Consider the following 55133-nt stretch of genomic DNA (forward strand, 5'->3'; position numbering starts at 1 on the left):
CGTCGACTCCGCCGGGTGTGTCGCAGGCTGGCTATGTTGTCGAGTGAAGCGTTATGACTGGGTGGCATAAATATGCCGCCCAGTCATAACGCTTTCTGGGTAAACAGAGTCGAGTGGCCGCCGCCGCCACCACCACTGTCGTTGCTGCCGCCGCGACCGTCGTTGCCACCCCGCCACCGACGCGTACCGCCCGGGTGACGTCGCCCGCGCCGCCGTGCGCCGTGTGTAGTGCCGGGTTCACCTGGCGGGATGGGGTGAGCGACGCCTCATCGGGCCGAATCGGGCGGCATTACGCGCTCTGGGCCGGATGAACGGGGGATGACAGGCGTGCGACAACGCTGTGTGAGGGCCCTCACCCCGCAGACCGGGACATGCCGACCGGGGTGCCCCCTACGATCCTTGGTGAGGTGCGTGACCGGCACCTGACGGCCATGGCACGGATCGGCGCAGGGCGCATCGCGGCGCCCGGTCGCCCCGGCCGACCTAAAATACGACGTCTACGAGGACCGATGAATCCTGTCGTACTGATCGCCGAAGAACTCGCCCCCGCCGCCATCGAGGTGCTCGCGCACGACTTCGACGTGCGCCACGTCGACGGCACCGACCGCCCGGCCCTGCTCTCCGCGCTGGCCGAGGCCGACGCGGTGATCGTGCGCAGTGCCACGCAGATCGACGCCGAGGCGATCTCCGCCGCGCCGCGCCTGAAGGTGGTCGCCCGGGCCGGCGTCGGGCTGGACAACGTCGAGGTTCCGGCCGCCACCGCGCGGGGCGTCATGGTCGTCAACGCTCCCACCTCCAACATCGTCTCCGCCGCCGAGCAGGCCGTCGCGTTGCTGCTCGCCGTCGCACGTAACACCGCGAGCGCCAGCGCCGCGCTCAAGGCCGGCGAGTGGAAGCGGTCGAAGTACACCGGCGTCGAGTTGCAGGGCAAGACCGTCGGCGTGGTCGGCCTCGGCCGCATCGGCGTGCTCTTCGCGTCCCGCATCGCCGCCTTCGGCACCCGGCTGATCGCGTACGACCCCTACATCCAGCCGGCCCGCGCCGCCCAGCTCGGCGTCCGCCTGGTGGGGCTGGAGGAGCTGCTGCGGGAGGCCGACTTCATCTCGATCCACCTGCCCAAGACCCCGGAGACGGTCGGCCTGATCGGCGAGAAGGAGCTGGCGATCGTCAAGCCGGGCGTCCGGATCGTCAACGCCGCCCGGGGCGGGCTGGTCGACGAGCAGGCGCTGGCCGACGCGATCGCCGAAGGTCGGGTCGCCGGCGCCGGCGTCGACGTGTACGCCAAGGAGCCGTGCACCTCGTCCCCGCTGTTCGCCTTCGACAACGTGGTGGCCACCCCGCACCTGGGCGCGTCCACCCACGAGGCGCAGGACAAGGCCGGCCTGGCCGTGGCCAAGAGCGTCAAGCTGGCGTTGCAGGGCGAGTTCGTGCCGGACGCGGTGAACGTGCAGGCCGGTGGCGTCGTCGCCGAGGACGTCCGGCCGCTGCTGCCGCTGGCCGAGAAGCTGGGCCGGGCGTTCACCGCCGTGGCCGGCGGGGTGGCCGCCAGCGTCACCGTCGAGGTGCGCGGCGAGATCGTCAACCACGACGTGTCGGTGCTCAAGCTCGCCGCCACCAAGGGGCTGTTCAGCTCGGTGGTCGAGGAGCAGGTCACCTACGTCAACGCGCCGCACCTGGCCGCCGAGCGGGGCGTCGAGGTGGCCCTGGTCACCCAGGCCGAGACGGCGGACCACCCGAACCTGGTCACCATCCGGGGTGCGCTGCCCGACGGCCGTACGGTCAGCGTCTCCGGCACGGTCGCCCACGCCGGTGCCCGGGACGTCCTCAAGCTGACCGAGGTCGACGGGTTCGACGTGGAGATCGGCGCCGAGGGCATCCTGCTCTTCCTGCGCTACGCCGACCGGCCGGGCGTGGTCGGCACCGTCGGCACGCTGCTCGGTGAGGCCGGCATCAACATCGCCGCGATGCAGGTGGCCCGCCGGGAGGCCGGCGGTGAGACCCTGATGACCCTCACCGTCGACCAGGCGCTCGGCGCGGACCTGCTCACCTCCGCGGCCGACTCGATCGGCGCGACCGCCGCCAGCGCGGCGGACCTGCGCGACGAGTAGTCGCACCCGCACGCAGGCGCAGGGCCCGGCCACCCGGCCGGGCCCTGCGCCGTCCACACCCGACGGACTGCCGCGCGGGATCGAGCCGGTGCGGGTGCGCCGGGTCGCGGCAGGAGCGGGCGTCGGGTCAGCGGGTGACGCGGGAGGGTGGCGGGTAGACCGAGCCGTCCTGCGGGTCGAAGAGCATCAGGTCGTACTCGCCGGCCAACCGCTCGATGTCGAGCAGCACCTGGTCGTCGCAGGTCGGGACGAGGTGCAACGCCACATGGTCGGACGCCGCGTGCAACGGCGAGACCTCCCACGGGGTGCCCTGGTGGGCGGGTCGGTCGGGGTAGGACGCGGTGAGGGCCCGGTAGAAGCCCACCACCCGAGGGTCCGGATACCGCTCGCCGTGCTGCCCTTCGCGGCACCGCCGCACCGCCGCCCGGACGTCCTCGGGCGTGGCCCCGTCGTGGAGGGCCCACACGCTCAGATCGAAACTCACGGCGGACAGCGTGCCATCACGCGCTCCTGCGGGCGACACTGACCCGCCGTGATTCCCGCAGGTGGTTCGAGTGTCCGGAGGACACGGTCCGCTGTGGAGACTCTTGCGTCGAGTTGCGTCGATTCGCTAGCGTATCGGAGCGGTCACCGGCAGCGTTGGACGTCGACCCGTCTTCGGGTGACGAGGCCGAACGTCCGGCCGGCCGGCCTGCACCCCTCGAATGCGCGAGCCACGCGCACTCGTCGCTGACCGGCCCCCACGGTCGTTGCCGAGACCGTGGGGGCCGATCGCCGGCCCGTCGACCGCGCCACCCCATGGACCCCCTCCACAGGTCGGCCGACGCGCCGCGGCACCGCTCAGCGGCGCCGGTGGGCGAAGAGAGCCTGATATGCCGAGTCGGTGCGGAACCACGCCAGCCCCACCGGCCCGGCCGCGTACAACGCGGTCGCGTAGGCGTCGGCGACGGCGAGGTCCGGCCCGACGACGGTCGCGGCGACCAACTGCCGGGCCGACTCACCGGTGTGCGGGTCGACGACGTGCCCCTGCCGGCCGGTCACCCCGGAGGTGCCCACCGCGCCGGCCGTCATCTCCAGCACCAGCGGGGCCCGTCGACCGTCGGTCGGGTGGTGCACCGCCACCCGCCACGGGCCGCCGTGCGCGGCGTGGCCGCGTACCGTCAGGTCGGCGCCGGAGAGCACCGCGTAGTCGGTGATGCCGGCGGCGCGTAACCGGGCCGCGGCCCGCTCCACCGCCCAACCGTTGAGCAGGCCGCCGGGGTCGAAGCCGCCGGGCACGGCCCAGGCGTCGAACCAGCCGTCGGTGGCGGCCCGCATGGCCGCGCAGCGGTCCACCAGGTCGGTCAGCGGCGGGTACGACTCGGGGCTGATCTCGCCGCGCCGCAGCCGGGAGACCAGGCTCTCCGGCCGGTTCGGCCCGTAGGTGAGGTCGATGGCCCGTAGCTCGGCGACGGCGTCGCGCAGCGCGTCACCGACCACCCGCCGGCCCAGGTCCTCGGGGGCGTTGAGCAGGAGCGAGTATTCGGCGGTGCCGGTCCGGACGGCGTGCTGCACGGCGATCCGGCCGCCGGACGCTTCACCGGCCCGGTCGAGGCGGTGGCTGCGGGTGCCCAGGCGCAGGTCGGGGCGGCGGCGGGAGAATGTCGCCTGGTCCACCCAGCGGGTGCGCGGTTGCTCGTCCAGTCGGCCTGGCCCCCGCTGCTGCTCGGTCCGCATCACACTGCTCCTTCACCGACGGTGCCGCGGCGTCGCGACCGGTCCGTCCCGGGCCCCACGACCCGTCCTGCACCGACCCTAGGCAGTGGAGATGACCGCACCATGAATGCTGGCTGGGAGCCTGCTGAGCATTTCGCCCTCCCAGATAGTGGAAGGCTCGTACCGGGAACCGGGACGGGGACGTACCGTTCACCCCAGCGGACGAGGTGAGGAGCGGCAGGTGGCACGGATCGCGGTGGTGGCCGGGGACGGGATCGGACCCGAGGTGGTCGCGCAGGCCCTCAAGGTCCTCGACGCCGTGCTCCCCGGGGTCGAGGCGACGCAGTACGACCTCGGCGCGGCGCGCTACCACCGCACGGGCGAGGTGCTGCCCGACTCGGTGCTGACCGAGTTGGCCGGCCACGACGCCATTTTGCTCGGCGCGGTGGGCGACCCCACCGTGCCGCCGGGCGTGCTGGAGCGCGGCCTGCTGCTGAAGCTCCGCTTCGCCTTCGACCAGTACGTCAACCTGCGCCCGTCCCGGCTCTGGCCCGGCGTGCCCGGCCCGCTGGTCAACGTCAAGCCGGGTGAGGTCGACCTGGTCGTCGTCCGGGAGGGCACCGAGGGCCTCTACGCCGGTGCCGGCGGCAGCCTGCACCGGGACACCCCGGCCGAGGTGGCCACGGAGGAGAGCCTGAACACCCGACACGGGGTGGAACGGGTCATCCGGGACGCCTTCGCCCGCGCCGCCCGCCGGGAGCGGCGCAAGGTCACCCTGGTGCACAAGACCAACGTGCTGACCCACGCCGGCTCGCTGTGGGCGCGGGCGTTCGCGGCCGTCGCCGCCGAGCACCCCGACGTCGCCACCGAGTACCAGCACGTCGACGCGGCCGCCATGTTCCTGGTCACCCAGCCCCAGCACTACGACGTGGTGGTCACCGACAACCTGTTCGGCGACATCCTCACCGATATCGCCGCCGCGGTCACCGGGGGGATCGGCCTGGCGGCCAGTGGCTGCATCAACCCCACCGGGGCGTACCCGTCGATGTTCGAGCCGGTGCACGGCTCGGCGCCGGACATCGCCGGCAAGGGGGTCGCCGACCCGGTGGCCGCCGTGCTCTCCGCCGCGCTCCTGCTCGACCAGTTGGGTCACGCCGACGCCGCCGCCCGGGTGACCGACGCGGTCGCCGCCGAGCTGGCCGCCCGGACCCCGGGTGTGGCGTTGCGGACCGACGAGGTGGGGGACCGGCTCGCCGCGCACGCGGGGGCCTGATCCCGCCGGTAGCGGCCCTATCCACTGAACGACCGTTCGGGGTAGGTTTCTGGACAGCAGCTCGGTGCGTGGTTCCCGCGTGCCGTCAACCCGCAGGGAGGTCAGCGCGATGAGCGGTGGTGACATGCTCGATTTCGAGATCCGTCCGAATCCCGCGCCGGTATCCGCCGCCGAACGGGCCGCCCTGCTGGTCGACCCCGGCTTCGGCCGGGTCTTCACCGACCACATGGTCACCATCCGGTACGCCGACGGCAAGGGCTGGTACGACCCCCGGGTCGAGGCCCGCGCGCCGATCCCGATGGACCCGGCCACCGCCGTCCTGCACTACGCGCAGGAGATCTTCGAGGGGCTGAAGGCCTACCGGACGGCTGACGGCTCGATCACCATGTTCCGCCCGGAGGCCAACGCGGCCCGGTTCATCGCCTCCGCCCGGCGGCTGGCCATGCCGGAGCTGCCGGCGGAGTTGTTCGTCGAGTCGCTGCGCAAGCTGGTCGAGATCGACCGGGACTGGATCCCCGAGGGCGCCGACACCAGCCTCTACCTGCGGCCGTTCATGTTCGCCAGCGAGGCCTTCCTCGGTGTCCGCCCGGCCAACGAATACCTCTACTGCGTGATCGCCTCGCCGGCCGGCGGGTACTTCGCCGGTGGGGTCAAGCCGGTCACCCTCTGGGTCTCCCCGGACTACACCCGGGCGGCCCCCGGCGGCACCGGCGCGGCCAAGTGCGGCGGCAACTACGCCGCGTCGCTGTCCGCCCAGGCGGAGGCGATCGAGGCCGGGTGCGACCAGGTGGTCTTCCTGGACGCGGTGGAGCGCCGCTACGTCGAGGAACTCGGCGGCATGAACGTCTTCTTCGTCTATGACGACAACACCCTGGTCACCCCGCCGTTGACCGGCACGATCCTGCCGGGCATCACCCGGGACGCGCTGCTCGACCTGGCCGCCGCGTCCGGGCACCGGGTCGTCGAACGCCGGGTGAGCTTCGACGAGTGGCAGGCCGACGCCGAGAGCGGCCGGCTGAGTGAGGTCTTCGCCTGCGGCACCGCCGCGGTGATCACCCCGGTCGCCCGGGTGCGGCACCCCGGCGGCGAGTTCGTGATCGGCGGCGGTGAGCCGGGCCGGTCCACCTCGGCGCTGCGGGAGCAGTTGGTGGCGGTCCAGCGCGGCGACGCCCCCGACCCGCACGGCTGGGTGACGCACCTGAGCTGACCGGCGGCCCCCCGAGGGGGTCACTGCGGCGTGGGCGGCTCCAGCAGGTGGTCGCGCAGGGCGGCGAGCTGGGCGTCGGTGACGCCGGCGTGGCGCAGGTAGTCCTCGACCGAGCCGTGCCGTCGGCGCAGCTCGACGAGGAAGAGCGACATCGCTTCGGCGGGGGAGCCCAGGAAGGGCGCGGGCGGTGCTTCGGCCTCCGGCATGGACGCCGCCAGCCAGGCGCTGAACCGCTGGGACGCCTCGCTGCTCAGCGCGTAGTCCTCGGCGATGCGGTCGTCGTCGACGCCGAGCACCGCCAGGGTCAACGCGCAGACGATGCCGGTGCGGTCCTTGCCCGCCACACAGTGCACCAGGACGGGGGCGTTGGCGCTGTCGGCGATCAGGCCGACGGCTTCGGCCAGCCCGGCGGTGCCGGTCTCGGCGAGGTCGGCGTAGCGGTCGGCGAGGTAGCGGGCCAGGCTGGACTCCGGCTCGTGGCGGGTCAGCGCCCAGTCGGCGTGTTCGGGGTGGATGTGCCGGTAGGCCAGGCCGTCCAGGTCGGGCACCCGGCCGTCCCGGTCCACCTCGGTCGGGCGGCGCAGGTCGATCACGGTGCGGATGCCGAGGGCGCTGAACGCCTCCCGGTCGGTGCCGTCGATGCGGTGTGGGGAGTCCGACCGGTAGAGGCGCCCCCAGCGGACGGTCCGGGCGTCGTGGCCGGGATAGCCGCCGACGTCGCGGAAGTTGAACATCGCGGAGAACGGGATACGGCGGCTGTCCTCGGTGGGGTTCACCCGGACACGGTAACGGCCGGCGGGGCGTGGATGCCGCCCCGCCGGCCGTCGTCGTCGATCGACGGGTCTGGTGTCCGGGGTCTGCCGGTGCGTCGGACCGCCCGCCTGTCGCCTACCGGGCGGTGCCCGGGGGGAGGTTGCCGTAGGTGTCGTCGTAGTAGCCGCCCAGCTTGTCCCGGTAGGCCGGGTCGCTGTGGCTGGTCTCGTCGTACTCGGGGGCGGCCTTGATCTGGTCCCTGGTGCGGTCGACGTGGACCTTGCGGTCGTCGTGGTCGACCTGGTTGATGGTGCCGGCGGGGAGCATCACCTTCTTGCCGAAGATCCACGGCCCGGTTTCGACGACCAGGTAGCTGCCGCCGACCTCGTGACTCGCCTCGTCGATCTTGCCGATGCCGCCGTCGGTCGCCTCGACCTTGTAGCCGACCAGGTCGGCGTCGGTGACCCCGGCCTCGTCGCGGTAGCTCCACGGGTTGAACGCCCCACCGGGGGCGCCGCCGGCGATCGCGCCCTGACCGTCGTCGACCATCGGGTCCGTGGTGCCGTGGGCGGTGTGCGGATCGAGCCTGTCCATCGGAACTCCTGCCTCGACTGTGGTAGTCGTTATCGGAGAAAAGCGCTTCGTGTCCGCATCTGGGGTACCCGAGGGGAGACGTCCCACACATCCCGTCCCGGGATGTGGATTCTGTCTCCCAGATTCGGGTGGGAGTGGCAGAGTGGCCACCGTGACCAGCTCCGCCCGCATTATTGGCAGCTAGCGCGCCGGCCTCCCCTCCGCCGAGCGCGCAGACCTCCCGCATCCGCGGGGGGTCTTTTTGTTGCCCCCCGCAAGGTTCGACGGTCCGAAGAAAGGGACTCGCGATGACGTTCCAGGTCTACGACACCACGCTGCGCGACGGCGCCCAGCGCGAGGGGCTCAGCTACTCGGTGATCGACAAGCTGGCGGTGGCCCGGCTGCTCGACGAGTTCGGCGTCGGTTTCATCGAGGGCGGGTGGCCGGGCGCGGTGCCGAAGGACACCGAGTTCTTCCGCCGCGCCCGCACCGAGCTGGACCTGCGGCACGCCCTGCTGGTCGCGTTCGGTGCCACCCGCAAGGCGGGGATCGCCGTCGCCGACGACCCGCAGGTGCGCGCGCTGCTCGACGCGCAGACCCCGGCCGTCGCCCTGGTCGCCAAGGCCGACATCCGGCACGTCGAACGCGCGCTGCGCACCACCGGCGCGGAGAACCTGGCGATGGTCCGGGACACGGTCGCCCACCTGGTCGCGCAGGGGCGGCGGGTCTTCGTCGACGGTGAGCACTTCTTCGACGGGTTCCGGCACGACCCGGCGTACACCGCCTCGGTGGTCGAGACCGCGCTCGCCGCCGGGGCCGAACGGTTCGTGCTCTGCGACACCAACGGCGGGATGCTCCCGTCCCGGGTGACCGCCGCGATCGCCGACCTGACCGCGCGGACCGGGATCGCCCCGGAGCTGTTCGGCATGCACGCCCAGAACGACACCGCCTGCGCGGTGGCCAACACGATCGCGGCCGTCGAGGCCGGGGTCCGGCACGTCCAGGGCACCGCCAACGGGTACGGCGAACGCCCCGGCAACGCCGACCTCTTCGCCGTCGTGGCGAACCTCCAACTCAAGCTCGGGCTGCCCGTCCTACCCGACGGCTGCCTGGAACAGATGGTGCGGGTCTCGCACGCCATCGCCGAGATCGCCAACATCGCCCCCGACACCCACCAGGCGTATGCCGGGGCCGCCGCCTTCGCCCACAAGGCGGGGCTGCACGCGAGCGCGATCAAGGTCGACCCGTTGCTCTACAACCACGTGGACCCGTCGGTGGTGGGCAACGACATGCGGATCCTGGTGACCGAGATGGCCGGCCGGGCCAGCATCGAGCTGAAGAGCCGCGAGCTGGGTCTTGACCTGGCCGGCCATCCGGACGCCGTGTCGAAGGTGACCACCCGGGTCAAGGAGTTGGAGGCGGGCGGCTGGTCGTTCGAGGCCGCCGACGCGTCGTTCGAGCTGCTGGTCCGTTCCGAGCTGCCGGACGCCGCCCCGGTGCGACCGTTCGCGCTGGAGTCGTACCGGGTGCTGGTGGAGCACCGGGAGGACGGTGCGGTGGTCTCCGAGGCGACCGTGAAGATCCGGGTACGCGGTGAGCGGGTGATCGCCACCGCCGAGGGCAACGGACCGGTCAACGCCCTCGACGAGGCGCTGCGGGTCGGGCTGTTGCGGTACTACCCGGAGCTGCGCCACTTCGAGCTGGCCGACTACAAGGTGCGCATCCTGGAGGGCACCCACGGCACCGGGGCGGTGACCCGGGTGCTGGTGGAGACCGCCGACGGGACCGGCCGCGACTGGACCACCGTCGGTGTGCACCCCAACGTGGTCGAAGCCTCCTGGCACGCCCTGGTCGACGCCCTCACCTACGGCCTGGACCGGGCCCGGGTCTGAGCCGCCGCCCCGGCCTCAGCGGGTGGGCAGCCGCAGGGTGGCCAGCACGGCACGGTGGTCGGTGGCGGGCACCCGGTGGATGGTGACCGCGCTGACGGCGATCCGGCGGTCGACCAGGACGTGGTCGATGGTCACCGGCGGGATCGGGGTGCCGTCGTACGGGCCCCAGGTGCCCACCAGGCCGGCCCCGACGGCGTCGGCGGCGTCCACGTAGCCGCTGGCCAGCAGGGCGCGCAGCGGGGCGTGGTCGAGGGTGGCGTTGAAGTCCCCGGCGAGGATGCCGAGCTGCCCGTCGGGGGTGGCGCGCGGCTGGCCGGCCAGGTCGGTGCGCCACTCGCCGACCACCTCGACCGACCAGGGTGCCGCCGGGTGGGCCGACTCCACCCGCAGCGGGGGTGCGTCCGGCACCGCCACCGTCGCGTACGCCTGGGTGAACGCGAAGCCGGCGTTGCGGCGGAAGCCGCCGTCGGAGAGCGGGAAACGGGCGTAGAGCCCGGAGCCGGTGGTGCCCACCTCCGGGTTGAGCTGGCGGTGGGGGAGCAGGCCGGCGAGGCCGGCCCGGTCGAGGGCGTCGCGCGCCGCCGGGGTGAACTCCTGCACGGTGAGCACGTCCACCCGGTGCCGGCGGACCAGCTCGACCAGGGTGGCCGCGTCGGCGCCGCCCTTGAGCAGGTTGGCGGTGAGTAGCCGCAGCTCGGGCCCGTCGACCGTCGGCTGCCCGGTGGGCAGGGCGCGGGGTGCCACCGCCCCGACCAGGGCCAGTGCCGCCACCGCCGCGGCCACCGCCGGCCACCGGCGTCGCAGGGCGAGGGTCAGCGTCAACACCAGCAGGCTCCACCCCGCCACGTACGGGGTGAACGCGAGCGCCTGCACCAGCGGGCCCCGGTCCAGCCCGGCGAGGCGGACCACCGCCCAGGCGAGGCCGGGGGCCACCGCCAGCCAGCAGAGCAGGGTGGCTGCGGGGCGACGGGTGGTGGGCGGCGTCAGGCTCGTGAGCACGGCGGTCAGCCTAGTGACCGACGCCGTCCGCAGCGCCCCGGCACCCATTCGTGAATGGTCGAGAGTTCATCTTTCGCAATTTTCAACATCGTTTTCGAGATGGCAAAACGGGTTGGTCCGCTATTGACGCTCCGCTTTTGTCGGTGTTAGGTTCCTCCTCGTTGAGGTGCCACAACAGAGCGTAGTAATCCCAGCTCAGGCCGGTCGGGAGTGTTGATCGGTCAACATTTCCGACGCGGATGGAGCTCTTCTGTCCGCGTCATTTCCGGCCCGTCCGCACCAGACCCATCCGGCTCTCCGAACGGTGGGCCGGCCGTATCGCCACGGTCACAAGAGGGAGACCTGTCATGGCCACATTCTTCAGGCGTAAGGCGGCGGCGGTGACGCTCGGCGTCCTGGCGCTCACCCTGGCCGGCGGCGGGATCGCCGCCGCCCAGCCCACGACCAAGGCCCCGGCCGAGGTGGCTCAGCCGGGGGCCCGGCTGGCCGGTGCCACCGGTCAGCCGCCGGTGACGGCAGCCGAAGCCAAGCAGGCCCGCGCCGCGCTGAAGGTTTCGCTCGCCCCGCCGGCTGCGGGTTCGGTCGCCTGGGCGGTCGTCACCAGCGGCGGCACCCTGCTCCAGCACTCGGCCAACGTCGTCTCGGCGACCAAGTACGGCACCGGCCAGTACCAGGTGCTGCTCGACTACAGCGTGGTCGGGAAGGCGTTCCAGGCCACCATCGGCACCAACGACCAGTTCAACGTGCCGCCGGCCGGTGAGATCTCGGTCGCGCCCCGCAACCAGACCCCGAACGGCGTCTTCATCCAGACGTACAGCTCCGGCGGATCGGCCTCGAACAAGCCGTTCCACCTGTTCGTCGCCAACTGACGCGCGGCCGCGTCGACGGTGCCGGCCCCCAGCCCGGGGGTCGGCACCGTCCGTTGTGGAGCAGGTTTCCCGCCGCCGGGCGGGGGTCGACGCGCGGCACCTGACGTACCGGTCCTGCCGTCCCACGGTGTTGCCGCCCCTACGGGCGGGTCGTCCCGGTCCGGCCGGGAAAGGGCCTGCCAGGGGCGGAAATTCCGACGTTTGCCTACCCACCGCCCCGGGAAGCAAGCACCGTGACGGACATCTCGGACACCCTGGCCAGCCTGCCCAGCCCGGTCGAAGCCGACGCGGCAGGCGCCGAGTTGGAACAGACCCTCTTCGAGGTCAGACGCGTGATCGTCGGGCAGGACCGGCTCGTCGAACGACTGCTCACCGCGCTGATCGCCGACGGGCACTGCCTCCTGGAAGGGGTGCCCGGGGTGGCGAAGACGCTGGCCGCGCAGACCCTCGCCACCGTCGTCGGCGGCACCTTCACCCGCATCCAGTTCACCCCCGACCTGGTCCCCTCCGACATCGTCGGCACCCGGATCTACCGCGCCTCGACCGAGAAGTTCGACGTCGAGCTGGGCCCGATCATGGCCAACCTGGTGCTCGCCGACGAGATCAACCGGGCCCCGGCCAAGGTGCAGTCCGCGCTGCTGGAGGCGATGGCCGAACGGCAGGTCACCATCGGCGGCCGGAGCTGGCCGGTGCCGGAGCCGTTCCTGGTGCTGGCCACCCAGAACCCGATCGAGTCCGAGGGGGTCTACCAGCTCCCCGAGGCACAACGCGACCGGTTCCTCATGAAGATCGTCGTCGACTACCCGGGCGACGCCGACGAGCTGGCCATCCTCTACCGGATGAGCAGCGACCGGCCCCGCCCCCGTCGGGTGCTCGACCCGGTCCGGTTGCGCGACTACCAGCGCCGGGCCGCCCACGTCTTCGTGCACCACGCGCTCGCCGAGTACGTGGTCCGGCTGATCCTGGCCACCCGCGACCCGGGCCGCTTCGGGCTGCCGGAGATCGCCCCGCTGCTGGCGTACGGGGCGAGCCCTCGGGCCACCCTCGGCCTGGTCGCCGCCGCCCGCGCCCAGGCGCTGCTGCGGGGCCGCGAGTACGTGCTCCCCGAGGACGTCCGCGAACTCGCCGTCGACGTGCTCGCCCACCGGCTGGTGCTCTCGTTCGACGCGGTCGCCGACGGGGTCAGCGCCGAGGCGGTGGTGCACCGGCTGGTCCAGGCGGTGCCGCCCCCGGTGCTCGCCACCGGCCACCCCGAGTACACGCCCGACCTGGCGGCGGCGTGAGACCCCGGACCGCCCCGGCACCCGCCGGCCCGACCCTGGCCGACCTCGCCCCCGAACAGCGGCTGCGCCGCCTCGAACTGACCGTCACCCGCCGACTGGACGGGCTGCTCCAGGGCCAGCTGCGTGGCCTGCTGCCCGGCCCCGGCAGCGAGATCGCCGGCAGCCGCGAGTACCGCCCCGGCGAGGACGAGGTACGCCGGATCGACTGGGCGGTCACCGCCCGCACCACCGTCCCGCACGTCCGCGAGGTCGACGCCGACCGGGAGTTGACCACCTGGCTGCTGGTCGACGCCAGCCCCAGCATGGAGTACGGCACCGCCGAGCTGGACAAACGGGAACTCTCCGTGGCGGCCGTCGCCGCGATCGGGTTCCTCACCGCAGGCACCGGCAACCGGCTCGGCGCACAGGTGCTCGGCACCGACGGGCTGCGCCGGTTCCCCGCCCGCAGTGGGCGTACCCACCTGCTGAGCCTGCTCCGTGCGCTGCTGCACGCCCCCCGGGCGGACGCCGAGCCACCGGCCACCCCGCCGGTCGGCCCCGACCTGGCCGCAGCCCTCGCGGCGGTGCAACGGACCGCCGTACGGCGGGGGCTGGTGGTGGTGGTCTCCGACTTCCTCGACGGGCTCCCCGACGACCACGACACCCCGGCACCCTGGGAACCGGCGCTGCGCCGGCTCGCCGCCCGGCACCAGGTGCTCGCGGTCGAGGTGACCGACCCCCGCGAACTGGAGCTGCCCGACGTCGGCCTGATCACCCTGGTCGACCCGGAGACCGGCCGGCGGCGCGAGGTGTGGACCGGTGACCCGGGGCTACGCCGCCGGTACGCCGACGCCGCCACCGCGCAACGCGCCCAGGTGGCCCGCGCGCTGCGCCGCAGCGGAGCCGGTCACCTGGCGTTGCGCACCGACCGGGACTGGACCGCCGACATCGTGCGGCACGTGCACACCCAGCGTCGGCTGGCGGCCGCGCCCGCCGCCTCCCGGGGAGGTCCCGCGTGAACTGGCAGTCACCCGTCCGGCTCCTGCTGCTGCTGGGGGTGGTCGCGCTGGCCGCCGGCTATCTGCTGGCGCAGCGCCGACGCAGCCGGTACGCCGTCCGCTTCACCAACCTGCGACTGCTCGACCGGGTCGCCCCGCAGCGGCCCGCCTGGCGGCGGCACGTGCCCGCCGGGCTCTTCCTGGCCATGCTGGCGCTGCTGGTGGTCGGCTTCGCCCGGCCCACCGCCGAGGTACGGGTGCCCCGCGAGCGGGCCACCGTGATGGTCGCCGTGGACGTGTCCACGTCGATGCTCGCCACCGACGTCGAACCGGACCGGTTGACCGCCGCCAAGGAGGCCGCCCGGACCTTCGTCGACGGGCTGCCCGACGAGTTCAACGTGGGACTTGTCGCCTTCGCCGGCAGCGCGGCGGTGCTGGTGCCGCCGAGCACCGACCGGGGCGCCCTGCACGACGGGATCGACCGGCTCGCCGAGGGGATCACCGGGGTGCAGGGCACCGCCATCGGCGAGGCGATCAGCGCCTGTCTCGGCGCGGTCAAGAGCCTCGACGACAAGGCGGCCAAGCAACCGCCGCCGGCCCGGGTCATCCTGCTCTCCGACGGGGCGAACACCTCCGGCGCGGACCCGATGGAGGCGGCCTCGGCGGCCGTCGAGGCGAAGGTGCCGGTGCACACCATCTCGTTCGGCACCCCGGGCGGGTTCGTCGACCGGGGTGGCCGCCCGATCCAGGTGCCGGTCGACGGGCAGACCCTGCGGGCGGTCGCCGACCAGACCGGGGGCGGATTCCACGAGGCGGGCAGCAGCGCCGAACTGCGCGACGTCTACGAGGACATCGGCTCGTCCGTCGGCTACCGCAAGGAACGTCAGGACATCTCCGCCCGGTTCATCGGGCTCGGGCTGGTCTTCGCCATGGGGGCGGCGGCCGGGTCGATGCGCTGGTTCTCCCGCCTGCCCTGAGGGGGACGACGCGGGCCCACCTGCCCCTGATCCGTCGCAACAGTGAGGAGCGGACGTATGGCAGTACAGACCGGTCTGGGGGAACCCCGGGGTCCCTGGTTCCTCTCACCCGACCTGGGGCCGGACGGCCGGCACCGGTGGGACGTACCGGATCCGGGGGAGGACCCGTCCCGGCGGCGCTGGCGTGGCCGGTTGTGGACCGCCGTGGCGGTGGTCGCCCTGTCCACCGTCTCCGGGGCGGCGGCCGGCGGTTGGGTGGCCGGCCAGGGCGGGGCGGGCCCGACGGCGGCCTCCGCCGCCCCGGTGCCGGCGGAACTGGTCACCGCCGCCCAGAAGACCGTCCCCGGGGTGGTGTCCGTGCTGGTCGGCGGGGGTGCCACCGGGCAGTCGGCGACCGGTTCCGGCTTCGCCATCGACAACGAGCAGCACATCGTCACCAACGACCACATCCTGGCCAAGGGGGGTGGTGGCGCGGTGACCGTGGAGATGCCCGACGGCCGCCGGTACGCCGCCGAGGTGGTCGGCCGGGAACCCGGCAGCGACCTGGCCGTGCTGAAGGTGCCGTCGGCCGCCGGGTTGGCCCCGTTGCCCCTGGCCAAGCCCCGGTCCACCCGCGTCGGTGAGCCGGTGCTCGCGGTCGGCTCGCCGCTCGGCCTGGCCGGCACGGTGACCGCCGGGATCGTCAGCGCCCTCAACCGGCAGGTACGACTGGGCACCAACCGGCGCAGCGCGGTGCAGACCGACGCGTCGATCAACCCGGGCAACTCCGGTGGCCCGTTGGTCAACGCCCGGGGCGAGGTGGTCGGGGTGAACACGGCGATCGCCACCATCGACGGCAGCGGGTCGATCGGCATCGGCTTCGCCATCCCCATCGACCAGGTGCAGCAGACCGCCGACACGATCATCGGCAAGGGCGGCTGAGCCTCCCGTGCGGGTCCGGCGGGCCGCGGCCCCGGTGACCGCGCCGCGCGGCGTCGGGCGGGGGCGTTAGCCTCGCGGGGTGGACGACGGACTGCGGGTGACCGATCGGTGGACCGTGCCCGCCGCCGAGCTGCGGGAACGGTTCTCCCGCTCGTCCGGGCCCGGCGGGCAGGGTGTCAACACCACCGACTCCCGGGTCGAGCTGAGCTTCGACCTGGCCGGCACCACCAGCCTGCCCCCGGTGCTGCGGGAACGGGCGCTGGAGCGGCTCGCCGGCCGGCTGGTCGACGGGGTGCTCACCATCGCCGCGAGCGAGCACCGGGCGCAACTGGCCAACCGGGAGGCGGCCCGGGAACGCCTCGCGGCGCTGCTGCGCGCCGCCGTCGCCCCACCGCCACCGCCCCGCCGTCCCACCCGGCCCTCGCGGGGTGCCAAGGAACGCCGTCTCGCCGACAAGAAGCGGCAGTCGCAGCGCAAGCGGGACCGCCGCGCCGACGGGGACTGAGCCGCCCCCACCGGAACCGGCCGTGCACGGCGAAACCCGGGCCGGTGTGGCCCGGCGCTGCCTAGGCTGGCGGGCATGTCCACCGACACCCTGGTCACCCTCGCCGGCACCACCGCGCTCGCCGGAGCCGCCGACGGGCCGAGGATCTGCGGCGGCGACGACGCCACCGGCGTGATCGGCGCGGCCCTGGGCCACGGGGTCGGCCTGGTGGTGCTGCCGGTACGCCGGCTCGCCGTCGAGTTCTTCACGCTGCGCACCGGGGTGGCGGGCGAGGTGGTGCAGAAGTTCGTCAACTACCGGCTGCGGCTGGCCGTGGTCGGTGACATCTCCGGGCACGTCACACGGAGTACCGCGCTGCGTGACTTCGTCGTCGAAGCCAACCGGGGTGGCCAGCTGTGGTTCGTCGACACCCTGGCCGCGCTGGAGGAGCGGCTGCGCGTCGAAGCGCTTCGCCAGGATGCGGGAGGGCGTTGAGTCGGGGCACCCGGTCTGCTGGGATGTCCGTGGGAGCAAACCGGGCCGTCACCGACCGCACGTCGTCACGTGACAGGAGTCCCCTCACCATGCTCCGAAGGCCGTTCCTCTCCGCCCTGCTCGCCGCGTTCGCGGCGGTCCCCCTCACCCTGCTCGTCGGGCTGGTCGCCGCCACCCCGGCCCGGCCCGCCGCCGCCACCCCGGTCCGCGTCATGCCGCTCGGTGACTCGATCACCGGCTCGCCCGGCTGCTGGCGGTCCATCCTCTGGAACCGTCTCCAGTCCACCGGCCACACCGACGTCGACTTCGTCGGCACCCTCGGCCCGCAGGGCTGCGGCCAGCCGTACGACGGGGACAACGAGGGCCACGGCGGTTACCTGGTGACGAACGTCGCCAACCAGAACCTGCTGCCCGGCTGGCTCGCCGCCACCCGCCCCGACGTCGTGCTGATGCACTTCGGCACCAACGACGTGTGGAGCAACATCGCACCGGCCACCATCCTGGCCGCGTACTCCAAGCTGGTGGACCAGATGCGGGCCAGCAACCCGGCGATGCGGATCATCGTCGCGAAGATCATCCCGATGGCCCCGTCGAGCTGCGCCGAGTGCGGGCAGCGGGCGGTGGCCCTGAACGCCGTGATCGACGGCTGGGCGGCGGGGAAGACCACCGCCGCGTCGCCGATCGTGGTGGTCGACCAGTGGACCGGATTCAGCACCAGCACCGACACCTACGACGGGGTGCACCCCAACGCGGCCGGCGACCAGAAGATGTCCGACCGGTGGTACCCGGCGCTGGTGGCCGCCCTCGGCGGCACCACCCCGACCGCCTCGCCCACCCCGACGGTCAGCCCCACCACCCCGCCCACCCCGACGGCGAGCCCCACGGTCAGCCCCACCGGGTCACCCACGGTGGACCCGCCGACCACCTCGCCGCCGGCGGGCGTCGCCTGCACCGCCAGCTACCGGATCACCAACCAGTGGCAGGGCGGGCACCAGGGTGAGGTGACCGTGCGCAGCACCGGCACCGTGCGGACCACCGGCTGGCGGGTCACCTTCACCCTGCCCGCCGGGCAACAGATCACCCAGACCTGGAACGCCGAGCTGACCCAGACCGGCAGCGCGGTCACCGCCCGCAACGTCAACTGGAACGGCGCGCTGGCCCCGGCAGCCGAGGCCACCTTCGGGTTCCTCGGCACCCACACCGGCACCGCCACCGCCCCCACGGCGACCTGCACCGCCAGTTGACCGGCCCACCCGTGCGCCGAAGAACACCCGCAACATCGTGCTGAACCCACGAAGTAGTGGCCTCCCGGACGACGGAGGCCACTACTTCGTGGTTCGAGCGTGATCACGCAGGAGACGGGCGGGCAGCCGGCAGTCGAGGCACGCGTCGGACGGTCAGCTGTGGACAGCCCCGACGAGGTCCAGGGCGGCCAGCAGCCGGGCGCGGAGCACGGCGGCCTGCTCGGCGAAACCCCGCTGCGCCGCCGCGTACTCGGCCCGGCCCTCGGGGGTCTCCACCCGGACCGGGGGATAGCCGAGGGCCGCCAGGTCGTAGGGGCTGGCCCGCATGTCCAGCGCCCGGATCTGCCGGGCCAGCGCGAAACAGTCCGCGACCAGCTCCGAGGCGACCAGCGGGGAGAGCTTGTACGCCCACTTGTAGAGATCCATGTTGGCGTGCAGGCAGCCCGGCTGCTCCAGCGCGTGCTGGGTCTCCCGGGTGGGCTGGAGCAGGTTCAGCGGCCGGGCCGGCGCGGTGAAGAACCGGAACGCGTCGAAGTGGCTGCACCGCACGCCCCGCTCGCGTACCACGGCGGCGGTGTCGTCCGGGCTGAGCCGCAACGGCCAGGCGTTGTGCCGTACCTCCTCCTGGGTCTGCCGGTAGACCATCGCCCACTCGTGCATCCCGAAGCAGCCCAGGTGCGCCGGCCGGCCGGCGGTCGCGGCCAGCAGACCCCTGATCCAGGCGATCGAGTCGGCGCGGCGGTCGCGTACCCCGTCGGTGTCGAGGGTGACCCCGGCGGGGCCGGCGCGGTAGTCCCGGCCGAACTCGGCCGGGTCCGCGTCGCGCAGCAGCACCCCCGCACCCGGATGCCAGCGGCGCAGCTGCGCCGGGCGGTGCGAGTAGTAGGTGAACAGGAAGTCCTCCACCGGGTGCCGGCCGCCGGTGCGACGCCGGGCCAGGTGAGGGTCCAGCCAGCCGGCCACCCGCGCCTCGTGGGCCGCCCGCCGGGTCCGCCAGTCGGCCGCGTCGAGAGCGGCGGGTGCGAGGGCGGCGGTCACACCCACCAGGGTACGACCGCCGCCCGCCCCCGGTCAGCGCACGTCGCTGCCGTCCGGCGTGTCCCGCCGGGTCAGGGCACGTCCACCCGGACACCGGCGGAGAACACCCCGCTGCGCAGCTCCAACTGCTCCGGCTTCTGCATCCCGTGCACGGTGAAGACCAGCGGCAGCACCACCCGGCTGCCCGCCGACACGGGTTGGGCGAAGACGTCCCGCCCCAGGTTCGCCAGCCGGGTGGCGTCCTCGTCGGTGCTGACCCAGGTGCCCCCCGGCAGGTACGCCCGCTGGAGCTGACCGTGCCAGCTCTGCTGCTCCGCTGTGACGTTGCGGACCCCGACCGTGGCCTGGCACTGCTGGCTCGCCGCGTTCGCGGTGCCGCAGGCCACCCGGTAGACGGTGAACTCGAACGCCTTCTCCCGCAGCGGGGTCCCCACGGCACCGGACATGGTGGTGCCCGTCCAGGCCCCGGCGGTCGGCTGCTTGGTGGTGTCGATCGCGGCGACCTCCCGGGTGGCCGTCCACGCGGCGGCGAAGACCACCCCGGCCAGCACGGTCGCGGCCACCCCCACCACCAGCCACACCGACGGGTTACGTCGTCGCGCGGGCTGTCCCGGGGCGGCGGGGCGCGGGTACACCGTCCCGCCACCCGGGGCCGCCGGCCCGCCGGCGTACGACGGGTGACCTGCGGCTACCGGCGCGGTGCCGGTCGGCTCGACACCGCTCACCCGTCGTCGGGCCCGCAGCCACCACCACGAACCGCCGGCCAGCAGCGCCAGCACCACCACGGCCGCCCCGAGCAGGATCGGCGGTTGCCGCCAGGCCGGCGTCGCGGGCACCGCCGCCTCCGGGACCGCTGCGCTGCGCCAGGTGGCGGTCGCGCAGTCGTACGGCTGGTCACCGTCGCTGGTGTACGCGCAGGCCGGTGCGGTCAGCGCCTGGCCCGGCGCGGTGGCGGCCAGGGCGGTGTCCAGGGTCCGGGTCGACCCGGCCGGCACGACGAGCCGCCAGGTGACCTCCCCGCCGCCGGTGGCCCCGCCCGGCCGGGTGGCCAGCCCACCCGCGCTGACCGCGGTGATCGAGGCGCCCGCCGGCACCTCCTGCCGGACCATGGTCTGCACCGTCGCGCTGCCGGTGTTGCGCACCATGATCCGGTAGCCCGGCACCGACGTCGCGGCGGGTGCCACGGCCACGGTGACCTGCGGAGCCGGTCGGGGTACGCCCGGGTTGCCGGCGGTGGTCATCCCCGGGGCGGGTGCCGTCGGGGTGACCGGCACGACCGCGCCGCTGGCCGCCACCCCGGGTGCGGCCGGGGCGGCCCGTGGGCGTACCGCCGGTGGTGGTGTCTCCCGGGCCGCCGCCACCGGCGTGGCCCAGGCGGCGAGACGGGCCGGTGCGGCGACCGCCGGGTCGAACTCACGGCCCCGGCGTGCCGCCGGGGCGCGGCCCGGATCCGCCGCGCCGGCCGGGTCTGCCGCCGGTGCCCGGCCCGGTGCCGTGGTACGTCCCGCCCCGGTGGCGGGCTCGGCGGCCGGTGCCCGGACCACGGGCGTGCCGGTCGTCGCCGGGGTGGCCGCGGCCGGGGTGGTCGTCGCCGGCGCGCGGGGCGCGGGGTCCGTGCCGGGCAGCGCCGGTACGGCGGCGAGAATGCCCAGGCAGTTCACGAAAACCGCGAGGGCCCTGTGGTGTCGTCTCGATGCAGGCATACCAACGAACCTCCGGAGCCGACGTTAGGAGCGGGGACCCTCCGGGCGGGTACGAAGCCCCGAACCCCGCCCGCAGCGCCGACCGATGGCCTACGCTGCGCCGACGTTTCCCGGTGGCCGACGGGCGACGCCGCCGTGGGGGATAGATTGGCCGGGTGCGTATCGCTCGTTTCGCTCATGCCAAGGGAATGTCGTTCGGGGTCGTCGAGGGCGAGTCGGAGGCCGGGCCGCAGGGCCTGACCATCGCCGAGATCGACGGCCACCCGTTCGGGCAGATCCAGTTCTCGGGCGCCCGCTGGGCGCTCTCCGACGTTCGGCTGCTCTCGCCGATCCTGCCGAGCAAGGTGGTCTGTGTCGGGCGTAACTACGCCGAGCACGCCGCCGAACACGGCAACGAGGTGCCGAAGGAGCCGTTGCTCTTCCTCAAGCCGTCCACCTCGGTGATCGGCCCCCGGGACGCGATCCGGCTGCCGATCTTCTCCAAGCACGTCGAGCACGAGGCGGAGCTGGCCGTGGTGATCGGTGCGCCGGGTGCCCGCCGGGCCGACCGGGCCGCCGCCGAGCGGGCCATCTTCGGCTACACCTGCGCCAACGACGTCACCGCGCGGGATCTGCAGCGTTCCGACTCGCAGTGGACCCGGGCCAAGGGCTTCGACTCGTTCTGCCCCATCGGCCCCTGGATCACCACCGGCCTGGACGTCTCCGACCTGGAGGTCCGCTGCGAGGTGGGGCGCAACCCCGACGAGATGGAGGTACGCCAGCTCGGTCGGACCAAGGACATGGTGTTCGACGTGCCGGCGCTGGTGTCGTACATCTCGCACGTGATGACGCTGCTGCCCGGGGACGTGGTGCTGACCGGCACCCCGGCCGGGGTTAGTCCGCTGACCGACGGGGATACGGTCACCGTGCGGATCGAGGGGATCGGCGAACTCACCAACTCGGTGGTCCCGGTCGCCTGAGCCGTACGACACCCCCTGTTTCCGCAGTTCAAGGGCGGTTTGGGGGATCGGATTTGGCCTGTTGGCGCGGGGAGGGTAAAGTTCCTTCCCGGCGCCACAAGGGGCCAATGGGGTATGGGGTAATTGGCAGCCCAACTGATTCTGGTTCAGTTAGTCTAGGTTCGAGTCCTGGTACCCCAGCGCAACCACAGGTTCACCCGAATCTGCGGACGCTGGATTCTGACGGTGATCGACACCGCTCCCGCCACGGGAGTCGAGTTGATCTCTGATAGAGTGCAGCTTCCCCGCCCGGCAGGGCAGGGAAGCACAAGCTATGTTCTGGCCCCGTCGTCTAGTGGCCCAGGACGCCGCCCTCTCAAGGCGGTAGCGCCGGTTCGAATCCGGTCGGGGCTACAACGCTGACAGCCCGTCCCACCTCGCTGGGGCGGGCTTCTTCGCATCCGTTCTGCCCGCCCGGCCGTTCTGCGCCGCCTGTCCGCCGGCCGTTCCGCGCCCGCCTGCCCGCCTGCCCGCCTGTCCGCCCGGGCCGTCCTGTCTGCCCGGCCGGGCAGACCCGCACGTGGGGCGCTGTTGCGCCATCCCAGCCACCAGGCACCGCTACTTTGCCCCGGGGCGCTCACATCCCCGGGGCGCTTATGCCCCTGGGGTGCCCGCGTCCCCGATGCTGGCCGGCGATGGCCCGATCGGCGCACGACCGTAGGGCCCCGACCCCCGTCTTGGGGGCCGGACGTCGGTGCCGTTAGACTAATCCCGCGCCGCCCCCCGGGGCGGTGAAGCAGGAAAAGTGCCTGGCCCCGTCGTCTAGTGGCCCAGGACGCCGCCCTCTCAAGGCGGTAGCGCCGGTTCGAATCCGGTCGGGGCTACCACACGATCGGCCCGTCTCGCCCCGCGAGGCGGGCCGATCGTCATCTCTACCGCTCCCGCTCCCCGCCCCGGCCCCGCCCCCGGCCATCTCCCCTGCCCCGCTCCCGGCCATCTCCCCTGCCCTCCCCGCTCCCGCCGGTCTCGCCTCGGTGATCAAGAGGTTTGCGTCAGTTGATCAAGAGGTTTGCGTCACTTTGATCTCTAAACATGACGCAAACTTCTTGATCACCGAGGCGGGGCGGGCGGGGCGAGGCGGGGCGGGGGAGGGGTGGGGGTGGGTGGGGGTTAGAGGCCGGAGAGGCGTTGGCCGGCGCGGACGACGGCCATGGCGTGGCGTTCGCCGGGGCGGCGGCCGAGGCGTTCGATCGGGCCGGAGATGCTGATCGAGGCGATCACCCGGCCGGTGCGGTCCCGGATGGGGGCGGAGACGCTCGCCACACCGGCCTCCCGTTCGGCGACGCTCTGCGCCCAGCCCCGGCGGCGTACCTCGGCGAGGGTGCGGCCGGTGAACTTGGACCGGGGCAGCAGCGGCATGACCGCCTCGGGGGGCTCCCAGGCGAGCAGGATCTGCGCGGCGGAGCCGGCCGTCATGGGCAGCACCGAGCCGACCGGGACGGTGTCCCGTAGGCCGCTGGCCCGTTCGGCGGCGGCCACGCAGACCCGTTCGTCGGCCCGGCGCAGGTAGAGTTGGGCGCTCTCCCCGGTGGCGTCGCGCAGTGCGGCCAGGAGTGGCTCGGCGGCGGTCAGCAGGACGTCCGGGGCGGCGTTGGCCAACTCGCCGAGCCGGGGCCCGGGACGCCATCGTCCCTGGGTGTCCCGGACCAGCATCCGGTGGATCTCCAGTGCCTGGGCCAGCCGGTGTGCGGTGGCTCGGGGCAGCTTGGTGCGTTCGACTAGTTCGGCCAGGCTGGCGCCGTCGACACAGGCGGCCAGGATGACCACCGCCTTGTCGAGCACGCCGACACCGCTCATACTGTGTCCCACAAGCCGAAATTTACCTCCCAGAATTTAGGATGTCCAGATGGTGGGAGTCACTCAACCGAGGACCCTGGCCGAAAAGGTCTGGGACGCACACGTCGTACGGACCGCCCAGGGCGAACCGGACCTGCTCTACATCGACCTGCACCTGCTGCACGAGGTGACCAGCCCGCAGGCGTTCGACGGGCTGCGCCAGGCCGGCCGGCGGGTCCGCCGCCCCGATCTCACGCTCGCGACCGAGGATCACAACACCCCGACCGGGTACGACGATCCCGCGTTCCGGCTGCGCCGGGGCGACCTGTTGACGATCGCGGACCCGACCTCGCGTACCCAGATCGAGACGTTGCGCCGCAACTGCGCCGAGTTCGGCCTGCGGCTGCACCCCCTGGGCGACGAGAACCAGGGCATCGTGCACGTGATCGGCCCCCAGCTGGGCGTGACCCAGCCGGGGATGACGATCGTCTGTGGCGACTCCCACACCGCCACCCACGGCGCGTTCGGCGCGCTGGCCTTCGGCATCGGCACCAGTGAGGTCGAACACGTCCTGGCCACCCAGACCCTGCCGCAGGCCCGCCCGAAGACCATGGCGGTCAACGTCACCGGTCAGCTCGGCCCCGGCGTCACCGCCAAGGACCTGGTCCTCGCGCTGATCGCCCAGGTCGGCACGGGCGGCGGACGCGGTCACATCGTGGAGTACCGGGGCGAGGCGATCCGGGCGCTGTCGATGGAGGGCCGGATGACGGTGGCGAACATGTCCATCGAGTGGGGCGCCAAGGCGGGCCTGATCGCTCCGGACGAGACCACCTTCGCGTACCTCAAGGGCCGGCCGCACGCGCCGGCCGGGGCGGACTGGGACGCGGCGCTTGCCTACTGGCGGACGCTGCCCACCGACGACGACGCGACCTTCGACGCCGAGGTGACCCTCGACGCGAGCCGGATCACCCCGTTCGTCACCTGGGGCACCAACCCCGGTCAGGGCGTCCCGCTCGGCGCGGCCGTGCCGGACCCGGAGGAGTTCACCACCGACGCCGAGCGGACCGCCGCGCGCCGGGCCCTGGAGTACATGGACCTCACCCCGGGCACCCCGCTGCGCGACCTCGCCGTCGACGTGGTCTTCGTGGGTTCCTGCACCAACGGCCGGCTGGAGGACCTGCGGGCCGCCGCCGACGTGCTGCGTGGCCACCGGGTCGCCGACGGGGTACGCATGCTGGTGGTGCCCGGCTCCGCCGCCGTGCGGGAGGCCGCCGAGGCGGAGGGCCTGGACAAGGTCTTCGCCGACGCCGGAGCGGAGTGGCGGTTCGCCGGCTGCTCGATGTGCCTGGGCATGAACCCGGACACCCTGAAGCCGGGCGAGCGTTCGGCCTCGACCTCCAACCGCAACTTCGAGGGCCGGCAGGGCCGGGGCGGGCGTACCCACCTGGTGTCGCCGCCGGTCGCCGCCGCCACCGCCGTGACCGGCCGGCTCGCCGCCCCGGCCGATCTGTAGAAGGGCAGCCGAGAGATGGACAAGTTCACCACCCACACCGGCACCGCCGCGCCTTTGCGGCGTTCCAATGTGGATACCGATCAGATCATCCCGGCCGTGTACCTCAAGCGGGTGACCCGGACGGGCTTCGCCGACGGGCTCTTCCGGGCCTGGCGCGACGATCCCGCATTCGTGCTCAACAACCCGGCGTATTCCGGGGCCAGCATCCTCGTGGCGGGGCCCGAGTTCGGCACCGGGTCGTCCCGGGAGCACGCTGTGTGGGCGCTGCGCGACGGTGGTTTCCAGGCGGTCGTCTCGCCCCGGTTCGGTGACATCTTCCGGGGCAACGCGCTCAAGGAAGGGCTCCTCCCGGTCGAATTGGAACTGGCCGCGGTCGAGCAGATCTGGGACCTCGTGGAGGCCGATCCGACCACGCCGGTGACGGTCGACCTGACCACCCGTGAGGTCCGGGTCGGGGATTCCACCTGGCCGTTCCCGCTCGACGACCACAGCCGCTGGCGGCTGATGGAGGGCCTCGACGACATTGGACTCACCCTGCGGCACGTCGCCGACATTGAGGCGTACGAGGCCGGCCGACCGTCGTTCACCCCCGCCGTGGTCTAGCCGTACGCCGGGCCACGGCACCGTTTTCGCCCCCACCGGTTCATCCGGTGGGGGCGAATCCGTTACGACACAAGGGCTTTTTTCCACCGAATGTTTGTGTCCAGGCAGCACAGGGCATACGGTGCGCGCAGAATGGCTCGCGTCGAGTCAGTTGCACAATCGGGAGGAAGTCGTGAACAAGGCCGAGCTCATCGAGGCGCTCGCCGCTCGCCTGGGGGACCGGAAGTCGGCGACGGCGGCGCTCGACGCGGTCCTCGCCGAGGTCCAGGCGGCGGTCACCAAGGGCGACAAAGTGGCGATCACCGGATTCGGATCGTTCGAAAAGCGTGTCCGGGCGGCGCGAACAGCGCGCAACCCGCGTACCGGTGAGGCGGTGAAGGTCAAGAAGACATCCGTGCCGGCCTTCAAGCCGGGCGCCGGTTTCAAGGAGATGGTGGCCACCGGCAAGGTGCCGAAGACCGCCGCTCCGGCGAAGAAGACCACCACCACGGCGGCCGCCAAGGCCACCGGCACGAAGGCCACCGCCGCCAAGGCGGCCGGCGCCAAGGCCACCGGCGCGAAGGCGACCACGGCCAAGGCGACCACGGCCAAGAAGACGACCGCGGCCAGCAAGGCGACCGGGACGAAGGCGACCGGCGTCAAGGCCACCGCGGCCAAGAAGACGACCGCGGCCAGCAAGGCCACCGGTGCCGCCAAGACCACCGCGGCGAAGGCCACCAAGGCCGCCACCGCGACCAAGGCGGCCACGAAGAAGGCCGCTCCGGCGAAGAAGACCGCCACGGCGACCAAGTCGGCTCCCGCCCGGAGCACGGCGGCCAAGAAGACCGCTGCGGCCAAGAGCACCACCGCCAAGGCCACCACCGCCAAGGCCACCACCGCCAAGGCCACCACCGCCAAGGCCACCACCGCGAAGAAGGCGCCGGCGAAGCGGACCGCCGCCAAGCGCTGATTTCCCGGTACGACGAAACGGGCGCCCACCGTCACGGTGGGCGCCCGTTTCCGACCTCCAACCGGGGGCCGGCCGTGACTGTCCGGCGTCGGCCGGGTCGTGAGGGTCCTGCGTCTGGTCGGCCGCGAGGGCGCAGCGGTTTCCGGCCGCGACTGTCCGGCGTCGGCCGACCGTTAGGGTCCTGCACCCGGTCGGCCGCGAGGGCGCAGCGGCGAGTGTCCGGGGCCGGTCGGGGGTGGGTGTTCAGAGGCGGTCGGCGGCGAGTAGCCGGTCGGCGGTGAAGGCGAGCAGCCAACCGCCCCCCTTGGCGGTGCCGAAGTCGTCGTCGCGCCCGGCGAGCCGGGCCAACGCCCCCGGGATCACCTTGCCCTGGCTGCACACCCCGACCGGCTGCCCACCGGCGGCCAGTTCGGCCAACCGGCCGGCGGCGGCCAACGCGCACTCGTCGACCTGCTGACCCGGCTGCGGCTCGTCGAAGTCCCCGCACACCTCGATCGGCAGATCCAGCAGGTCGGCCACCGGGTCCAGGGTCTGCACGCAGCGGCGGGGCGAGGCCGACAGCAGCCGTACCGGGCGGACCAGGGCGACCAGCGGGGCCAACGCCCGTGCCTGGGTGACCCCCTCGGCGTCCAACGGCCGGCCGGTGTCCGGTCCGGACCAGGTCGCCCGCTTACCGGCGTGGGCGTGCCGGACCAGCGCCACCGTGCCGGTGACCCTGGGCAGGGCGGCGAACGCGGTCAGCACCTGCGCGTCGTGCGGGTAGCTGACCCGCCGGACGGCGGCGTCGACGTCGAGCCAGCACACGTCGTCGACCTCGGTGTCCGGCTGGAACCCGCCGGTGGCCACGGCCCGCATCGACCAGTAGTCGACCACCTTCGGCCGGCCCTCGCTGCGGTACCGCACGGTGGGCAGCCGGACCTGGGGCACGGCCCGCACGTCGGACTCCTCGGCCACCTCGCGGACGGCGGCCAGCAGCGGGTGCTCGCCGCGTTCCAGCTTGCCCTTGGGCAGCGACCAGTCGCCGTAGCGGGGTCGGTGCACCAGGCAGACCTCGACCCCGCCGTCACCGGCCGGCCGCCAGGCCACCCCACCGGCCGCCCGGATCCCGGCCGCCTCCTCGTCCACCATCTGGTCACCCTACGTCCGGAGAATCGGTCGTGCCGGTCGCCCGTCTGGCCCGCCGCCCGCCCGTCTGGCCCGCCGCCCGTCTGGCCCGCCGCCCGCCCGGCCCGCCGGACGGGCGATCTGACGGTCAGCCGGCGGAGCTGCCCACCCGGCGCAGCAGCAGCTCCTGCAGGTCGTGCAGGGGCTGCTCGGCGCTGCCGGTACGCCGGGTCCAGTTGCCGTCGGCGGCCAGCTCGAACGCGTCCACGTCCGGGCTCATCGCGATGGTCATCACCTGGTCCAGTTCGGCTCGGGCGACCGGGTCACTGACCTGCACCAGCGCCTCGACCCGGCGATCGAGGTTGCGGTGCATCAGGTCGGCGGAACCCATCCAGAACTCGGCGTCGCCGTTGTTGCCGAACCGGAAGATCCGCGAGTGTTCCAGGAACCGGCCGAGGATCGAGCGGACCCGGATGTTCTCCGACAGCCCCGGCACCCCGGGCCGCAGCGTGCACATGCCCCGGATCAGCAGGTCCACGTGCACGCCGGCCCGCGACGCCCGGTAGAGCGCGTCGGTGATCTCCTCGTCGACCAGCGAGTTCACCTTGAACTGCACCAGCCCCGGCATGCCCAGCCGGACGTGCGCGATCTCCCGTTCGATCCGCTCGATCAGGCCGCTGCGGATGCCCTGCGGGGCGACCAGCAACCGCCGGTACGCGGTCTGCCGGCTGTAGCCGGTGAGCACGTTGAACAGGTCGGTCAGGTCGGCGCCGATCTCCGGGTCGGCGGTGAGCACGCCGAAGTCCTCGTACAGTCGGGCGGTCTTGGGGTGGTAGTTGCCGGTGCCGATGTGGCAGTACCGGCGGATCTGGTTGCCCTCCTGGCGTACCACCAGGGCGGTCTTGCAGTGTGTCTTGAGCCCGACCAGTCCGTAGACGACGTGGCAGCCGGCCCGTTCCAGGGTGCGCGCCCAGCCGATGTTGGCCACCTCGTCGAAGCGGGCCTTCAGCTCCACCAGCACCACCACCTGCTTGCCGGCGGCGGCGGCGTCGACCAGCGCGTCGACGATCGGGGAGTCGCCGCTGGTGCGGTAGAGGGTCTGCTTGATGGCCAGCACGTTCGGGTCGGCGGCGGCCTGCTCGACGAAGCGTTGCACGCTGGTGGCGAACGAGTGGTACGGGTGGTGCACCAGCACGTCGCCGTCGCGCAGGGTGGCGAAGACGCTGCGCGGCACCTCGCCCTCGGCCAGCCGGGGGTGGGTGGCCGGCACGAACGGCTTGTCCTTCAGGTCGGGGCGGTCCGCCTCGCCGTAGAGCTGCCACAGCGCCGACAGGTCCAGCAGGCCGGGCACCCGCAGCACGTCGTGCCCGTCCATGTCCAGCTCGCGGACGAGCAGCTCCAGCATGTGGTCGGAGATGGAGGCGGCCACCTCCAGCCGGACCGGGGGGCCGAAGCGTCGCCGGGCCAGTTCCCGTTCCAGGGCCTGGAGCAGGTCCTCGTCGCGGTCCTCGTCGACCTCCACCTCGGCGTTGCGGGTGACCCGGAACAGGTGGCACTCGACCACCTGCATGCCGGAGAAGAGCTGCCCAAGGTGCACCGAGATGAGTTCCTCGACGGGCAGCATCCGCAGCCCCGGCTGGTCGCGGGCCACCCGGACGAAGCGGGGCACGTTGTTGGGTACCTTGACCCGGGCGAACAGCTCCGAGCCGCCGTCCGGATCCCGAACCGCCACGGCCAGGTTCAGCGACCGCCCGGAGATGTACGGGAACGGGTGCGCGGGGTCCACCGCGAGCGGGGTGAGCACCGGGAAGATGTGTTCGCGGAAGTAGGTGCGCAGCCGTTCCCGTTCCGGGTCGTCCAGCTCCGCCCAGCGCAGGATCCGGATGTCCTCCCGGGCCAGTTGCGGCAGCAGCTCGTCGACGAAGCAGGCGGCCTGCCGGGCGACCAGGCCGGCGGCGCACTCGGTGATCCGTTCCAGCTGGGTACGCAGCGGCAGCCGGTCCCCGCCGCGTACCGGCAGACCGGCGGAGAGGCGGCGCTTGAGCCCGGCCACCCGCACCATGTAGAACTCGTCGAGGTTGCTGGCGAAGATGGCCAGGAACTTCGCCCGTTCCAGCAGCGGCGTGCCGGGGTCCTCGGCCAGGGCCAGCACCCGGCCGTTGAAGTCGAGCCAGGACAGCTCCCGGTTGAGGAACCGGTCCGCCGGCAGCGGTTCGACGGCGGGTGCCCCGTCGGCGGTGCTCGACCCCGTGGCGGTGGACGTGCCGTCGGCGGTGGGCCGGTCGCCGGTGTCGAGCACCTCGTCCAGGCCGGCGGAGGCCCCGGCGGCGCTGGCGGCGGGGGAGTCGGGTGCCGTGGCGGCGACGTCGGAGGGGGCGCGGCGGGTGCGGGAACCGCCCCGGCGGCGGGTGCCGTTGCGGGTCGGGTCGGTGGCGGCGGACGGGTTGGTGGGGTGCTCGCGAGGGGTGCTCACCCGCTCATAATCACCCGATTACGGTTAACGCAAAATGAACTTGGGCCGGGTTGTTCAGGCCATCGTCGGCAATGTCACCCGGACGACGCCGCCGTCCGGATCGGTTTCCACCCGGAGCCGCTGGCCGAGGCGGAGCAGGCGCAGCCCGGAGGCGTCGAAGGCGCGGGCCGGGAAGGGCAGCTCGGTGCCGTCGTCGAGGAGCAGCACGCCGGTGCGGGTCTGCGCGTCGAAGGTCGCCACGGTGCCCTGCATGTCAGCACCGTACACCTGTGGTGTCGCCGGGGTGGGTGGTCGGTCCGGGGCCGCCGGCCGGTTCAGCCGGGCCGGCCGGGACGACGCCGGTCAGCGCGCCGGTGGCCGGGCCGAGGCCGAGCCGGGCCGCGTCGGCCAGGTCGGCGGCGGTGTCGACGTCGCGCCGCAGGCTCGGCCAACCGCCCGGCAGCGGCACCGCCCCGGAGGCCAGGTGGGCGGCGGCCGAGTCGACCCCGAACCGGGGGTCCAGCGGCACCCCGGGAGGCGCGGCGAGCAGCGTGGTGCCGGTGCCGGGGGCGTCGGAGACGAACCGGCGTACCCCCGCCGGGCCGGTGCCGACCGCGTGCAGTGCGGCGGCCAGTTCGGCCGGGCGCAACGCCGGCAGGTCCGCGGTGAGCGCCGCCACCCAGGTCCCGCACCCACCTCCGGCCGGGTCGTCACCGTCGGTGACCGCCACTTCGACGCCGTGCCGTAGGGCGGCGTTCAGCCCGGAATCCGGGCGGTCCGGCACCACCCGGGCGCCCGCCGCGCCGACCGCCGCCGCCACCTGCGGGTCGGCGGTGACCACCAGCACCTCGGCGACCGCCGGGCAGGCCAGCGCCGCGCCGACCGTGTCGGCCGTCAACGCCAGCGCCAGCTCCTCGTGGGGTACGACCGGCAGCGCCCCCCGCAGTCGGCTCTTGGCCGCACGGAGCCGCTTCACCGGTACCACCACCACCCACCTCGCCTGGCCCACGTCGACAATCCTGCCAGCGCCGACGGCGGTACCCCTCACTGGCCGTACCGGGGACGAGCAGGCATGATTTCCGCTGCGGGCCGCAACGGTGGGGGTGCGGCGCGCGGGCGGGGTGACGAGGAGGCAGGGGTGACACGGCGCAGGCTGGGTTTCTGGCGACGGTTCGCCGTGGCGCTGGTCAAGCCCGTGATGCTGGCCTGGACCCGGCGCACCTGGCACGGGGCCGAGGAGCTGCGCCGTCCGGGGGGCGTCATCATCGTCCCCAACCACCTCTCGCACACCGATCCGCTGGTCTGCGCGCACTTCATCTACGACGCCGGCCGGTGGCCGCAGTTCCTCGGTAAGGCCAGCGTGTTCCGGGTCCCGGTGGTCGGCTGGATCCTGCACCGCTGCCGGCAGATCCCGGTGGAACGGGAGACGTCCGTCGCGGTCAAGTCGTTGGACCGGCTGGTCGCCGCGCTGGACGCGGGCGGCGCGGTGGTCATCTACCCGGAGGGCACCATCACCCGGGAGCCGCAGCTGTGGCCGATGCGAGGCAAGACCGGCGCGGCCCGGCTGGCCCTGGCCACCGGCGCACCGGTCATCCCGGTCGCGCTGTGGGGCCCGGAACGGCTCTTCGACCCGCGTACCCGCCGGGTGGGGTTGCGGCCCCGGACCCCGGTGACGGTGGTGGCCGGTCCGCCGGTCGACCTGAGCCGGTGGGCGGGGGCCACCCCCGGCCGGGTGGTGCTGGAGGAGATGACCGACCAGATCATGTTGACCCTGCGTGACCTGCTCGCCGGCATCCGGGGCGGGACACCGCCGCCGCTGTGGGAACGTCCCGTCAGTCCGCGTACTCCCGAGGTGACCGAATGAGCGAGTGGATCGACCGGCACGACGCACGGACGGCAGGGGCATGAGCGGACGGACCGGGCGGACCGGCGCGTGGGCGTACGGCGTCACCGACGGTGGGGAGGCGACGGCGTGAGTGGCCACGTGGCGGTGCTGGGGGCCGGTTCCTGGGGGACGGCGTTCGCCAAGATCCTCGCCGACGCCGGCCGGGAGGTGACCATCCTGGCCCGGCGGGAACAGGTCGTCGAGGCGATCCGCACCCACCGGCGCAACCCCGACTACCTGCCGGAGCTGCGGCTGCCCGACCGGGTCACCGCGACCGGCGACGCGGCCAAGGCGATCTCCGGCGCGGAGCTGGTGGTGCTGTCGGTGCCGTCGCAGACGCTGCGCGGCAACCTCGCCGAGTGGGCCGGTCACCTCGCCCCGGACGCCACCCTCGTCTCCCTGATGAAGGGGATCGAGCTGGGCACCACCCGGCGGATGAGCGAGGTGATCGTGGAGACCGCCCGGGTCACCGCCGACCGGGTGGTGGTCGTCTCCGGCCCCAACCTGGCCCCCGAGATCGCCGTCGAGCAGCCGGCCGCGACGGTGGTCGCCGGCACCGACGCCCGCCGCACCGAACTGGTGCAGCAGTCGATCCGCACCCCGTACTTCCGGCCCTACACCAACGACGACGTGATCGGCTGCGAGCTGGGCGGGGCGGTCAAGAACGTGATCGCCCTGTCCTACGGGATCGCCACCGCGATGGGCTTCGGCGACAACACCCGGGCGATGCTGATGACCCGGGGGCTGGCCGAGACCGCCCGCCTGGGCGTGGCGCTCGGCGCCGACCCGATCACCTTCGCCGGCCTGGCCGGCATGGGTGACCTGGTAGCGTCCTGCTCGTCGCCGTTGGCCCGCAACCGCACCTTCGGCGAGCACCTGGGCCGGGGGGAGACCCTGGAGCAGGCGCAGGCGGCCACCCGACAGACCGCCGAGGGCGTGAAGAGCTGCCTGGCCATCCGGGACCTGGCCCGCGCGCACGGGGTGGAGATGCCGATCACCGAGCAGATCGAACGGATCTGCCACGAGGGGATGGACCCGAGGCTGGCAGTGGACACCCTGATGAGCCGTACCGCCAAGCCGGAGTCGTACGAGTGAGCGGCCAGCCGGTCCCACCGGGGGAGCACGGGCACTGGCACGACGGGACCCGGTGCGTGCACGCCGGGCTGCCGGAGCCGGCGCCGGGGCAGCCGTTCCTGCCCGGCCCGGTGTTCGCCGCGCCCTATCACCTCGACCCGTGGCAGGGGCCGGCCGGGGCGCCGAACGGCTACGGCCGCCCGGACAACCCGACCCGCCGGCTGCTGGAGACGGCCATCGGGGAACTGGAAGGGGGCGACTGCCGGGTCTTCGCCTCCGGGCAGGCCGCCATCACCGGAATGCTGCTGGCGGTGCTGCGCCCCGGCGACACCGTGCTGCTGCCCGCCGACGGCTACTTCCCCGTCCGGGCGTTCGCCACCGACACCCTCGCCGGGATGGGGGTACGGGTCAGCTTCGTGCCCACCGCCGGGCCGTACCCGTCGTTCGACGGGGTACGGCTGGTGCTGCTGGAGACCCCGGCGAACCCGGGCCTGGACGTGGCCGACATCGCCGCCGTGGCCGACGCGGCGCACGCGGCCGGCGCGCTGGTCGCGGTGGACAACACCACCGCCACCCCGCTCGGGCAGCGCCCGCTGGACCTGGGAGCCGACCTGGTGGTCGCCTCCGGCACCAAGGCGCTGACCGGCCACTCGGACCTGCTGCTGGGCTACGTGGCCTCCCGGTCGGCGCAACTGCTGGAGACGGTGACCGGGTGGCGGACCACCACCGGTGCGGTGCCCGGGGCGTTCGACGCCTGGCTGGCCCACCGGTCGCTGGCCACCCTCGACCTGCGGTTGGCCCGGCAGTCCGCCAACGCGGCGGCACTGGTCGAGCTGCTCGCCGGCCGGGCCGACGTGACCGGGCTGCGCTGGCCGGGCCGCCCGGAGGACCCGGCGTACCCGGTGGCGTCGCGGCAGCTGCGACGGATGCCCGGGGTGCTCTCGTTCGACCTCGGGGACGCCGACCGGGTGGCCCGGTTCATCGTCGCGTCCCGGCTGGTCACCGCCGCGACCTCGTTCGGTGGCCTGCACACCAGCGCCGACCGGCGGGCGCAGTGGGGCGACGACACGGCCCCCGGCTTCGTCCGGCTCTCCTGCGGGGTGGAGGACACCGCCGATCTGGTCGCCGACGTGGCCGCCGCACTGGACAGCGCGGGGGCGGCCGGTCCGCTATCGTGATGCCGGCCCGTACGGGCCCCGACCGGAGGAGGTGAGTCCGATCCACCAGACATCAGGACCGGCGCTCCCCGTCGAGTCCCCGTCGCTGCGGTAGCGACGGTGGGAGCGCCGACGTGCGCTCCCGAAAGGCATCACCATGGCATCCGACCTGTTTCCCCACGATCACGCCGCCCTCGTCGCCCGGCTGCGCGCCGCCGGCTGCGTCTATGCCGAGGACGAGGCGACGCTGCTCGTCTCCGCCGCCGACTCGCCGCAGGTGTTGACCGCCCTGACCGACCGGCGGGTCGCCGGTGAACCGTTGGAACACCTGCTCGGCTGGGCCGAGTTCTGTGGCCGTCGGGTCGCCGTCGACCCGGGGGTGTTCGTACCCCGGGCCCGGACCGCGCTGCTGGTGGAAGCCGCCGTGTCGGTCGCCGGGCCGGCCCCGGCGCTGGTCGACCTCTGTTGCGGCTCGGGCGCGATCAGCGTCGCGCTGGTCGACCGGCTCGCCCCCCGCTGGCTCGCCGCCGTCGACGTGGACCCGGCCGCCGTGGCCTGCGCCCGCCGTAACCTGGCCGGCCGGGACGTCACCGTCGTGCAGGGCGACCTGTACGACCCGCTGCCGCTTCAGTGGCGGGGCCGGTTGGACGTGGTGGTCGCCAACGCCCCCTACGTGCCCACCCCGGCGGTGGCTCTGATGCCGGCGGAGGCACGGCTGCACGAGGCGTCGGTGGCGTTGGACGGCGGCAGCGACGGGCTGGCCGTGTTGCGCCGGGTGGCGGCCGGTGCGGTCGACTGGCTGCGGCCCGGCGGTCACCTGGTGGTGGAGGTCAGCGCCGGGCAGGCCGGGGCGTTGTGCGAGGCGATGACCGGGCTGGGTCTGCTGCCGACGGTGCTGCGCGCCGAGGAGTGGGAGGCCACCGGGGTCCTCGCCCGCCGCCCGGACTGAGCGGCCCCGCCGCCGACCGGGTGCTCTTCGACGCCGACGACCGCTCCGAGGTCGAACGGCCGGTCGGGTCCGACCGGGGCGACCCGACGGCGGGTTCGCCCCGGTCGGGGGCGTGACGGGCGGCGGGAACGGGAACTAACCTCGCAGCAGACCCAGGTGGAGGTGGCGGATGGTCGGCGTGGACGTGCCGGTGGTGGTCGGCCTCGACAACGGTGGCACCAGCAACAATGCCACCGTGCTCCGCCTGGACGGCCGGTTCCTGGTCGATGGGCTGGTGGAGACCCCCAGCGAGGTGACCGCCGGGCCGCAGGTGGCGATCGAGGCGCTGGCCCACGCGTTCGACGGGGTGCTGGCCCACACCGGTGTGCCCCGCGAGCAGGTCCGGGCGGTGGGGTTGGACACCCCAGGGCCGGCCAGCGCCACCGGCGTCATCTCGTCCCGGGGGTCGACGAACTTCGCCCAGCCCGCCTGGCACGGGTTCGACGTGCGGGGCGCGCTGGAGCGACGTCTCGGCCTGCCGGTGATCTATCACAACGACGGCAACGCCGCCGCGCTCTACGCCCACCACGTCCACTTCGGAGCCGAGGCGGCGACCCGGTCGTCGGTCGCGGCGATCGTCGGCACCGGTCTCGGCGGCGGGCTGGTGATCGACGGCCGGGTGGTCACCGGCGCGGCCGGGATGGCCGGGGAGTTCGGCCACGTGCACATCCCGCTGGCCGGGCTGCTCGCCCCCGGTCAACCCGAACCGCGGTGCGCCTGCGGCTTCGTCGGGGACGCGGAGAGCGTCGCCTCGCTGACCGCGATCGGCCGCAACCTGCTGCCGTACCGGCTGTCCCGGCAGCCGGAGCATCCGTTGGCGCAGGAGCCGCCCGAGCGTGCCGCCAGGCTGCTACGGGGGTACGCCGAGCGCGGTGATCCGCTGGCCCGGGAGGTCTTCGCCCAGCAGGCGGCGGCACTCGGCCGGTTGTTCACCATCGCCGCGAACTTCGCCGACCCGCATGCGTACTTCGTCGGTGGTGGGGTGGTGGAGGCGACGCCGGAGTTCCGCGACTGGTTCCTCGACACCGTCCGGGCGCACACGGTGCTCCGGGCGGAGCAGGCCGCGCTGGTCACCTTCGCCCTGGTCCCGGACCGGGACATGGCCGGGGCGCGTGGGGTGGCCATCGCCGCGGCCGAGGCGGTCCGCCCTGCCGCCGCCCCGCCTGCCGCCCTGATCGACTGACCCGTCCGCCCCCGCACCGCTTCGGTGCGGGGGCGGTGCCGGGTCAGTGGCGCTGTGGGGCCGGCGGCGGGGCGGTGGCGAAGGCGGCCCAGGCCGTGGGTGGGAAGAGCAGCACCGGGCCGCCCGGGTCCTTGGAGTCGCGGATCGCGACCCGGCCCGGCAGTGACGCCAGCTCGACGCAGGCCCCCTCGTCCCCGCTGTGGCTGCTCTTGCGCCAGGCGGCCCCGGACAGGGCCACGCCGATCGTCGGTGTCATCGGTCTCCTACCGTCCCTTCATCAGTTGCAGCAGTCGGTCGCGGCTGTCCGCCGGGCTGAGCGCGACGGTCCGCAGATGTTCCATGATCTTGGTGCAGGTCCGCAGGTCACCCGGCCGGTCCAGGACCATCTGACCGGCCACGGTCTCCACCGAGGCGATCAGCGGGTCCTCGGGGTCGGCGAACTCCAGGATGTGCAGCGAGCCCCGGGTGCCCCGGTGGTAGCCGGCGGAGAGCGGGATCACCTGGACGGTGACGTTCGGCAGCTCCGCCGTCTTGAGCAGGTGGCTCAGCTGCGCCTCCATCACCGTGCGGTCGCCGACGGGACGCAGCAGCGCGCCCTCGTCGATGATCGCGTCGAAGATTGGGGGTTCGGCGGCGGTGATCCGTTGCTGCCGGTCCAGCCGGAGCTTGACCCGCTGCTCGACCTGGTCGTCGGTGAGGGTGTGCGGCCCGCCCCGCATCACGCCCCGGATGTAGTCGGCGGTCTGGAGCAGGCCGGGCACGATCGAGGGTTCGAAGTTGGCGATCGCGGTGGCTTCGGCCTCCAGCGCGATGAAGTCGATCGTGCGTTTGTCCAGCAGGTGTGAGTAGGGCACCCACCAGCCGGGTTTACGGGTGTCCTTGGCGAGCTGGACCGCTGCGGCGATCTCCTCGGGCCGTACCCCGTAGAGGCTGAGCAGCGCGCGGACGGTGGCCGGGTTGACCAGGGTCTGTGCGTTCTCGTAGCGGCTGAGGGTGCTGCGGGTGCTGTTGATCTCGTCGGCGGCGGCCTCCAGGGTGAGGCCGGCCGCTTCCCGGTGGGCGCGTAGGGCGATGCCCAGGCGGCGAGCCCGAGCGGTCTTGGGAGCCATACGTCGATGGTGGCATATGTCTTTGGGAACTTGTGCATGAGAGAACGTCGATGAGAGTTGCATTCACGCCTGTCCACCTGTCAATCTGTAACGGAGTCCTCACCAACGGTTGTCGTGGCGACGGCGGTGGTGAGTGACCGGAGGGGATGAGGCGCGTGGCGATCGGGTTTACTCCCCCGTTCCCGATCGCCACGTGCCGCCGCCGCCATCCATCGTCTGGAAAGGACTTCGGACTGTGAGGGGCCTGATGACGGCGATGACGCGGTTCCTGGTGGTGCTCAGTGACGTCCGGCCGGTGGAGGCGCAGGTGCGCGACGAACGGGCCTGCCCCGAGCGCCGTCGCCAGGTCGTCGGCGCGAACAGTCGGGAGGCGGCAGACCGGATCGCCGGGGCGTTCATGGCCCTGGGCATGGTCCGGGCCGGGCGGCAGCGGGTGAAGGTGATCGCCGTCGGGCGTCGCCGTCGCGTCCTGCCCGCCGACCCGGGCTGAGCGTCACGTACCGTATCGGGGTGGATGACCGTTTGCGAGGGCGGTTCGCGTCCTGCCGGGTATCACCATCGGGGTGTCGCCACCCACAGTAAGGTCAGTCGGGTGAGCGCAACTGACGGCTCCGCAGGCGCGTACCGAGAGGTGACCCGAGTGACCACCCCAGGCAAGACCCGCGTGGCGATCGTCTTCGGCGGCCGCAGCCCCGAACACGGCATCTCCTGCGTCAGCGCCGGCAGTGTGCTCGGCGCGCTCGACCCCGACGAGTACGACGTGGTGCCGGTCGGCATCACCCGGCAGGGCCAGTGGGTGCTGACCAGCGGGGACCCGGGCGAGTTGGCGATCCGGGCCCGCAAGCTCCCGGAGATCACCGCCGGGGCCGGGGCCGAGGTCGTGCTGCGGGCCGACCCGACCGCAGGGGGCCTGCTGGTGCTCGACCCCACCGAGGGCCCCCGGGCACTCGCCGACGTCGACGTCGTCTTCCCGGTGCTGCACGGCGCATACGGCGAGGACGGCACCATCCAGGGCATGCTGGAGATGGCCGACATCCCGTACGTCGGCGCGAACGTCTTCGCCTCCGCCGCGGCGATGGACAAGGAATTCACCAAGAAGCTCTGCGTCGCCGAGGGCATCCCGGTCGGCCCGTACGCGGTGCTGCGCAACGGGATGACCCTGAGCGAGACCGACAAGCAGCGGCTGGGGCTGCCGGTCTTCGTCAAGCCGTCCCGTGCCGGCTCGTCGTTCGGCATCACCAAGGTCGACGACTGGGCGCAGCTCGACGCCGCCGTGGCCACCGCCCGGGAGATCGACACCAAGGTGCTGGTCGAGGCCGCGATCGTCGGCCGGGAAATCGAGTGCGGCGTGCTGGAGGGCGAGGCCGGCGGGGCGCCCGAGGCGTCCGTGCTGGCCGAGGTGCGGATGGTCGGCGACCGCGAGTGGTACGACTTCGAGGCCAAGTACCTCTTCGCCGACGAGGTCTGCGAGTACGACGTCCCCGCCGGGCTGCCCGACCGGGTCACCCGTCAGGTCCAGGAGTACGCCACCCGCGCCTTCACCGCGCTGGACTGCGCCGGCCTGGCCCGGGTCGACTTCTTCGTCACCCCCGACCTGGACGTCTACCTCAACGAGATCAACACGATGCCCGGGTTCACCCCGACGTCGATGTTCCCCCGGATGTGGGCGGCCAGCGGCCTGGAGTACCCCAAGCTGGTCAACCGGCTGATCCGGACCGCCCTGCACCGGCACTGACCCCTGCACCGGCACTGACCCCTGCGCCGGCACTGACCTCCGTGCCGGCACTGACCTCCGCCGCCGGCCCTCCCGCAGACCGGCGTTCGGGCATCCTCCCGACGTCGGTCGACCATGTTGTCGGTCCCTGATTCGGGCGGTCCTGGCCGGGGCCATTCTGTCAATGAGTGAGAGTAATCCACCGGCATATCCCACGGGCAATAAATCCGATGGTGGTTATGGCAATTTTGGTGGGGTGGCACGGATTCCTGACAACCATTGTTCGGCGTTGTGATCAATAGTGAAAACTCAATATGCTGCCGGAGTTCGGATACCTGCAAGGGGCAAATTGGAGGTCCTCTTGAAATCCGCTCTGCGTTGGTCCGTGAGTGCCGGTGCGGCATTCACCCTGATCCTGACCGGTGCGCCGGCAGCCGAGGCGAATTCGACCACGGTCGACCAGAAGGGAAACATCACGGCAATTGCCCGTACCCTGGACGGCCGGGCGATCACCAATGAGAAGATCGCGCAGGAGGTCGCCGACTTCTGGACCCCGCAGCGCATGGCGTCCGCCGTCGACCTGGACTTCCCGAAGTCGGGCAGGGCCGCCGCGTCGTCGAGCCACGCGCCGAAGCCCACCGGACCGGCCGGTACGGTCGCGCCGGTGGCACCGAGCGTCGCCAGTGGCCCCGGGACGATGCTGAACGAGGCGGTGACCGTCGGCAAGGTCTACTTCACGGTCCCCGGCGGCGGCACCGCCTCCTGCTCGGCCAGCACCGTCGCCAGCGCCAAGCGGCGGCTCGTGGTGACCGCCGGCCACTGCGTGCACCAGGGCGGCGGTGGTCAGTGGTACACCAACTGGCAGTTCGTCCCCCGGTACCGCAACGGGGTGCGGCCGTTCGGCACCTTCGTGGCCTACAGCCTCTCCACCCGTGGCGCCTGGGCCAGCTCGTCGAGCTATGCCGAGGACATGGGCATCGCGGTGATGTCCAACGGCGGCATCTACAACGCGAAGGTCGTCGACACCGTCGGCGGCAACGGGCTCCGGTGGAACTGGGGCTACAGCGTCTCGGTCACCGCCCTCGGCTATCCGTCCAACCTCGGCGGCGGTGAGAGCCAGCAATACTGCCAGAGCACCACCTGGGACGCGGGCGGCCAGCAGATCCGGATGTACTGCAACATGACCTACGGTTCCAGTGGCGGGCCGTGGTTGCAGGAATACAACGACTCGATCGGTGCCGGCTACATCAACAGCACCGTCAGCCACGGCGACAATCCCGGCAACGGGCAATTCGACGGCCCGTACTACGACGACGACATCAAGAGCCTCTACGACTACGCAGAAGCCGGCTCTCCCGCGTAATTCCCTCCCCGGACAGCGCCCCGGCCACCGGCCGGGGCGCTGTCGTGCCGTGCGGCCCCCGGAATACGAATTGTCAGGGCCCCGGCGTAATCCGGGTGCGGGCCGTCGTGCGGGTGGGCTGACGCGGGGTGGCGCGCTGCGGCGGTTGCCGCCCCTGGTCCGCCGGCCGCACCCCGGCGCGCTGCACGAAGATGCTCCGCCGGGCCACCGCCCGGTCCCGGGCGTCGAGCTGGTAGACGTCCAGCCAGACCCACCCGTCGTACGTCGGCCGGTCGTCGATACGGATCAGCCGGCACCTGATCGGGCGGATGAACTGCACGCTGGCCGCCCGGGTGATCAGCAGCAGGTCACCGGGCTTCACGGCGCGGCCGGCCGCTGCTGCTCACCGGCATCGGGGCCGGCATCGGGGGCGGTGTGGTGGCGAGGTGGGTGGTCGGGCCGGTCGCGCCAGGCGCGGAGGGTCTCGGCGGCTGCGGTGAGGCGGCGGCAGGAGCCGTCGGGCTGGCAGCGGGGGCAGGCGTTGCGGTGGTGGAAGTCGACCACGTAGCCGGCCATCAGGACGCGGAACGGTGGTTCGGGTCGCCCCTCAAGCATGGCGGGTGCCCCGCTGGACGTGTCGTCCCTCGTCCCCGCTCGACCATGTGCGCCGGGGCGACGGCCTCATCGGCGGTGCTCCTCGACCGCGTGCCGGGCCCGCCACCGCGCGGCCAGGGTCATCAGTGGTCGGTCCCGCGCGAAGATCACCGTCGGGCTGTTCCACGCCGGCCGTCCCGTCCCGCCCTTCCTGGGCTCCCCGCACCGTGTGCCGGGCAGGCCGTCCGGCGTGATCGACTCACGTGAGGCGATATTGCGGTTTCCTGGCGCGGCGATACCGCTGTTTCGCAGCAGCGCAGATCGCGGTCGGCCGGCTCCGGCCGAGGCGTCCACTCCGGTCGGTGGATCAGGCGGGTCTGTTCGTCGGGCAAGGGGCGGACGGCTCACGCCATCAATCGGATGATCTTTTCGCTGAAACCACTTCCATCGGGCCACGCGCCACCTCCACTGCTCGTCGACAGGCGCTCTATCAGCCACGATCCGAGAACAGCGGCGACCCGTGCAATGCTCCTGGTGAGACATTCACCTGTGAGGCACACCTTGCGGGTGACGAAGCGAAGGGCGTCGCACGGCGTGCCTGATGACGTGTCGTGGTGAGACGGGAAGGATGGTGTCCGTGACGGAGATCGGCTCGACCGTGCCGAGAAGGGAACTCGGCCGACTGTTACGACAGGCCCGGGAAGTGGCCGGCTTCGGCCTGGAGGCTGCCGCGTCCGACCTGGAGTGGTCACGCGCCAAGATGTACCGAATAGAGGCGGGGCAGACGCCGCTGCGCGCACTCGACGTCGACCAGATGTGCCGCCTCTACGGCACCCCGTCCGAGCTGACCGAAGTCCTCGTGAGCCTGGCCAAAGAGTCGAAGAGTAAGGGCTGGTACCACGCCTATGGCGAGGTCATCCCACGCTGGTTCCAGTTGTACGTCGGCTTGGAGGTGGCGGCCAGCCGCCTCCGCACCTACGAACACGCGCTGGTGCCGGGCCTGCTCCAGACCTCGGAGTACGTCGCCGAGGTGGCACGCACCAGACCCGGTATCGCGGATGAGGACGTGGTGAAGCTCGTCGAACTTCGACAGGAACGTCAACGCCTGCTCACCAGGAAGCGGCCGGCGGCTCCCGAGTTCGAGGCGATCATCGAGGAAGCGGTATTGCGCAAGCGGGTGCCCTGCATGGCTGGGCAGTTGGACAGGCTGATCGAAGCTAATCAGGCCCAGAACATCACGGTCAGGATCGTTCCGCTCGCCTCGGGGCTGAGTCGGGCAGCGATCGCAGGGAGCTTTGTCATCCTGGATTTTCCCACCAGGGGAGCCCGGTCCGCCGAACCGACGACGGTCTACAGCGAAGGGCTGTCCGGGGCGCTTTACCTTGATCGCATCGAAGAGGTCAAGGCTTACGCCCATGTGTGGAACACGCTCGATGTCCAGGCGCTGGGCGCGGAGGAGTCAGGCAAGCTGATGCAGGAGATCAAGGAGGAGTTCGGTGACTGAAATCAGCGGGCCGACCTGGCGTAAGAGTAGCCGCAGTAGTGACCAGGGCAACTGCGTGGAGGTCGCCGACAACCTGTCCGCTGCCGTGGGAGTGCGGGACAGCAAGGACGTCGCCGGCCCGGTGCTGGTGTTCTCCCCTCAGGCGTGGCGGAGCTTCCTCGCCACCATCGACCGCCACCACTGACCGACCCACCCGGCTCACCCGTCCGCGCCGGACCGGGCCTCCGGCCCGGTGGCCCGGGGCCCGCCAGAGGGTCCCCGGGCCGGTGGGCGTGGTGCGTTCAGTGGAACTGTCCGGGCTGGTAGGTGCCGGCCGGCTGCCGGGTGATGATGTTCATCCGGTTCGCCAGGTTCATGAACGAGACCAGGAGCACCAGCGCGACCAGTTGCTCGTCGTCGTAGTGCTTCGCGGCGTGCGCCCACACCTCGTCGCTGACCCCGCCGGCCGCGTCCGCCACCCGGGTCCCCTCCTCGGCCAGTGCCAACGCGGCCCGTTCGGCCTCGGTGAACACCGTGGCCTCCCGCCATGCCGCGACCAGGTTCAGCCGCACCGACGTCTCGCCCGCCGCAGCGGCGTCCTTGGTGTGCATGTCGACGCAGAAGGCGCAGCCGTTGATCTGGCTCACGCGCAGCGCCACCAGTTCCTGGGTGGGGGCCGGCAGCGCTGACTCCTTCAGCGCCCTGCCTGCCGACATCAGGTGCTTGAAGGCCTTGCCGGCGGTCGGGTCGGCGAGGAAGTTCAGTCGGGCGTCCATGGTGTGCTCCTCTGCGGTCGTTCGTGGCTGCACCTCCTCGGACGGGGTGGCCCGCCTCCCCGTGACACAGCTGAACGTGACCCGCGTCTCGCCGCTCGGCGGCTGACGTTGCCCGCTAACGGGGGCGGGAACCCCGGAGGAACTGGTCGACGGCGGTCCGGGTGATCCCGTCGAGCAGTTGCGGTGCGACCATGTTGCCGTTGACCAGCGTGGCGATGCCCTGCAACGTGGCGAACAGCACGATGCCGGCGAGTTCCGGCGGGCCGGGCGCCAACACGCCCTGGGCCTGCCCCTGGCTGATCAGATCGTGCATCAGACCGAACGGGCCGGCGGCGGCGACGACGAGATGGCCGGCCCCCTCGCGGTGCTTGGCGGCGAACATCAGCTCCAGCAGGGCGGCGTCCTCGGTGGCGAACCGCAGGTAGGCGGCGGCCATGGCGTGCAGGCGCGGCGCGAAGTCGTCCCCGGCGGCGACGAGCGCCGCGTGCAGTTCGGCGTGCAGCCGGGCGAATCCGGCCTCGGCGAGGGCGTCCAGCAGCGCCTGCCGGTCGGCGAAGTGCCGGCGCGGCGCGGCATGACTGACGCCGACCTCCCGGGCCAGTTCGCGCAGCGAGAGCTGGCCGGCGCCGTGCTGGCGCAGGCTGCGCTCGGCTGCGGCGAGCAGCGTCGAGCGCAGGTTTCCATGGTGGTACGCGGGCACGACGGTCATGGTAGTCGAAAAAATGTCGTCGTTGCCGACATTGTTGTCGCCGTATACATTGTTGGCCATGACAACATTCAGGAGTGCCCAGGTTCCCACCATGACCGGCCGTACCGTCATCGTCACCGGCGCGAACAGCGGCATCGGCCGGGTCGCCGCCGGGGTGCTCGCCGCCCGGGGTGCCCGCGTCGTCCTCGCCGTCCGCGACCTGGCCAAGGGGCAGTCCGCCGCCGCCGGCATGACCGGCGACGTCGAGGTGCGGCGGCTCGACCTGGCCGACCTCGCCTCGGTGCGGGAGTTCGCCGAGGGTCACACCGGGCCGATCGACCTGCTGATCAACAATGCCGGGCTGATGATCCCGCCGCTCGGCCGTACCGCCGACGGGTTCGAGCTCCAGTTCGGCACCAACCACCTCGGGCACTTCGCGCTCACCAACCTGCTGCTGCCGCAGATCCGGGGCCGGGTGGTCACCGTCGCCTCCTCCGCGCACCGGGGCGGAAAGATCGACTTCGCCGACCTGAACTGGGAGCGCCGGCCCTACCGGGCGTTCCCCGCGTACGCCCAGTCGAAGCTGGCGAACCTGCTGTTCACCGCCGAACTGCACCGCCGCCTCACCGAGGTCGGCTCGCCGGTGCTGGCGACCGCCGCCCACCCCGGTCTGGCCGCCACCAACCTGCTCGGGCACCTCGACGAGGATCGCTCCCTGTGGAACCGGCTCCAGACGACCCTGGTCCACCGCTTCGCGCAGAGCGGCGACGACGGCGCGCTGCCCACCCTCTACGCGGCGGTGGCCGACGTGCCGGGCGGCAGCTACGCCGGGCCGGACGGCCTCTTCGAGGGGCGTGGTGCGCCCAAGCTCGTCGGCCGGTCGAAGGCCGCCCGGGACGCGGCCGTCGCCCGTCGGCTGTGGACGGTCTCCGAGGAACTGACCGGCGTCAGCTTCCCGCTCGCCGCCCAGCCCACCCGGTAGGTGACCGTCGGCGGCACGGGCCGGACCCGCTGGTCGCCGACGGGGCGGTTCACCCTGCGGGGCAGCGGGCGTCGACACCGGGCAGGGTCAGGTCGACGAGGTACCTGTCGACCACGGCGACGGTGCACGCGTTGCGCAGGTAGGTCCCGTGGCCCGAGCCCTCGTAGGTGACCAGGCGTCCGTGCCGGCCCAGTTGCCGCGCGACGTGGGTGGCCCAGGCGTAGCCGGTGCGGGGATCGTGCCGGGCATTGAGCAGCAGCAACGGCGTGCGGGTCTGCACCCGTGGCTCGTGCGGTGGATTCCGGACCGGGGACTGCCAGCCCAGACAGGTGTGCACGGCCAGCAGGCCGGCACCGTAACGGACGTCCGGCGCGACGGCCCCGGCAGCCCTGACCAGGGCCGCGTACTCGCGGTGGTCGCGGACGGTGGCCGGCCAGTCCGCGCAGAAGACCGCCACGGCCACCGGGAGCTTCACCTCGGGCGGCGGCATGCCGGCGGCCATGTCCCGGACGGCCTCGGCCAGCTGCGGGAAGCGGGGGCCGGCGAGCATCCCGAGGGCCACGGCGGTGACGTCGAAGGCGGTGCGCGGGGCGTACCCGTCGTTGTCGGCGCGGGCCAGCACCGCAGCCCACACCGCCCGGACGTCCCGGCCGTGCAGCACGCACCCGGGCGAACTGTCGCACCAGGCCACGAATTCGTCGAAGGCGTCCTGGAGCGCCGCCGCCTGGGTACGGACGAAGGACCGCACGTCCAGGCTGTGGTCGAACACGCCCTCCAGCACCACGGCCCGTACCCGGTCGGGATACCGCTCGGCGTACTGCTGACCCAGCAGCGTGCCGTACGAGCTGCCGTGGAAGGTCAGCCGCCGCTCACCCAGCGCACGCCGCAGCGCCTCCAGGTCGTGCACGGTGCTGAGCGTGTCGGCGTACGCGAACACCGGGCTGGTCGGGCGACACCGGTTCCACAGCGCCCGGTTGTAGGCCACCGCTGCGTCGAAATCGGCCTGGCCGGTCAGCACGACGGGCGGCCTGCGCAGCTCCGGGTCGGGGGTGCAGACCGGGGCGGCGCTGCGGGCCACCGTACGTGGATCGAAGCTGACCAGGTCGAACCGGTCCAGCAGTTCGTCGCTGAACCGGTCCCCCCGGCGGATGCGTTCCACCCCCGAGTCCCCGGGGCCGCCCGGTCCGAACACCAGCGTGCCCACCCGCTGCTGCGCCACCCGGGCGGCCCGGCGGGCCACGACGAGCGTGAACGTGCGCCCGTCCGGCCTGGCCCAGTCCACCGGCAGGCGCAGCGGGGCGCACCGCACGCGCGGGTCGGGTGGGACGTCGGGCAGATCGTCGGGACACTCACCCCAGGTGAGGCCCGGCGGTGGCCCGGGACGCGCCTGAGCCACCGCCGGGAGAGCGGCGAGGACGGTGAGCACGGCGACGACGACGGTCACGGTACGACGGAACACGGCGGACCTCCCGGGCTGTGGCTATCCGTCCACCCTGGCCCCCCGGCCGACCCGAGTCATATGCGGAGGAACCCGGATCTCGTCCCTGAGGTTGCGCTCCGACCACCTCGACGGGGGGATGAGTCCTCTCGTCGTTTGTGGACGGTCCGACCGGGGAACAGGGCCGGTATGGCGAACGGACAGGTGAAGAACGTCGGTGGTCTGCTGCGGGTTCTCGGTGTGCTGCTGGTCGTGGTGGGTGTGCTGGGGGTGCTTGCCTCGCTGACCCAGGGCAACGTCGTCGGGATCGTCCTCGGTGTCGTCCTCGTCGTCGGGGGTGCGGTGCTGGTCAAGCGTTCCGGGCGGGCCGGCCGGTCGGGAGCGGTGGCGTCGACCCGGTGACCGCGCGGCGCGTGGTTAGGGTGGGGCCATGGTGTTCTGGCAACTGACTGTCGACGCGAACGACCCGGCCCGGCTGGCCCGGTTCTGGGCCCGGGCGTTGGGTTACCAGCCGACGCCGCCGGCCGAGCCGTCGACCACCTGGAACGCGCACTTCCGTGGCCGGCTGGGTGGGGCGGCGGCGTTCGAGGACCGGCTGTTCGATCCGGCCGGGCTGCGTCCGCCGCTGTGGTTCCAGCGGGTGCCGCAGGAGCATGCCGGGAAGAACCGGCTCCACCTGGACCTCTACCCCACCGGTCGGGACGATGCCCTGCCCCAGGCGCGGCGGATCGAGATCGTCGAGGCGAAGGTGGCCGAACTGGTCGCCCTGGGCGCGACCGTGCAGCGCCGGACCCGGGGCGACGACCCGGCGGACCTCTACTACTACGTCACTATGCACGACCCGGAGGGCAACGTGTTCTGCGTGAGCTGACCCCGGGCCGGTCGACCGGTGCGCGCGCCGACGCTCAGCGGCGGCGTAGCGCCGGGTCGAGCAGGGCCGGCGGGGTGTCGTGCTTCTCGCCGGGGGCGAGGTCGACGCCGGGGGCGACGATCGCGTCGATGGCGTCGAGCACGTCGGCGGTGAGCACGGTGTCGGCGGCGGCGAGTTGGCTGTGCAGGTGCTCCGGCGTACGGGGGCCGATGATCGCGCTGGTCACGGCGGGGTGTGCGGTGACGAAGCCGAGCGCGAGCTGGATCAGGGTGAGCCCGGCCTCCTCGGCGACCTTGGTCAGCTGCTCGACGGCGTCGAGCCGGGCCCGGTTGCCGGCGATGGTGAGATCGAAGCGCTCGGGCAGGACGTCGGCGCGGTGGGTGGTGATCTCCCGACCCGCCCGGACCGCGCCCGACAGCCACCCGGAGGCCAGTGGGCTCCAGGCGAGCACGCCCATGCCGTACTGCGCGGTGACGGGCAGGACGTGGGCCTCGATGCCGCGTTGCAGGATCGAATAGCTGGGCTGTTCGGTGACGTACCGACCCAGGTGGTGTTCCCGGGCGGCCCACTCGGCCTGCACGAGCCGGTACGCGGGGAACGTCGAGCAGCCGAAGTAGCGGATCTTGCCGGCCCGCTGGAGGTCGGTGAGCGCGGACAGCGTCTCCTCGTCGCTGGTCGTCGGGTCCCACCTGTGGATCTGGTAGAGGTCGATGTGGTCGACGCCGAGCCGACGCAGGCTGTCGTCGAGCGCGGTGACCAGCCAGCGTCGGGAGCTGCCCTGGTGGTTGCGCTCGTCGCCCATCGGCATGGTCGCCTTGGTGGCCAGCACGATGTCGTCGCGGCGGCCGGCGATGGCCAGGCCGACCATTTCCTCCGACTCGCCCTGGCTGTACCGGTCGGCGGTGTCGATCAGGTTGATCCCGCCCTCCAGGGCGGCGTCGATGATCGCGGTGGCCTCGGCCTGGCCGGTGCGGCCGATGGCGCCGAAGTTCATCGCGCCGAGCGCGAGGGTGCTGACCTGGACGCCGGTGCGGCCGAGGGTGCGGTACTGCATGACGGTTTCCTCCACGGGGTGACGGGGTGGCGGCCGGTCGGGTGGGCCGGTGCCGCCGGGAACCACGGCGCGTGCGGACGCGCCGTGGGCTGGTGGCGAGGGACGGGGCTGGTGGCCGGCCGTCCGGCTCTGGCATCATGGGGCAAGCGGAACGGTGTTCCGCTCTGAACTATACGGAACGCTGTTCCGTTTGCCAAGGGTGCCCGGAGGTGATGGCGCGATGGTCGACGGTGAACCGGGGCCGCCCACCCCACCCGGGCGCACCGGCGCACCCCGGAAACGGGCCGACGCCCGGCGCAACGAGGCGACCCTGCTGGAGGCCGCCGCCGCGGCCTTCCTCGCCGCCGGTGTCGACGTGCCGGTACGCGACATCGCCGCCCGGGCCGGCGTCGGCGTCGGCACCATCTACCGCCACTTCCCGACCCGGGCGGACCTGATCGTCGCCGTCTACCGGCACCAGGTGCAGGCGTGCGCCGCGGCCGCGCCGGCCCTGCTCGCCACCAGCGGCACCCCGCACGCCGCCCTGACCGCCTGGATCGACCTCTTCGTCGACTTCCTGGTCACCAAGCACGGCCTGGCCGGAGCGTTGAACTCCGACACCGCCGCCTTCGACACGCTGCACGGCTACTTCCTCGACCACCTGGTGCCCGCGTGCACCCGCCTGCTCGACGCCGCCGTCGCGGCCGACGAGATCCGTCCCGGCGTCGACGCCCGGGAGTTGTTGTTCGCCGTCGGCAACCTCTGCGCCGGCCGTGCCCCCTACTACGACGCCCGCCGCATGGTCGGGCTCCTCGTCGCGGGGCTGCGCCTGCGGTGAGGGGTGGCACGCGCCACCCCTCGGGCGACCGCGTCCGCTCAGCCGTGCCGCTCGGCGGTGGGCCGGCGCGCATGGTGCTCGGCGGCGGTGGGCCGGCGCGCGTAGTGCTCGGCGACGGCGGCGAACGCGGCCTTCGGCTCCCAGGGCAGCCCGGGGTAGGTCTCGCCGGTGCGGCCGTCGAGCACCTTGACGATCCCGGGGCTGGCGAGGTCGAGGTCGTACCGGGGATCGCCGTCGGGCCGGTGCGGCAGGCTGGGCAGCGCGAAGAGGTGGACGAAAGCGCTGTCGACCCCCTCGCTGTCAAAGATGTCGAGCAGTTCGCGCAGGTAGGCGGCCTGCCCCTCCTCGTCGCGCTCGTACCTGCCGTTCAGCCGGTGGGGGGCGCCGCTGGCGTCGTACTCGATGATCTCCATGCTGCGTGGCGCGACGTCACCCGCGCCGCGCCAGGTCGCGGTGCCGAAGCCGGTGACGGCGACCGGCTTTTCCTGGTCGACCAGCCGGCGTACGCCGGCGCGGAACTGGTCGGCGACCTCGGCGGAGCGGATGAGTTCGAGGGTCACCACGTCGAACAGGTCCCAGTCGACGCCCTCGAACGGGATCGCGGCGTAGGTGACCCGCCCGTGGAAGCGTTCGCGGACCGCCGCCACGGTGGCGCGTAGGAACCGGTCGAGGCGGACGCCTGCCTCGGCGATGCGCTCGGCCCGGCCGTCCGGGTCGGCGAACAGGTGGTCGAGGCGGTCGGCGAGGCGGTCCCCGTCGACGAATCCACGGTTCATGAGGCTCAGCTCGGCACCGGTGACGAAGACGACCTCCGCCCCGGCCGCGCGGAGCCGTTCGGCCCGCTCGGCACAGTCGAGGAACAGGGCGCGGATCAGGTCGGGCTCCAGCTCCAGCGGGTACGGCGAGAACCAGACCTCCAGGCCGAGCGCGGCGGCGGTACGGGCGGCGGACTCCAGCCGCCCGGGATCCCCGCCGACCAGGTGGACGGCGGTGCAGTGCAGGTCGTCCCGGATGATCGTCAGCTCCCGCCGGACCACCTCGGGGTCCCAGTGTGGCACCGAGCTGACGCCGTCGGTGACGAAGCCGGTGTCGTAGGCCATGCCTCTGGCACGCATGTCGGTCCCTTTCCGTCGTGGTGCTGCGGAGGTTCGGGGGGACCGTAGCATAATTTTGCGTGCGCGCAATTTTGCGTGCACGAACCGTGTGTGCGACAGTGGCACCGTGACCGGTCCACCGACGTTGCGGGAACGGAAGAAACGGGCCACCCGAGAGGCGCTCCAGTCGGCGGCGCTGCGCCTCGCCCTGGAACGCGGACCGGACAACGTCCGCGTCGAGGAGATCGCCCAGGCCGCAGGCGTGTCGCCCCGGACCTACAACAACTACTTCGCCAGCCGGGAGCAGGCGATCGTCGCCGGGGTCGCCGCGGACCGCGCGGTCGCGGTCACGGCCGCCGTGCTCGCCCGGCCCGCCGGGGTCAGCCTCGGCGACACGGTCGTCGACGCCGTCGTGGGTCTCTACACCGACCCCGGCGACCACCCGCCAGCCGCGCTGCTGATGATCGCCGCCAGTCCCGCGCTGCGAGCCTGCTACGTCGACGCCGTCACCACGATCGAGGAGCCGCTCGCCGAGGCGCTGACCGCCCGCTGCCCTGGCCTCGACCGGCTGACCGCCCAGGTGCTCGCCGCCGCCGTCGGCGCGGCGGTCAGAGTGGCGCTCCGGCAGTGGCTGCACGGCACGAACGAGGTGCCGGCGATGGTCGGTTTCGTGGTCCCGTCCCGGCCGCTGCCGGACCTCGTCCGGGCCGCCCTGGCACCGCTCACCCCAGCCCTCGCCGCCGCGACACCCTGACCTGCCGCGACGCCCTGACCTGCCGCGACGTCGCGCCCCGCCGGGCCGCCGCCGCTGTGCCCTCGGCGGTGGCTGGCAGCCACCCGCCGTGCCGTCGCCGGGGGCGGACCGCTACATCCGCTGTGCCGTGGCGGTGGGCGGGCTGCCGTCACGCGAGCCCGCCCCCACCGGGCGGAGCCGGTCGCGCGTGGTGCCGACGCGCGACCCGGTCCCGGCCCGACGGGGGCGGGTGTTCGAGGTGGGACCGGACCGGCCCCGGACCGGCGGGGCAGACGCCCCCGCCGGATGATCAGGTACGGGACAGGGCGCGGTCGCTGACCGAGGACTGGAGCCCGAACTGGCGGGCCCGGCGCTCCGCGAAATCGGTCAGCCCCTGGCTGTCGGCGTAGTCGAGGCTGTAGAGGTCCAGCTCCAACTGGAGCAGCTGCTCGGCGATCTGGGCGTGGAACTCCAGCACGTCGGGCGGCCACGGCGCGTAGCCCTGGTCGGTCCACCGGGCCGAGAACGACTCGAAGACGATCCCGTCGACGATCTCGGCCAGCCGGGGCAGCATCCCGAAGCCCCGGTTCGCCAGCAGGTACGCCGGTCGGGCCTCCTCCCGGATGGCGGCGACCAGGGTGAGCAGGTGCGGCACGTCCTCCGGGAAGGTCAGCTCGACGTTGAGCGTGTCCAGGAAGAGCCCCGCGAATCCCTGCGCGATCGCCTGCTTCGCCTGCCCGATCACGTGCGCCACCCAGAGCGGGTGGTCGACGTGGACGAACGCGCCGCCCCAGTCCGGGTTGCGTTCCCGCCGCTGCCAGGGCGCGGGTGGCCCCTGGTCCTCCGACAGCGACAGGTAGCCGAGGGTCTGCACGTCCTGCGCCGCGAGGTAGCGCAGTTCGGCCGGCCGGTAGAAGTCCGGTTGCAGGACCACCCGCACGTACCTGGACAGCTCGGGCAGTCGGCCGTCGCCGTAGTAGAAGCAGATGGGACGTCGGCTCATCACGCCCACCCGTGCTCCCGGTACCAGGCGAACGTGCTGCGGACGCCCTCCTCCAGGCTGACACCCGGCTCGTAACCGGTCAGCTCCCGCAGCCGGGACAGGTCCGGGCAGCGGCGGGCGACCGATCCCGGCGGCGCGCTCTCGGGTGCGATGGCGGGGCTCACCCCGGCCACCCGCAGGACCAGCTTGGCCAGGTCGCCGATGTTGGTCTCCTCCCGGTCGTTGCCGATGTGCACGATCTGACCGGCGGCGGCCGGTGCCCCCATCAGCCGCAGCATCGCCTCGACCGCGTCGTCGACGTGGCAGAACGCGCGGTACTGGTCGGCACCGGGGACCGGGAACGGGTCGGCCCCCCGCAGGGCGCGCAGGGACATCTCCGGGATGACGTGGTCCGCGCCCATCCGGGGGCCGTACACGTTGTGGAACCGGCCCACCACCGTCTCGAAGCCCTTGGCGCGGGCCGTGTGCAGGAACGCGGCCTCACCGAGCAGCTTGCTGGCCGCGTACGCGAAGCGGGGGGCCGCGACGTCGGAGATCATCGCCGGCACCGTCTCGGCCGTGGGCACCGGCACCACCCCGGCCGTCACGCCCCCGGCGTAGACCTCGCTGGTGGAGGCGAAGAAGACCCGCTCACCCGGAGTCACCCAGTCGAGCAGGTGCAGCGCCGACAGGGTGTTGACCCGGATCACCCGAGCCGGGTCCTGCTCCACGTTGCGCACCCCGACCACGGCGGCGAGCAGGTAGATCTGGTCCCATCCGGTGGGCAGGGCGGCCCAGGTGTCCGGGCTGGTCAGATCGCCGGAGATCACCTGGACGGCCGGATCGGCGCGCAACCGGTCGAGGTCGGCGTCGTCGCGGCCCCGGGAGAAGTCGTCCACGATGGTGACCTGGTGACCGTCGGCGACGAGCCGGCGGGCGAGGTGCAGGCCGATGAAGCCGGCGCCGCCGAGCAGCAGGGCCCTCATGCCGACACCGCCCCGGCGGCCGACGTGCCCGCACCGGCGGCAGTGCCGGCCGCACCGCCGTCGCCCGGACCGGTCGGCGCGGGAGGCAGGTAGCCGAGTCCGGCGTAGCGGACCCCGGCAGCCCTGACCGCTTCGCCGTCGAGTACCCGCCACGAGTCGTAGACGAAGGCCGGCGGCGTCGCCCCGAGCACCTCCGGCACCCGCAGCGCCCGGTAGTCGGGGTGGTCGTTGATGATCAGCACGGCGTCCGCCTCGGTGAACGCCTTGTCCAGGCTGACCGGCTCGCCGCCGTACTGCCTGATCACGTCGTCGGTGACCATCGGGTCGTGCCCCAGGACGGTGACCCCGGCGGCGGAGAAGACCCGCATCATCGGCTCGATCGGGGTGCCGCGCATGTCATCGGTGGCCGGCCAACCCTTGTAGGCCCACCCCAGCACCGCCAGCCGGGCGCCGAGACTGCGCCCCCGCGCCTCGACCAGCATCCGGACCACGGTCTCGCCGACGTGGATCGGCAGGTACTCGTTGAGCTGGCGGGCCTTGCCGACGAGGAACGGCCGGCGGTCACCCGCACTGTCGATCATGATGTACGGGTCCTTGGAGAGGCAGCCACCGCCCACGTACCCGGGCTTGGCGAGATCCGGGCGCGGGTAGTCGACGTTCGTCGCCCGGATCACCTCCAACGGGTCGAGGCCGTGCCGCTCGGCGATCAGCGCGATCTCGTTGCCGAACGCGTAGATCAGGTCGGTGTGGCAGTTGTTGGACAGCTTCACCAGCTCGGCGGTCTCCAACCCGGACACCGGGACGACGGTGCGCGCCAGCCCGTTGAAGAACGCGATCCCGGCGGCGAGGCTCTCCTCGTCCAGGCCACCGACGACCTGCGGCAGCTCGACGAGTTCCCGCAGCGCCTGCCCCTGGATGGTGCGCTCCGGGGCCATCACCAGCTTCACCCGCTCACCCCAGGCGGCCTGCAACTCGGGCAGCACCACCCGGCGGCTGGTGCCGACCGGCACGGTGCTGCGCACCACCACCAGGGTGTCCGGGCGGCAACTGCCGGCCACCACCCGGGCGGCGGCGGCGAGGTTCGCCAGGTTGGGCCGGTGGGTCATGTTGTCCACCGGCGTCGACACGCTGATCACTGCCACGTCGACGGTGTCCTTCGGCAGGTCGGCGGCGACATGGATGTTCTTGCCCAGGTGGGCGGCGAAGACGTCGTCGATGCCGGGTTCGAAGATGTGTGGCCGGCCGTGCGAGAGCGCGTCCAGCACCGCCGGTGAGACGTCCGCGCCGTACACCGTGAAGCCCTTGTCGGCGAGGGCGGCGGTGAGGGTGAGCCCCACGTAGCCCAGGCCCACGACCCCGATCTTCATGCTCATGCGTGTCCTCTCAGTTGTGCGGGTGTGTCGTGACGGGGGAGCGGTCGGCGCGGCTCACCGCGCCGCGCCCGCGGCCCAGATGTCCTTGATCGATGTCTCCAGGTCGCGTACCGGCGACCAGCCCAGCTCGCCGGCCCGGCCGATGCCGGCCTGGATCCAGTCGACCGCCTGCGAGCGCTGCGGTCCGACGCCCACCTCGCGGATGCGGCCGTCGTAGCCCGCCGCGCCGGCCAGCAACCCGACCGCCTCCCGGGCGGTGACCGCCCGGCCGCTGCCGGCGTTGACCACCCGGTGCGGCAGTTCGGGTGCGAGCGTCGCCGCGACGATCAGCGCGGCGAGGTCCCGCACGTCGACGAAGTCCCGGTACGCCGACAGTGGCCCCAGGGTGATCTCGGTGGCCCCGTCGGCCAGCGCGGCCCGCAACCGGTCCGCCGCCCGACCGAGCAGGTTCTCCTGCGACATGCCGGGGCCGATCGGGTTGAACACCCGCAACGAGACCGCGTCGACCTCGCCGGCCTCCCCGGCGAGCTGGAACAACCGGGTTCCGGCCAGGTGACTGACGCCGTACGCGCTGACCGGCCGGGCCGGGGCGTCCTCGGTGACCGGGAGCCGCTGCGGCACCGGCCCGTACTCCCCGGCCGAGCCGAGCCGGACCAGCCGGGCCTGCGGCACCGCGTCGGCGGTCGCCGCCAGCAGCTTCGCCGCGACCAGCGTGTTCGCCGTGACCAGTTGGGCGGCGGTGCCGGTGAGGGCGCCCACGCAGTTGACCACCGCGTCCGGGGCGACCTCGCGCAGCAATCCGGTGAGCGCGGCCGGCGTGCCGTCGAGCAGGTCGTGGGCGGCCCGCCCCGGGCAGATCACCTCGGTCACCCGGTGGTCCGCGGCCAACGCGTCGCGGGCGTGCCCGCCGATGAAGCCGGACGC

General features: G+C 72.9%; 56 protein-coding genes and 3 tRNA genes (1 of these 59 running past the window's edge). 34 read left to right on the plus strand and 25 right to left on the minus strand.

The features are described from left to right. Nucleotides 1–509: 509 nt before the first annotated feature. A complete protein-coding gene (gene serA, locus ACQP2H_RS06550) occupies nt 510–2108 on the plus strand; it encodes a phosphoglycerate dehydrogenase (protein WP_208567276.1) in 1599 nt (532 codons plus the stop codon). 127 nt (nt 2109–2235) lie between these two features. Here serA and ACQP2H_RS06555 read toward each other — a convergent pair whose 3' ends face one another. Continuing rightward, nucleotides 2236–2592, minus strand: a complete 357-nt coding sequence (locus tag ACQP2H_RS06555) for a hypothetical protein (protein WP_219468109.1) — start codon at nt 2590–2592, stop codon at nt 2236–2238. A gap of 356 nt (nt 2593–2948) precedes the next feature. Then, nucleotides 2949–3824 carry an FAD:protein FMN transferase gene (locus ACQP2H_RS06560; RefSeq protein ID WP_219468113.1) on the minus strand — a complete coding sequence of 292 codons (876 nt, stop codon included), beginning with the start codon at nt 3822–3824 and terminating at the stop codon, nt 2949–2951. Nucleotides 3825–4044: 220 nt separating this feature from the next. Here ACQP2H_RS06560 and ACQP2H_RS06565 point away from each other — a divergent pair, with 220 nt between their 5' ends. Both ACQP2H_RS06565 and ACQP2H_RS06570 read left to right on the plus strand, forming a co-directional pair. Then, complete coding sequence (locus tag ACQP2H_RS06565) at nt 4045–5076, plus strand: 3-isopropylmalate dehydrogenase (RefSeq protein ID WP_433231621.1); 1032 nt, start codon at nt 4045–4047, stop codon at nt 5074–5076. A 109-nt stretch (nt 5077–5185) separates the two neighbouring features. After that, the gene (locus ACQP2H_RS06570; RefSeq protein WP_219468119.1) at nt 5186–6283 is read left to right on the plus strand and encodes a branched-chain amino acid aminotransferase; all 1098 of its coding nucleotides are present in this window, start codon (nt 5186–5188) and stop codon (nt 6281–6283) included. A gap of 20 nt (nt 6284–6303) precedes the next feature. Here the strand turns inward: ACQP2H_RS06570 and ACQP2H_RS06575 are convergent, their stop codons facing one another. Next, nucleotides 6304–7017, minus strand: a complete 714-nt coding sequence (locus ACQP2H_RS06575; protein WP_433233463.1) for a tyrosine-protein phosphatase — start codon at nt 7015–7017, stop codon at nt 6304–6306. 154 nt (nt 7018–7171) lie between these two features. Beyond that, complete coding sequence (locus tag ACQP2H_RS06580) at nt 7172–7630, minus strand: PRC-barrel domain-containing protein (protein WP_433231624.1); 459 nt, start codon at nt 7628–7630, stop codon at nt 7172–7174. A 287-nt stretch (nt 7631–7917) separates the two neighbouring features. Here ACQP2H_RS06580 and cimA point away from each other — a divergent pair, with 287 nt between their 5' ends. Then, nucleotides 7918–9501: a citramalate synthase gene (cimA, locus tag ACQP2H_RS06585; RefSeq protein WP_208567269.1), complete on the plus strand. Its 1584-nt coding sequence runs from the start codon at nt 7918–7920 to the stop codon at nt 9499–9501. A 15-nt stretch (nt 9502–9516) separates the two neighbouring features. Here the strand turns inward: cimA and ACQP2H_RS06590 are convergent, their stop codons facing one another. Further along, nucleotides 9517–10452, minus strand: a complete 936-nt coding sequence (locus ACQP2H_RS06590) for an endonuclease/exonuclease/phosphatase family protein (protein WP_433233465.1) — start codon at nt 10450–10452, stop codon at nt 9517–9519. A gap of 395 nt (nt 10453–10847) precedes the next feature. Here ACQP2H_RS06590 and ACQP2H_RS06595 point away from each other — a divergent pair, with 395 nt between their 5' ends. The 8 genes from ACQP2H_RS06595 to ACQP2H_RS06630 all read left to right on the plus strand — a co-directional run bounded on the left by ACQP2H_RS06595 (nt 10848) and on the right by ACQP2H_RS06630 (nt 17750). Beyond that, on the plus strand, nt 10848–11369 hold the full coding sequence (locus ACQP2H_RS06595) for a hypothetical protein (protein WP_219468129.1): 522 nt from the start codon (nt 10848–10850) through the stop codon (nt 11367–11369). 233 nt (nt 11370–11602) lie between these two features. Then, the gene (locus ACQP2H_RS06600; RefSeq protein ID WP_219468131.1) at nt 11603–12652 is read left to right on the plus strand and encodes an AAA family ATPase; all 1050 of its coding nucleotides are present in this window, start codon (nt 11603–11605) and stop codon (nt 12650–12652) included. Then, nucleotides 12649–13650, plus strand: a complete 1002-nt coding sequence (locus ACQP2H_RS06605) for a DUF58 domain-containing protein (protein ID WP_433231628.1) — start codon at nt 12649–12651, stop codon at nt 13648–13650. Before ACQP2H_RS06600 ends, ACQP2H_RS06605 begins: the two co-directional genes overlap by 4 nt. After that, nucleotides 13647–14606, plus strand: coding sequence for a VWA domain-containing protein (locus ACQP2H_RS06610; protein ID WP_219468135.1), 960 nt, complete (start codon nt 13647–13649; stop codon nt 14604–14606). Before ACQP2H_RS06605 ends, ACQP2H_RS06610 begins: the two co-directional genes overlap by 4 nt. Nucleotides 14607–14663: 57 nt before the next feature. After that, nucleotides 14664–15527 (plus strand): S1C family serine protease, encoded by an 864-nt coding sequence (locus ACQP2H_RS06615; protein ID WP_219468138.1) that lies wholly within the window; start codon nt 14664–14666, stop codon nt 15525–15527. Between the two features lie 79 nt (nt 15528–15606). Next, nucleotides 15607–16032, plus strand: coding sequence for an alternative ribosome rescue aminoacyl-tRNA hydrolase ArfB (gene arfB, locus ACQP2H_RS06620; protein WP_219468141.1), 426 nt, complete (start codon nt 15607–15609; stop codon nt 16030–16032). Between the two features lie 75 nt (nt 16033–16107). Further along, on the plus strand, nt 16108–16506 hold the full coding sequence (locus ACQP2H_RS06625; protein ID WP_219468144.1) for a DUF4180 domain-containing protein: 399 nt from the start codon (nt 16108–16110) through the stop codon (nt 16504–16506). 89 nt (nt 16507–16595) lie between these two features. Continuing rightward, a complete protein-coding gene (locus ACQP2H_RS06630; protein ID WP_357534637.1) occupies nt 16596–17750 on the plus strand; it encodes a cellulose binding domain-containing protein in 1155 nt (384 codons plus the stop codon). 153 nt (nt 17751–17903) lie between these two features. Here ACQP2H_RS06630 and ACQP2H_RS06635 read toward each other — a convergent pair whose 3' ends face one another. After that, nucleotides 17904–18788 (minus strand): 3-methyladenine DNA glycosylase, encoded by an 885-nt coding sequence (locus ACQP2H_RS06635; RefSeq protein ID WP_433231633.1) that lies wholly within the window; start codon nt 18786–18788, stop codon nt 17904–17906. A 71-nt stretch (nt 18789–18859) separates the two neighbouring features. Then, a complete protein-coding gene (locus ACQP2H_RS06640; protein ID WP_255597916.1) occupies nt 18860–20491 on the minus strand; it encodes a hypothetical protein in 1632 nt (543 codons plus the stop codon). A gap of 155 nt (nt 20492–20646) precedes the next feature. Here ACQP2H_RS06640 and ACQP2H_RS06645 point away from each other — a divergent pair, with 155 nt between their 5' ends. The 4 genes from ACQP2H_RS06645 to ACQP2H_RS06660 all read left to right on the plus strand — a co-directional run bounded on the left by ACQP2H_RS06645 (nt 20647) and on the right by ACQP2H_RS06660 (nt 22316). Further along, nucleotides 20647–21450, plus strand: a complete 804-nt coding sequence (locus ACQP2H_RS06645) for a fumarylacetoacetate hydrolase family protein (RefSeq protein WP_208567257.1) — start codon at nt 20647–20649, stop codon at nt 21448–21450. Nucleotides 21451–21558: 108 nt separating this feature from the next. Further along, nucleotides 21559–21630: transfer RNA gene (locus ACQP2H_RS06650), tRNA-Gln, on the plus strand. A 140-nt stretch (nt 21631–21770) separates the two neighbouring features. Next, nucleotides 21771–21843, plus strand: a tRNA-Glu gene (locus tag ACQP2H_RS06655). Between the two features lie 397 nt (nt 21844–22240). After that, nucleotides 22241–22316: transfer RNA gene (locus tag ACQP2H_RS06660), tRNA-Glu, on the plus strand. A 283-nt stretch (nt 22317–22599) separates the two neighbouring features. On the opposite strand, the gene ACQP2H_RS06665 is transcribed toward ACQP2H_RS06660, so the two are convergent. Further along, nucleotides 22600–23286, minus strand: coding sequence for an IclR family transcriptional regulator (locus ACQP2H_RS06665; RefSeq protein ID WP_088646078.1), 687 nt, complete (start codon nt 23284–23286; stop codon nt 22600–22602). Between the two features lie 49 nt (nt 23287–23335). Here ACQP2H_RS06665 and leuC point away from each other — a divergent pair, with 49 nt between their 5' ends. From leuC to ACQP2H_RS06680, 3 genes are all read left to right on the plus strand, one after another. Next, nucleotides 23336–24778: a 3-isopropylmalate dehydratase large subunit gene (gene leuC, locus ACQP2H_RS06670; protein WP_219468153.1), complete on the plus strand. Its 1443-nt coding sequence runs from the start codon at nt 23336–23338 to the stop codon at nt 24776–24778. 15 nt (nt 24779–24793) lie between these two features. Beyond that, on the plus strand, nt 24794–25381 hold the full coding sequence (gene leuD / locus ACQP2H_RS06675; RefSeq protein ID WP_219468156.1) for a 3-isopropylmalate dehydratase small subunit: 588 nt from the start codon (nt 24794–24796) through the stop codon (nt 25379–25381). A 172-nt stretch (nt 25382–25553) separates the two neighbouring features. After that, nucleotides 25554–26330, plus strand: coding sequence for an HU family DNA-binding protein (locus ACQP2H_RS06680; protein ID WP_433231638.1), 777 nt, complete (start codon nt 25554–25556; stop codon nt 26328–26330). 243 nt (nt 26331–26573) lie between these two features. On the opposite strand, the gene ACQP2H_RS06685 is transcribed toward ACQP2H_RS06680, so the two are convergent. The 4 genes from ACQP2H_RS06685 to cofC all read right to left on the minus strand — a co-directional run bounded on the left by ACQP2H_RS06685 (nt 26574) and on the right by cofC (nt 30895). Next, nucleotides 26574–27458 carry an NUDIX hydrolase gene (locus tag ACQP2H_RS06685; protein WP_363820415.1) on the minus strand — a complete coding sequence of 295 codons (885 nt, stop codon included), beginning with the start codon at nt 27456–27458 and terminating at the stop codon, nt 26574–26576. Between the two features lie 124 nt (nt 27459–27582). After that, a complete protein-coding gene (locus tag ACQP2H_RS06690) occupies nt 27583–29907 on the minus strand; it encodes an RNA degradosome polyphosphate kinase (RefSeq protein WP_433231640.1) in 2325 nt (774 codons plus the stop codon). 54 nt (nt 29908–29961) lie between these two features. Next, nucleotides 29962–30159 (minus strand): cold-shock protein, encoded by a 198-nt coding sequence (locus ACQP2H_RS06695; protein ID WP_219468168.1) that lies wholly within the window; start codon nt 30157–30159, stop codon nt 29962–29964. Nucleotide 30160: 1 nt separating this feature from the next. After that, nucleotides 30161–30895: a 2-phospho-L-lactate guanylyltransferase gene (cofC, locus tag ACQP2H_RS06700; RefSeq protein ID WP_357534626.1), complete on the minus strand. Its 735-nt coding sequence runs from the start codon at nt 30893–30895 to the stop codon at nt 30161–30163. Between the two features lie 129 nt (nt 30896–31024). On the opposite strand from cofC, the gene ACQP2H_RS06705 reads away from it, so the two are divergent. From ACQP2H_RS06705 to ACQP2H_RS06725, 5 genes are all read left to right on the plus strand, one after another. Then, complete coding sequence (locus tag ACQP2H_RS06705; protein ID WP_208567250.1) at nt 31025–31750, plus strand: lysophospholipid acyltransferase family protein; 726 nt, start codon at nt 31025–31027, stop codon at nt 31748–31750. Between the two features lie 108 nt (nt 31751–31858). Continuing rightward, entirely contained in the window at nt 31859–32866 is a 1008-nt protein-coding gene (locus ACQP2H_RS06710) for an NAD(P)H-dependent glycerol-3-phosphate dehydrogenase (protein WP_208567249.1), read from the plus strand. Further along, entirely contained in the window at nt 32863–34023 is a 1161-nt protein-coding gene (locus ACQP2H_RS06715; protein WP_219468171.1) for a cystathionine gamma-lyase, read from the plus strand. Before ACQP2H_RS06710 ends, ACQP2H_RS06715 begins: the two co-directional genes overlap by 4 nt. Before the next feature lie 136 nt (nt 34024–34159). Next, nucleotides 34160–34951 carry a putative protein N(5)-glutamine methyltransferase gene (locus ACQP2H_RS06720; RefSeq protein ID WP_208567247.1) on the plus strand — a complete coding sequence of 264 codons (792 nt, stop codon included), beginning with the start codon at nt 34160–34162 and terminating at the stop codon, nt 34949–34951. Between the two features lie 169 nt (nt 34952–35120). Next, nucleotides 35121–36173, plus strand: coding sequence for an ROK family protein (locus ACQP2H_RS06725; protein WP_208567246.1), 1053 nt, complete (start codon nt 35121–35123; stop codon nt 36171–36173). 43 nt (nt 36174–36216) lie between these two features. Here the strand turns inward: ACQP2H_RS06725 and ACQP2H_RS06730 are convergent, their stop codons facing one another. Next, nucleotides 36217–36429, minus strand: a complete 213-nt coding sequence (locus ACQP2H_RS06730; RefSeq protein ID WP_219468173.1) for a DUF397 domain-containing protein — start codon at nt 36427–36429, stop codon at nt 36217–36219. Between the two features lie 7 nt (nt 36430–36436). Next, complete coding sequence (locus ACQP2H_RS06735; protein WP_208567244.1) at nt 36437–37282, minus strand: helix-turn-helix domain-containing protein; 846 nt, start codon at nt 37280–37282, stop codon at nt 36437–36439. A 256-nt stretch (nt 37283–37538) separates the two neighbouring features. Here ACQP2H_RS06735 and ACQP2H_RS06740 point away from each other — a divergent pair, with 256 nt between their 5' ends. From ACQP2H_RS06740 to ACQP2H_RS06750, 3 genes are all read left to right on the plus strand, one after another. Beyond that, entirely contained in the window at nt 37539–37772 is a 234-nt protein-coding gene (locus tag ACQP2H_RS06740) for a hypothetical protein (RefSeq protein ID WP_208567451.1), read from the plus strand. 150 nt (nt 37773–37922) lie between these two features. After that, nucleotides 37923–39017 (plus strand): D-alanine--D-alanine ligase family protein, encoded by a 1095-nt coding sequence (locus tag ACQP2H_RS06745; protein ID WP_357534623.1) that lies wholly within the window; start codon nt 37923–37925, stop codon nt 39015–39017. 340 nt (nt 39018–39357) lie between these two features. Then, entirely contained in the window at nt 39358–40359 is a 1002-nt protein-coding gene (locus tag ACQP2H_RS06750; protein ID WP_433231647.1) for a trypsin-like serine peptidase, read from the plus strand. A 73-nt stretch (nt 40360–40432) separates the two neighbouring features. Here the strand turns inward: ACQP2H_RS06750 and ACQP2H_RS06755 are convergent, their stop codons facing one another. Continuing rightward, the gene (locus ACQP2H_RS06755) at nt 40433–40720 is read right to left on the minus strand and encodes a hypothetical protein (RefSeq protein WP_363820404.1); all 288 of its coding nucleotides are present in this window, start codon (nt 40718–40720) and stop codon (nt 40433–40435) included. Next, complete coding sequence (locus tag ACQP2H_RS06760) at nt 40717–40953, minus strand: hypothetical protein (RefSeq protein ID WP_219468182.1); 237 nt, start codon at nt 40951–40953, stop codon at nt 40717–40719. The genes ACQP2H_RS06755 and ACQP2H_RS06760 overlap by 4 nt, the downstream gene beginning before the upstream one ends. 607 nt (nt 40954–41560) lie before the next feature. Here ACQP2H_RS06760 and ACQP2H_RS06765 point away from each other — a divergent pair. Both ACQP2H_RS06765 and ACQP2H_RS06770 read left to right on the plus strand, forming a co-directional pair. Then, nucleotides 41561–42436, plus strand: a complete 876-nt coding sequence (locus ACQP2H_RS06765) for a helix-turn-helix domain-containing protein (protein ID WP_219468185.1) — start codon at nt 41561–41563, stop codon at nt 42434–42436. Beyond that, nucleotides 42429–42620 (plus strand): DUF397 domain-containing protein, encoded by a 192-nt coding sequence (locus tag ACQP2H_RS06770; RefSeq protein ID WP_219468188.1) that lies wholly within the window; start codon nt 42429–42431, stop codon nt 42618–42620. Before ACQP2H_RS06765 ends, ACQP2H_RS06770 begins: the two co-directional genes overlap by 8 nt. Before the next feature lie 97 nt (nt 42621–42717). Here ACQP2H_RS06770 and ACQP2H_RS06775 read toward each other — a convergent pair whose 3' ends face one another. Together ACQP2H_RS06775 and ACQP2H_RS06780 are read right to left on the minus strand one after the other, a co-directional pair. Then, entirely contained in the window at nt 42718–43191 is a 474-nt protein-coding gene (locus ACQP2H_RS06775) for a carboxymuconolactone decarboxylase family protein (protein ID WP_219468190.1), read from the minus strand. 115 nt (nt 43192–43306) lie between these two features. Further along, nucleotides 43307–43960: a TetR/AcrR family transcriptional regulator gene (locus ACQP2H_RS06780; protein ID WP_255597917.1), complete on the minus strand. Its 654-nt coding sequence runs from the start codon at nt 43958–43960 to the stop codon at nt 43307–43309. Between ACQP2H_RS06780 and ACQP2H_RS06785 the strand changes: the two genes are divergently transcribed. Next, nucleotides 43959–44861 carry an oxidoreductase gene (locus ACQP2H_RS06785; protein WP_219468193.1) on the plus strand — a complete coding sequence of 301 codons (903 nt, stop codon included), beginning with the start codon at nt 43959–43961 and terminating at the stop codon, nt 44859–44861. The genes ACQP2H_RS06780 and ACQP2H_RS06785 overlap by 2 nt on opposite strands. Before the next feature lie 49 nt (nt 44862–44910). On the opposite strand, the gene ACQP2H_RS06790 is transcribed toward ACQP2H_RS06785, so the two are convergent. Then, nucleotides 44911–46320: an alpha/beta fold hydrolase gene (locus tag ACQP2H_RS06790; protein ID WP_219468196.1), complete on the minus strand. Its 1410-nt coding sequence runs from the start codon at nt 46318–46320 to the stop codon at nt 44911–44913. A 168-nt stretch (nt 46321–46488) separates the two neighbouring features. Between ACQP2H_RS06790 and ACQP2H_RS06795 the strand changes: the two genes are divergently transcribed. Then, on the plus strand, nt 46489–46701 hold the full coding sequence (locus tag ACQP2H_RS06795) for a hypothetical protein (protein ID WP_219468199.1): 213 nt from the start codon (nt 46489–46491) through the stop codon (nt 46699–46701). Between the two features lie 28 nt (nt 46702–46729). Further along, on the plus strand, nt 46730–47170 hold the full coding sequence (locus ACQP2H_RS06800; RefSeq protein ID WP_219468202.1) for a VOC family protein: 441 nt from the start codon (nt 46730–46732) through the stop codon (nt 47168–47170). 34 nt (nt 47171–47204) lie between these two features. On the opposite strand, the gene ACQP2H_RS06805 is transcribed toward ACQP2H_RS06800, so the two are convergent. Further along, entirely contained in the window at nt 47205–48224 is a 1020-nt protein-coding gene (locus ACQP2H_RS06805; protein ID WP_219468204.1) for an aldo/keto reductase, read from the minus strand. Between the two features lie 220 nt (nt 48225–48444). Here ACQP2H_RS06805 and ACQP2H_RS06810 point away from each other — a divergent pair, with 220 nt between their 5' ends. Next, a complete protein-coding gene (locus ACQP2H_RS06810) occupies nt 48445–49041 on the plus strand; it encodes a TetR/AcrR family transcriptional regulator (RefSeq protein ID WP_219468208.1) in 597 nt (198 codons plus the stop codon). Between the two features lie 38 nt (nt 49042–49079). On the opposite strand, the gene ACQP2H_RS06815 is transcribed toward ACQP2H_RS06810, so the two are convergent. Next, entirely contained in the window at nt 49080–50156 is a 1077-nt protein-coding gene (locus tag ACQP2H_RS06815; protein WP_357534606.1) for a hypothetical protein, read from the minus strand. Nucleotides 50157–50262: 106 nt separating this feature from the next. Here ACQP2H_RS06815 and ACQP2H_RS06820 point away from each other — a divergent pair, with 106 nt between their 5' ends. Continuing rightward, a complete protein-coding gene (locus ACQP2H_RS06820) occupies nt 50263–50889 on the plus strand; it encodes a TetR/AcrR family transcriptional regulator (protein ID WP_357534604.1) in 627 nt (208 codons plus the stop codon). 289 nt (nt 50890–51178) lie between these two features. On the opposite strand, the gene ACQP2H_RS06825 is transcribed toward ACQP2H_RS06820, so the two are convergent. The 4 genes in view from ACQP2H_RS06825 to ACQP2H_RS06840 are tightly spaced (at most 54 nt apart) and all read right to left on the minus strand, a layout consistent with a single transcriptional unit that may run on beyond the window. Next, nucleotides 51179–51871, minus strand: a complete 693-nt coding sequence (locus ACQP2H_RS06825) for a hypothetical protein (protein ID WP_244252298.1) — start codon at nt 51869–51871, stop codon at nt 51179–51181. After that, a complete protein-coding gene (locus tag ACQP2H_RS06830) occupies nt 51871–52836 on the minus strand; it encodes an NAD-dependent epimerase/dehydratase family protein (protein WP_219468215.1) in 966 nt (321 codons plus the stop codon). Before ACQP2H_RS06830 ends, ACQP2H_RS06825 begins: the two co-directional genes overlap by 1 nt. Further along, nucleotides 52833–54209, minus strand: a complete 1377-nt coding sequence (locus ACQP2H_RS06835) for a nucleotide sugar dehydrogenase (protein ID WP_255597918.1) — start codon at nt 54207–54209, stop codon at nt 52833–52835. Before ACQP2H_RS06835 ends, ACQP2H_RS06830 begins: the two co-directional genes overlap by 4 nt. A gap of 54 nt (nt 54210–54263) precedes the next feature. Continuing rightward, nucleotides 54264–55133 carry the 3' portion of an NAD-dependent epimerase/dehydratase family protein gene (locus tag ACQP2H_RS06840; protein WP_219468218.1) on the minus strand. It continues 24 nt past the right edge of the window, so only the last 870 of its 894 coding nucleotides appear in the window; the start codon falls outside the window, past its right edge; its stop codon occupies nt 54264–54266.

Source organism: Micromonospora sp. CA-248260, from assembly GCF_050942205.1.
GTDB lineage: Bacteria > Actinomycetota > Actinomycetes > Mycobacteriales > Micromonosporaceae > Micromonospora > Micromonospora antibiotica.

Coding starts and splice junctions, on each gene's coding strand:
- ACQP2H_RS06570 (WP_219468119.1), top strand. CDS start 5,186: ATGAGCGGTGGTGACATGCTCGATTTCGAGATCCGTCCGAATCCCGCG.
- ACQP2H_RS06825 (WP_244252298.1), bottom strand. CDS start 51,871: ATGAGCCGACGTCCCATCTGCTTCTACTACGGCGACGGCCGACTGCCC.
- ACQP2H_RS06760 (WP_219468182.1), bottom strand. CDS start 40,953: ATGCTTGAGGGGCGACCCGAACCACCGTTCCGCGTCCTGATGGCCGGC.
- ACQP2H_RS06730 (WP_219468173.1), bottom strand. CDS start 36,429: ATGACACCGACGATCGGCGTGGCCCTGTCCGGGGCCGCCTGGCGCAAG.
- ACQP2H_RS06625 (WP_219468144.1), top strand. CDS start 16,108: ATGTCCACCGACACCCTGGTCACCCTCGCCGGCACCACCGCGCTCGCC.
- ACQP2H_RS06810 (WP_219468208.1), top strand. CDS start 48,445: ATGGTCGACGGTGAACCGGGGCCGCCCACCCCACCCGGGCGCACCGGC.
- ACQP2H_RS06830 (WP_219468215.1), bottom strand. CDS start 52,836: ATGAGGGCCCTGCTGCTCGGCGGCGCCGGCTTCATCGGCCTGCACCTC.
- ACQP2H_RS06595 (WP_219468129.1), top strand. CDS start 10,848: ATGGCCACATTCTTCAGGCGTAAGGCGGCGGCGGTGACGCTCGGCGTC.
- ACQP2H_RS06740 (WP_208567451.1), top strand. CDS start 37,539: ATGACGCGGTTCCTGGTGGTGCTCAGTGACGTCCGGCCGGTGGAGGCG.
- ACQP2H_RS06720 (WP_208567247.1), top strand. CDS start 34,160: ATGGCATCCGACCTGTTTCCCCACGATCACGCCGCCCTCGTCGCCCGG.
- ACQP2H_RS06835 (WP_255597918.1), bottom strand. CDS start 54,209: ATGAGCATGAAGATCGGGGTCGTGGGCCTGGGCTACGTGGGGCTCACC.
- ACQP2H_RS06560 (WP_219468113.1), bottom strand. CDS start 3,824: ATGCGGACCGAGCAGCAGCGGGGGCCAGGCCGACTGGACGAGCAACCG.
- serA (WP_208567276.1), top strand. CDS start 510: ATGAATCCTGTCGTACTGATCGCCGAAGAACTCGCCCCCGCCGCCATC.
- ACQP2H_RS06780 (WP_255597917.1), bottom strand. CDS start 43,960: ATGGCCAACAATGTATACGGCGACAACAATGTCGGCAACGACGACATT.
- ACQP2H_RS06580 (WP_433231624.1), bottom strand. CDS start 7,630: ATGGACAGGCTCGATCCGCACACCGCCCACGGCACCACGGACCCGATG.
- ACQP2H_RS06725 (WP_208567246.1), top strand. CDS start 35,121: ATGGTCGGCGTGGACGTGCCGGTGGTGGTCGGCCTCGACAACGGTGGC.
- ACQP2H_RS06785 (WP_219468193.1), top strand. CDS start 43,959: ATGACAACATTCAGGAGTGCCCAGGTTCCCACCATGACCGGCCGTACC.
- ACQP2H_RS06815 (WP_357534606.1), bottom strand. CDS start 50,156: ATGCGTGCCAGAGGCATGGCCTACGACACCGGCTTCGTCACCGACGGC.
- ACQP2H_RS06775 (WP_219468190.1), bottom strand. CDS start 43,191: ATGGACGCCCGACTGAACTTCCTCGCCGACCCGACCGCCGGCAAGGCC.
- ACQP2H_RS06800 (WP_219468202.1), top strand. CDS start 46,730: ATGGTGTTCTGGCAACTGACTGTCGACGCGAACGACCCGGCCCGGCTG.
- ACQP2H_RS06795 (WP_219468199.1), top strand. CDS start 46,489: ATGGCGAACGGACAGGTGAAGAACGTCGGTGGTCTGCTGCGGGTTCTC.
- ACQP2H_RS06695 (WP_219468168.1), bottom strand. CDS start 30,159: ATGCAGGGCACCGTGGCGACCTTCGACGCGCAGACCCGCACCGGCGTG.
- ACQP2H_RS06665 (WP_088646078.1), bottom strand. CDS start 23,286: ATGAGCGGTGTCGGCGTGCTCGACAAGGCGGTGGTCATCCTGGCCGCC.
- ACQP2H_RS06615 (WP_219468138.1), top strand. CDS start 14,664: ATGGCAGTACAGACCGGTCTGGGGGAACCCCGGGGTCCCTGGTTCCTC.
- ACQP2H_RS06640 (WP_255597916.1), bottom strand. CDS start 20,491: ATGCCTGCATCGAGACGACACCACAGGGCCCTCGCGGTTTTCGTGAAC.
- leuC (WP_219468153.1), top strand. CDS start 23,336: ATGGTGGGAGTCACTCAACCGAGGACCCTGGCCGAAAAGGTCTGGGAC.
- ACQP2H_RS06575 (WP_433233463.1), bottom strand. CDS start 7,017: ATGTTCAACTTCCGCGACGTCGGCGGCTATCCCGGCCACGACGCCCGG.
- ACQP2H_RS06735 (WP_208567244.1), bottom strand. CDS start 37,282: ATGGCTCCCAAGACCGCTCGGGCTCGCCGCCTGGGCATCGCCCTACGC.
- ACQP2H_RS06765 (WP_219468185.1), top strand. CDS start 41,561: ATGGTGTCCGTGACGGAGATCGGCTCGACCGTGCCGAGAAGGGAACTC.
- ACQP2H_RS06630 (WP_357534637.1), top strand. CDS start 16,596: ATGCTCCGAAGGCCGTTCCTCTCCGCCCTGCTCGCCGCGTTCGCGGCG.
- ACQP2H_RS06805 (WP_219468204.1), bottom strand. CDS start 48,224: ATGCAGTACCGCACCCTCGGCCGCACCGGCGTCCAGGTCAGCACCCTC.
- leuD (WP_219468156.1), top strand. CDS start 24,794: ATGGACAAGTTCACCACCCACACCGGCACCGCCGCGCCTTTGCGGCGT.
- ACQP2H_RS06685 (WP_363820415.1), bottom strand. CDS start 27,458: ATGGTGGACGAGGAGGCGGCCGGGATCCGGGCGGCCGGTGGGGTGGCC.
- cimA (WP_208567269.1), top strand. CDS start 7,918: ATGACGTTCCAGGTCTACGACACCACGCTGCGCGACGGCGCCCAGCGC.